The organism is Fibrobacter sp. (assembly GCA_012523595.1).
GTDB lineage: Bacteria > Fibrobacterota > Chitinivibrionia > Chitinivibrionales > Chitinispirillaceae > JAAYIG01.
In genome coordinates this window covers 1-51798 of the sequence record JAAYIG010000106.1, presented here as the reverse complement: position 1 = coordinate 51798, position 51798 = coordinate 1, and the positions used below count along the sequence as shown (strand labels likewise).

Sequence of the window (51798 nt, the reverse complement as noted above, 5' to 3'; positions counted from 1 at the left end):
TTTGACATTGTGCATCACTGGCTTGACAGAGCAGATCTTCACTCCCTGAAGCCTGTGATTGAAGTACTCCGTCTCTGTCCCGGTATCATCGATACGGTACCATTTGATCTCCACCTCAGAAAAGGTCTGTCCCTCACAAACCGCCTTATAAAGGTAAGGTGACGATGCGTCAAAGGATTTGACAATCTTTATGGCCTCATGCTTTCTTGTTCCTGTCAATTTTCCGGAATCCGGGTCAGTAGGAATCCTGACCTCATGATCAAATGCCAGTACCTCTACACTCTTCTCTCTTCCGGCTACGTCAACAGAACCCTCTACCGCATTGCCCGCATCATCTTTGAACCACATATAAGCTGGAATGGGCATAAAGTACTCCTTTCATCCATATTGGCGTTTATTCTGAATTCCGCAGGTTATCGATGAGACACTGCGGAAACCTGGTTAAGTATTACTTTCCTTTTGGCATTTGTGAAACCAGAGATAAACTTATATCGATTCCCTCAATCTGAAAATGCGGCATCACTGAGAGACTCACAGAGAAAAACCCCGGATTATCCTCGATCTCACTGACCACTACATCGGCAGCCTTCAGCGGATGCGTGGCTATCAGTTCTTCTCCGGGATCATTCATCTCGGTAACCAACCCCTTTACCCATTTACTCAATTCTTCCTGAAGCACCATTTTGCTTTTGGTAGTTCCTATGTTTTCTCTCTGAATCACCTTCAGATAATGAGCAATTCTGGATACAAGGAAAATATAGGGCAGCCTCGAGTTGATCCGCATATTTGCAGTCACCACCGGATCATCGTACTCCCTTGGTTTCTGAGTTGAATTTGCAGAGAAGAAACATGCATAATCACGGTTTTTATAAAATGAGAGGGGAATAAAACCCTCCTGAGCAAATTCGAATTCCCGTGTTTCCGGAATAAGTATTTCCGTAGGGATCTTCATCTGTTTACCTTTACCCACATCGAAGAGGTGGATCGGAAGATCTTCTACCTTTCCCCCCGCTTCAGGACCGCGTATCTGCACACACCAGCCGTTGCTGATAAAGGAGCGGACCATGTTTGCAGCAAACGCAAAGGAACCATTTCCCCAGAGATACTTCTGATGATCTCTGCCATTTACATTTTCAACATAGTTGAACTCCTTGATGGGCTGGGTTTCCGGCCCGTATGGTAGTCTCAACATGAACCTGGGAAGAGTAAGGCCTACATACCTGGAATCATCGGACTGCCTGAATGCATTCCAGCGCAGAAACTCACTTCTTTCCATGTAGTTGTGAAGATCCTCGATTTTCGGCAGGTCATCGACACTCTCCTTGCCGAAAAACGACGGTGTGACAGAGCCTATGAAAGGACAGTGGCAGCTTGCGGCCACTTTGGAGATCTCCTGAAGAAGGTAAATGTCAGGAGCAGTTGATTCGAATTCCAGATTCGAGACCATAGCAGCAAAAGGCTCTCCTCCCGGTGTGTCATATTCATCTGTGTATACATGCTTGTAGAGCCCCGACTGGATAGTCTCCGGAGCGTCTTCAAAGTCCTCGGACAGTTCTTCCTTGCTGAGATCCAGGATGTCAATTTTGACATTTCTCCTGAAATCTGTTCTGTCAACCAAAAACTTCAGACTCCTCCAGGTTGACTCCATTTTCTGAAACTCAGGAGTGTGCAGGATCTCATCGAGCTGAAGAGAAATGCGCCTATCAATCTCAGCTATTTGATTGTCAAGCACTGCCTTGTCTATTTTTTCCACTGCTGCCGGTGAATTGAGAATACTCTCGACAAAAAACGCCAGTGCAGCACCGATCCTCTCATTTGCCTTGCTTTCCGCAAGCGCTTCAGCACTCCTGAAAGCGGAGATATCGACCGCATTTTCCGGGACCGGAAGATTCATGGTCTGATAGATATATCCAAGCCCCTGTGTGGTATCGGTAACATTTTCCAGTTGAGTTTCCATAAAATTCTCCTGACAGTTAAGGTTTCCCTGATTCCTAAGCCGGCTGTTCCTGTGCTTCAGGAACGATCTTTTTAAGCTGAGCCTGAAGCAAACGCGCACTTGCCGGAGCCCTCAGGATTTCCTCAAGACGTTTTCTGAATTCCCGGTTATCCAGAAGGTTGGATTTGAGATCCTTAAGCAGGTTGCGCGCTGCAAGGAGCCGGCTTAAGGCAGGAATATTCCTGGCGACATTCTCCGGCTTGAACGAATCCATATCCTCTATATCGAGACCAATCCTGAGTTCACCCTGTCCGGAAAGCTTGTTTTCAACAGTAAAATCAAGACTCAGATTCATACTTTCCATCACCTGCCCGAAATTCTCTTTGTTGATACTTATCCTCTCCCGCTCGGAAATACGCTTCTCCTTTTTCTTCCCGGTAAAATCTCCCATAACGAGAAATTTAAGCGGCAGTTCGATTTTCTTTCTGGCATCTCCTCTGCCTACGTCAAGCTTGAGGTTTATCCGGGCTGCAGGTATCTCATTCTGAAAACTTCCCGACATATTACCCACCTTTCTTTATTTGTTGATTCGCAGTCCTCTTCCAGGGTCTATCTCCATTACCTTCTTCAATATCAACTTCTGCTTCTCATGCCTGCTCTCAGATGTCATCTTTGCATCTCTGCAGGCTTTCCACAGAAGTGCCCATGTGTCAACTGCAAGTTCCGGCTCCCATAAGTCTATTCTAAACCTCTCGATCCTCTCTTCCAGAGACTCCAGAACAACAGAAGCTGAATCAGCCTGTGAGGCTTTCAGCAGAATCTCAGCAATAAGAAGTGATCTGCGGAAACCCTCACGGGCATTAACCGGCGGCTTTCCATTCTGAACGGCTTCAATTGCCTCCTCAAATCTACCCTCCGCAACTAATCCCACAGCCGCAGTTCGCTCTTCCTCAAAAGCATCCTCTTCCTGCCCCGTTTTTCTGCAACTGCTTTCCTCTCTTCCTTTGAATCTTTTCACCTCAGTCTCTATCCAGCTTTTTGTCATCTCATCACAGAATGGAAACCCATCAGAGAAAGACAATGAGGACAGTCCCGGAATCCTGTTGAGGAGCCGCTCTGTTTCGTAAACTATAGCCTCATGAACTTCATCATACCCAAGTGCCCTGCTGGCACAGGACGAATAACACTGAAGATCAAGCCAGAGATGAGCCGCTCCGGAACTGAAAACAGCTTCACTCCTCTCAAGCATTTGTTTCCAGTCTTTTCTCTCAAGCAGATTTACAAAGAGTTTTCTCTGCCCCTCATCAGGAGAAGACAAAAGTGTCCTACCATTCTCAGCTTTAGGAGCCTTCTCCAGATGATCCCATCTGATGCACCTCATGATCCTGTAGCCTGATGCTTTCGCGGGTTCCTTCTCAATCAGTAACTGCGCGCTTTCCTTTATTCTGCTTTGGACCTGTTTAGGAGTTTCCTCCTGCTTTTCCGGTTGTTTATTCGGAGCACTTGAAAGAGGGGCAGGCCTGCAGAGAGATTCCCATTCCTGTGCGGATTTCAGAAGATTCAGCGGAAAGGGAGAATTCTCTGTAAACCTGTTATCCAGTTCCAGTTTCAGTTTTTCGAGCGATTTGATCAGCCGTTTGATTTGATCATAATCAGCAGAGCCGGGCTTCCTTTCCATAAGGAACCTGCTGTAACGCTCCTGCGACATCCACTCGATTGCCATCTGTCTGGCTCTCTGACGATCGGGGTAGAGCTGATCGAAATCACCTTGAGCAAGTACCGCCAGTCCCTCAAAGACATCAGCAAACTTCTCCCAGTCACTGTTGTGCAGGTAAACAAGACTGAGATATGAAATGACTCTGAGATCCTTTGACTTCTCCTTAAGAAGTTTGAGTGCATTACGCTCAATCAGGCTGAAATCAATGTTTCCCTGCCTGCTTATCTCATTTTTCAGCTCTTCAAAATGTGAATCATAATTGATGCTGCATCCATTGGGATTTTCTTCACTCAACGGATCCACGATTGTAGACAGCAATCCGGAAATAATACTCTCCTTTGAAAACAGTTTTTCCAAACGTAAAAAAACCGGAAACGAGAGATTACTTCTGAGAAAAAGCCGTGAAAACTAAATGGATAAAGCAGAAAAAAATGTGAGATGTTGTTAATATAGTATTAAAACTGAGGAAAAGTAAAAACAAAAAAAATAAGTGCCAGGCATCCCCAAAAAAGTATCAGATTCGGAATGCTACATCACCTTAAGCAGCACTGCCACAGTCCTTCCTTCCATCTTCATCTCTTTATATTTTTCAATTGCCCTGGGAGAAGACATTTGACTAACAAAAATTCTTCTGTCCCGGAGATTGGAGAAAATCTCCTGCTCAAGTTTAAAAAAAGAGGTCGAATCAAACCCGGTACCCACAAGTAGAGTCAGATCACCTTTGTATATATTCTTTTCACCGGACAAATGTTTGTCATACCAGTATTTGACATTTTCGCTTTTCCTCAGATCACCCTCGATTACGATTTTTCCGCTGAAATTGACATAGAGATCAAAAAAAGCGACAGGGATTCTGTTGTAGACCACAAAGCCTTTGCGGGCAATTCCAAAACTGCCTTCCGGATTGTAAAACCAGTAAAAGAAAAGGGAAATAACAGTGAGGCTCAGAAACTTATGACGCCACAGGAAGACCATAATTTCTTTATTGACAAGAATCGTTAAAGAAAGGTGTCAGCTTGGCCCGTGACATAGGATTCTGAAAAAGCTTCCTTAAAGAGCGGTCCCTTATCAGCCTGACCCTCTCCCGTGTCAGGCTCAGCTCTTTTCCGATCTCCTCAAGTGTAAATTGACGTGAGAAATTCAGCCCGTAGTACATCCGAAGTATGCGCTCTTCCCTGCTTGAGATATTCGCCAGCACACTGTCCAGAACCGAACCCAGTTCTTTCCTTGCGCTCTCTCCATCCTGGTCCGGGTTCTCACCAAGTACATCCTGAAGTGTTTTTCCGGGTTCCTCATCCGGCTTTCCACTGCTTACAGGAGCATCCAGTGATATTCCTCTGAGCTTCTCCATCACATCAACGATTTCGGCTTCCTGATCCCTGAATTCCTCCATGCTGATTGTCTTGTTGAAGTCACCGCAGTTTCTGTCCAGAGCCTGCTTGAATTTGTGGATCAGTGCAATTTTATTGGGTGGGATACGCACAGTCCCTGCCTGCTCAAAAAGTGCTTTCTGGATCGACTGCCTTATCCACCACACAGCATAGGAGATAAACTTCACATTCATGTTGAGATCAAATCTGCTGGCAGCCTTGAGAAGTCCAAGATTGCCCTCATTGATCAGTTCAAGATAGGTAAGCCCTCTTCCCCGGTAACGCTTGGCTACGCTTACAACAAATCTAAGATTGGCTGTAATCAGCTTGTTTACTGCACCCGGTTCTTTCCTCTGGACAGACAGTACCAGTTCCCGTTCCTGTTGATCTGTGAGCATCTGGAAACGGGTTATATCCCGGAAATATAATGCCTCTGTTCTGTAAGACATGTTATTTAACCGCTTTACTAAAGTGCATACACGACCTGCCTCAAACTATATAGAAATATGCGGCCTGGCCGGCATAAAATCAACCACATATTTTCATTATATCACATATGCAGTTGGCTGGCAACTTTACACCTGGAGATTCCTCGATGCCTGCCCGAGTACTACTATCCCGCTTTCAGTCACAAAGTAGCGTTTTTTGTCCTGCTCCAGATCAAAACCGATCTTCTCCCCAGGTCCTACACGTACGCCCCGGTCTATTATAGCTTTCCGCACATACGCTTTTTCACTGATCACCACATCCGGAAACAGGATCGAATCCTCTACCGTTGCCAGACTGTGCACACGTGCTCCCCTGGAGAGCACAGAACTGATCACACGCCCCCCGCTTATAATACACCCTCCCGATACTATCGAATCAAGTGCCTCTCCCCTTCTTTTCTCATTGTTTTGCCCTGAAAAGACAAACTTGGCAGGAGGAGATTGCGCGGGTGCGGTCCGGATTGGCCAATGCTCATTATAGAGATTTATCTCTGGCATCACATCCCTGAGAGTCATATTGGCCTGATAATATGAATCCAGTGTCCCCACATCTTCCCAGTAAAGATTCTGCTCCGGCGTCTCGCCCGGTATTCTGTTATTGATGAAATTATAGATGTAAATCGGATAATCCGGGAAGATCTTTGGAATAATATCTTTGCCAAAATCGTGGGAAGATCCGGCAATTGAGGCATCATTAAAAAGCTCCCTTACCAGGAATTTTTTATTGAATATATAGTTGCCCATCGATACCAGAGCCATCCCCGGATTACCGGGAATCGAGCGGGGATTTTTGGGTTTCTCATCAAAACCTATCATCCTGCCGCTGGGATCAATCTCAATTACCCCGAAATTACAGGCCTCACTGATAGGTTTGGGTATAGCGGCTATTGTGGCAACAGCTCCCATCTGACGATGATAGTCGAGCATCAGAGAGAGATCCATTTTATAGATATGATCTGCTCCGAAAATCGCTATATAATCTGGGTTCTCATCTTCAATCAAATTGATATTCTGAAAAATCGCATCAGCCGTCCCCTGGTACCATTTCTTCCCAGTACGCATCTGCGCAGGAACAGGATCAATATAATGCCCCAGCATCCTGTTAAGATTCCACCCGGTAGTAAGATGCTTTATAAGTGAATCGGATTTAAACTGGGTAAGTACTTTTATCTTGAAGATTCCGGAGTTTATAAAATTGTTCAGAACAAAATCAATAATGCGGTACTTGCCACCGAAATAAACCGCTGGTTTTGCCCGTTCTTTAGTCAAAGGGTGCAGACGCGACCCCTCACCTCCTGCCATTATCATCCCTAAAACATTGGGATATGATACAGAATTTCTGTACAGCATCTTCTCTCGCCTGCCTCTTCTATTTTTTTTATCCTGTTTCTGTTGTTTTCTGAAAATAGTTATTATCAAACAATGGTCAAAGAGGTAAGTTTTGACAAGAGATTGCAGCGTAATGAATATTACTTTAATCACCATTAATAGATCGCTCCATGGCAGAGGACTGTTCTCAGATGATTATTCTTCCTTTTCTGCTCGCTTTTCTGATCTGCTTCACAGTTGCCGGAGAAGACAGCATTCAGGGTAACCCTGGAAAGCCTGTTGTGGTAGTAATCCCGGTTGAAGGCACAGTTGATCCGGGAATGGCAGCATTTATCTCCAGAGCCCTCAGAGACAGCAGGAAATACCCTGAAAGAATCATCGTTTTTGAGATGGATTCTTTTGGAGGGCAGGTCGATGCTGCATTTCAGATAGTCGATACCATAATGAATGTAAAAGACAGCACTATCTGCTATGTGAAAACCAAAGCAATCTCCGCGGGCGCACTGATCGCGCTTGCGAGCAACAGACTGGTGATGAAAAATGCCACCACCATAGGAGATGTGGCTCCTTTGACCATGTCCGGTAGCGGGGAGCCGAAGATGCTGGGAGAGAAGTATCAATCGCCGATCAGGGCAAAATTCCGCACCCTGGCAAAAAGAAACGGGTACCCTGAAACTCTGACTGAATCGATGGTTACTGCGGAAATGGAAGTGTATGAGATTCGTTTCAAAGATACAACCATGTACCTGGACTCCACAGGGTTCTCCGAACTTGATCCTGCACTGAAAAAACAGATCATCTCCAAAAAAACTGTTGTAAATAAAGGTGAACTTCTAACCATGGATGATGTTGAGGCGGTGAAACTCGGTTTTTCGGAGATGAGCGTTTCAGATCTGCAGGAGATGCTCATGAAACTGGGTTATGGTGACCTGGAGGTAGTAAGAATATCTCAGAACTGGTCCGAATCCTTCGTAAGGTACATCAGTATAATAGCCCCTGTTCTGATCATGATTGGTTTCTCCGCCCTCTACATTGAACTGCGCACACCAGGTTTTGGTGCTCCGGGGATTATAGGAATAATCTGTCTTGGTCTGGTCTTCTTCGGTCAATACATGGTTGGGCTTGCGGATTACACAGAACTATTGATCATGGTTATTGGAGTAGTGCTTCTGGCAATAGAGATCTTTGTATTGCCTGGTTTCGGAATAGCAGGATTTGCAGGAATAGCCTTTTTGATACTGGGGATCGTCCTTTCATTCCAGGATTTTGTTATTCCCAAACCGGAATTTCCCTGGCAGGCCAAACAATTGATCAGAAATCTGACCATGGTTCTTTTGAGTTTTGTGGGGTCGATTGTACTGATCCTTCTTTTCTTCCGGTATGTATTTCCCCGCCTCGGCACAGTTTTAAACGGGCCGTATCTCAAGGCAGACCTGGGCGATGCCAGAAGTGACCCGGATACCGGAACAACTCTCCTTCCGGGTGACCGGGGTGAAGTGGTAACCGCCCTCCGCCCATCTGGAAAGGCCTTGATCAATGGAGAAACCTGGGATGTAATTACGGACGGTGAATTCGTGGAAAAAGGTGAAAAAATAACAGTAGTAGAGGTTAGAGGCAGCCGGACTGTTGTCTCAAAGGAGCAGTAATGAGTGGTGGATTGTTCTGGCCAATAGTGCTTCAACTGATTGGTGTCGTGGTAATAATACTGGAATTCATCCTTCCTTCAGGAGGATTGCTCGGTATAGCTGCTCTGGGCCTTTTTGGGTATTCTTTGTATATAGTCTTTACCGGGATCTCTGTTTCAGCCGGTATTGCCTTCGTGGTAATTGACATACTGACTCTTCCGATACTTTTAATAGTCGGTATCAAAATGCTGGCAGCATCACCGGTTGCCTTGAAAGAATCTATTGACAGTAAGACCGGCGGGGTTTCGCAGCCGCCGGAATGGGCTGGACTGAAAGGAAAAGAGGGAACTGCAATCACCGATTTACGCCCCGCAGGAACCGCCCTTGTAGAGGGGAAAAAATACGATGTTGTAAGTAAAGGGGAATATGTAGAAAAAGGGACTGTTCTTGAAATAGTCCTTGTAGATGGAAACAGAATAGTAGTTAGAAAGAAAGTTGTACCAGAGTCGCAATTACCAACTGAACAATAATCTTTTCTCTGGCTTAAACCAGGAAAATCTCTTAATCAGATAATCAAGGTCACACATAACCACAAGGAAAGGACCGTGTATGTCAATCAACGGTATACTCTTAATTCTACTAATCGTCGCTGGTCTGGTATTGTTTTTCTTTGTAGGTTCCGCAATCTCCCTTTATATGCAGGCTCTTATCTCCGGGGCCAGAGTCGGATTGTTCAATATCGTCTTTATGCGTTTCAGGAAAGTTCCCCCAAAACTGATAGTTGAATCAAAAATCATGGCCGTGAAGGCAGGAATAGAGATCACCACTGATGCTCTGGAATCCCATTACCTGGCCGGTGGAAATGTACTCCGTGTTGTTCAGGCACTTATCGCTGCTGACAAAGCCAATATCCCGCTGGTTTTTAAACGCGCTGCTGCAATAGATCTTGCTGGAAGAAATGTGCTGGAAGCAGTACAGATGAGCGTAAATCCCAAGGTTATCGAGACCCCAAGGGTTGCGGCTGTTGCCAAGGATGGAATCCAGCTCACTGCTCTTACAAGAGTTACTGTAAGAGCAAATATCGACAGGCTGGTTGGAGGAGCGGGTGAGGAAACTGTACTGGCAAGGGTCGGAGAGGGAATCGTTACCACAATAGGATCAGCAGCCACTCACAAACAGGTACTTGAAAACCCCGACTCCATCTCCAAGAGGGTGCTTGAGAAGGGACTTGACGCGGGAACAGCTTTTGAGATCCTCTCAATCGATATTGCCGATGTTGACGTTGGAAAAAATATCGGAGCGGAACTGGAAACCGATCGTGCTGAAGCAGACAAGAAAATCGCGCAGGCTAAAGCAGAGGAGCGCCGCGCCATGGCTATCGCAGCCGAGCAGGAGATGAAGGCTATGGTGCAGGAAATGAAAGCTAAAGTAGTCGAGGCTGAAGCGGAAATACCCCTGGCTATGGCAGAGGCATTCAGAAAGGGCCAGTTGGGAGTCATGGATTATTACCACATGAAAAATGTCATGGCTGATACTCAGATGAGAGAATCCATAAGCCAGCCTCCTAAAAATGCAGAAAAGGATAAGATCTAATCACTGAAATTCAGAATGATCTGAACCGAAAGGTCCACGTTTATGGGCAATCCATTTGATCTGTTCGAGACTCTTCTTCCAGTCATATTCTTCGTGATCTGGATTATCATTTCGATAGCAGCAAGTACAAAAAAGAAGCGTCCGCCAGCAAAATCAGGCCCCAGCCCATCTTACCAGAAACCCAGTTCTTCGGAAAAACAGGTTGAAAGCGAGCCCCGGGCAACCGATCAGCTGAAAAAGACTCTGGAGGCCATCTTTCAGGAGATGGGGGTATTGCCTCCACCGGAAATTCCCTCTCCTGAACATGTTGAAGAAAAGACCAAACCGGAAAAGCCGGTGGAAAAACAGGTTCAGGAAAGAGTGGAAAGGGTCGAAAGAAAAAGACCATCCAGGGCACCTGAAATGGAAGAGGAACCGGTTACCGGTCCTGCAGTCTCCTACAATGAGCTCAGAAACGCGATAATCTGGTCTGAGATTCTTGCTGCACCAGTTTCCATGAGAGATGAATAAGCGCAGCGTTGCGCTATTCATCTCCTTCGAGTACTCTCTCCTCCAAAAAAGACAGTCCGTTTTCCTCATCCCCTTTAATTATTTTTTTACTTACATCTTATTTCAACTGAGAGGAATAGTATGATCAGGGTAGGTTTTGCAGGCTGGCGCGGCATGGTGGGTTCGGTGCTGATGGAAAGGATGATGGCAGAGGGAGATTTCAAAGGATTCGATCCGGTTTTCTTTTCCACATCTCAGGTTGGCGGCAAGGGACCCTCGCTGGGTTTTGACATCCCACCTCTCGAGGATGCCTACAACATAGAGGAACTCTCGAAACTGGATGTAATTGTCTCCTGTCAGGGCGGAGATTACACCAATGAAATCTACGATAAATTGAGATCAGCCGGTTTCAAGGGCTACTGGATCGATGCTGCATCAGCTTTGAGAATGCGGGAATCGAGTATTATTGTGCTTGATCCGGTTAATGGCGATCTGATCCAAAAGGGGCTGAAAGCCGGAGTAAAAGATTTTGTCGGCGGGAACTGTACTGTGAGTCTGATGCTGATGGGACTCGCGGGACTCTTCCGCCGCAATCTGATTGAATGGATCTCATCGATGACCTATCAGGCAGCATCGGGGGCCGGCGCAAAAAACATGATTGAACTGTTATCCCAGATGTCTCATCTGAGTGATGCAGTGAAAAGCAGCCTGTCCAACCCCGGGACGACCGCTCTTGAGCTTGATAGAATTATAACAGCTGAACTGAGAAGCGGCAGGATACCGGTACAGAATTTTGGTGCTCCACTGGCAGCAAGTTTGATCCCGTGGATTGACAAACCCATGGAAAACGGCCAGACAAGGGAGGAATGGAAGGGATGCTCGGAAACAAACAAGATTCTTGGCAGTAAAACTCCGATTCCTGTTGATGGTATCTGCTGCAGGGTAGGCGCAATGCGCTGTCACAGCCAGGGATTGACAATCAAACTGACCAAAGACATTCCTCTGGACGAGATCACAGCCATGATCTCCTCTGATCATGAGTGGGTGAAAGTCATTCCCAATACCAAAGAGGCGACTCTGAAGGAGTTATCGCCGGCAGCGGTTTCAGGTACTCTTTCTGTGCCTGTCGGGAGGCTCCGGAAAATGAATTTTGGCCCCGGATACATCGCAGCTTTCACTGTAGGTGATCAGCTTCTCTGGGGTGCGGCAGAACCTGTCAGAAGAATACTGAAAATTGTTCTTGAGCACCTTAATATTGGCTGAATCTGGATTTGAAGCTGCTCCGTTGATTTAAATAAGACGGCGCAGCTTTCTTTTTGCTCCTGTTTTTACCCTGGCTTTACTTTCCCACTGAAAAAATTTATTCTTTAGTGTATCATTATATTGATGCACTTATAACCTTGGTAATAGTGATTTGCCGGAGAGCAATCGACACATCCCTGTGAGCAGAAATTAAAAAAAGGAGGTCCTATGAACAGGTTTCTGGCGCTGAGCGCTTCTGTCGCCTTGGCACTTTCGCTCCTGACTGGGTGCAGCATCGACAGAGTGGAGATCATCGAGCATCCATCCCAGGCCAAACAAGGCGATACAATCGATGTTTTATTCAGCACAGCTTATAACTACGTAACTAATTCATCAACTGCTATTCTCCCGGTAGTTCGTGACAGCCTGCATGTGCTCATTGGCTTTTCTGATCAGTTTGAGGTCCTCTCATTAGATTACTATGACCCAAAGGATTTAAACATCAAAACATTATTATCGATCGAGGATCCGGAAGTTCTGGAACAGATGATAATGGATTCTCTCGAAGTCTTCTCTGAGAAGAAAAAACCGATGATTAAAGATGGAGGACTTGAAGCTGCATTTTCCGGACGCACTGTCACTGTTCATGACCAGGAAAGAACCGAAACGACCATCAATACCGATGATATCGATCATTGGAAGGGGTTCAGCTCAGACATAAATATTTCAATTGAAGCAGGAAGTAAAATGGATACAGCATTTAGCTTTGACTCCATTCTTGATCTTGCTGAAAACGAGGGTTTTGATATTGACGAAGCAGAACTGGATCTGTTTCCAATCGAAGTCGATAGTATCGGCATAAAAGTCATCCCCATTTTTCTTTTTGCCAAAATCATTACACCTCCAAATCAGGGAAATTACACTTTATACTACTATGGAAAGACAGGCAAAATGCCCAAAGCATCAGTTGGCACAGGATTCACTGATGATGGTGGTGATATGGTTTCAGGACGGATTACCATTACAGGAACCTCTGCAAGAAATCCGCTTGTAAACAAAAGCGGAAAATCCATTCAAGTTTACCCTAATCCATTCAGGGAAAGAGTTCAGATCCTTCCAGGATTCACAGACAATAAAAAACTGCAGATCGAGATCTATTCAATCGATGGAACCCAGGTCAGAAAAATCATTCCCGGTAATTCAAGAAATCTTTTCTGGGATGGAAGGGATCAGTCCGGAGCGTTCGTCTCACCAGGCTCCTATATGATAAGAGTCAACAACGGAGAAAGCGTATTCAGCCGAAAAGTTGATTATATCAGATAATTGGAGCTGAATTCTACCGGCTCACAACAGAACAAAAAGCACCAAAAAAAAGCGCCCATCGGTGAATTCCTGATGGGCGCATGTCTTTTTCGAACTGATAGAACACTTATTCGATTTTATTTAAATCTTTCAGTTTCCTTATTACAAGCAGTGCATCCGGGCCGGATACAGGCTTATCCGGGCCAAACATTCCATCCATAGCGGCATCCATAACCCCTTTATCCACCGCATTACATATAGCATTGTAAACCGGGTGGCTTGCATTGACATCAGGGAAACGGCTGTCTGTCCCTACGTATTTTGTGGCAATGGAGGCATCACCAAGGATAGCAATAAGAGCTTCCTCCACAACCAGCGCGTATTCACCTCTGGTTACGAGCTGATCAGGATGAAAGGTGTGGTCAGGGTAGGGTTCGAGTCCGCGGATATTGAGTTCCACTATATCGGTGATAAAATTTTTAGCCCAGTGGTTATCAATATCCGTAACAGCCGGCATCGAGACCACGCTGTCAACTTTCATTTCACGCTGATCGGTCGGAGCCTCAAAATCTGTATCGTAATTGGCTGGTCTCTTCTTTGTTACCAATTTGTCAATTTTCAGTTCAGAGATAAAAAGTGCAGCCAGGTCGGCCCGTCCGATTTTTTCCACCAGAGCGATTTTCTTTCCCACATCGGTTCCAGGCGCTGCCCGTTCGATCTTCTGTACAAGTTCCCACTCCTCATTTGCTACCTGAGTGAATTCCTTGTTGAGATCGAGCACTTTCCTGAAATCATTTACTGCTTTTGAAAATTCATAGGCCTTTTTATAGCAAACACCTCTTCTGTAGTAACATTCAGAGTTTTCCGGATCAAGCTTGAGAGCCTTTTCATACTGCTTTTCTACATCCCGAAGCCACTCTTTAACCGGTATTCCCTCGTTTTGCATTGTGATCACAATTGCTTTGGCAATAAACACCAGAGGAAGTTCAGAATTCAGTTCCTGAGCCTTGTCTGCCAGCTTGATTGCCTCCTTGAACCCATTTTTGGCAGTTTCTGCATCTGATGCAGTTGATGCTTTCTGGGCAGTCGTAAGTGCCAGACCGGCATAGGCAGGAGCATATTTGGGATCAAGAGATTTTGCCAGGTTGAATTCCTCTTCAGCCTGGGCATATTTGCCCATATCCCAGTACTTCATTCCCTGTTTGTAATGAGTTGGCGGATCATCCATCTTCCCGCCGGCTTTTCTGGCTTTCGGTGCACAACCGGCAATCATACCAAGGGCAATTCCGGCAACTAAAAGCAATCTAAGTGTTTTCATCTTTCCTCCGTTATTAGTCTATGACAAAGAGAACTCTGCATTCCGAGAGAAATTTCAGGTTTGCCGCTGCACTTCTTACGCTTGCCGCATCATCATTGGAGATTACTATATCGGTGCTGTTCTCCCCATGAGCCTTCACAGCCTTTATCTGACCCGGAGTTTTGCCGATACGATCAACCTGTTTAGTCGCTTTCTCCACTTCCTTGGCATATCCGACCACTCCATTTTTGATTGCCCATTCGCGCGAAACATAGGCGCTTCCGTAAACCTCACGGCCGGATTCATCGATAACACGAGGACTCAGAGCCGGTTTGATATTTAGCCCCTTGCAGTTTATGATAAGACCTGTAAACACAGTCTCTTTTTTAGCCTTTTCTCCTTCAAACTTCTTGATAGCGGGTTTTTCACTGATGCTGTTTCCCATCACCATCTCACCAATCCCACCTATACCGTCAAGCGGCACTTTCATGGTCACCTCGACACTGCCATCGTTCATGTACCTGATTCTACCATCCTGTTCAAAACCCTTCACATAGCCGCTGACACTGCTTGTGATTTCATCGTTTTCAACCATAAAATTCCGGATAGTAGTGCTGGAATTGATAAAGATTCCCTTAACAGTTTCAATTGCGTTTCTGAGTGCTACAGTTTGCGCAGCCCTTATGGCAGCAGGTCTCTGTGCAGATTCGGGCAAATCGGGATTAGGTGCTCCAATGCCCGTTGCGACTATGAACCGCTCCTCCCAGTTTACATTTCCTTCACCCTGGTTGTCTGTTACGACCGGCTGAATCTGTGCAAGCACAGATGAAGCAGTGCACAAAAATGCAGCCATTAAGGTGAATAATCTCATACAGCCTCCTTAAGAAAAGGTTTTGTGGTCGAGGTGTTATAGTGCTGCTATCTTTCAATATATTTACATTTTTAAGAGGCGACTGTGATTTTGATCACAATGATCACTTTTTTTTGCGGGTTATGCAGAATAAGTAGCCGACGTGCTTGAACCCTTCAAGGCGATAGAATACATCAATCTCGCGATGAAAGGCAAGTTTAATCCGTTTATCAGCAAAGAAGCCTTTGCTGTCTTCCATCCTTCGCGCCATGTGCGCATAATAGTTATCCCAGCCGCTGGGTGGAACCAGAGCCATAAAATGAACCTCCATATTCATTTCAGAAACAAGTTTCCTGAAAGAATGCTCTGTTTCATAGTGGTACTTGTCGTTCTCAAAAATGCTTAATATCTCATCCGGAACCTTATCCGAGAGAAGTATAAGATCAGAAAACGCCATCCACCCTCTGGATGTGAGCAGTGATGAAGCGAGGCTTAAACCCTTGCGCCTGGAAATGAATGAAAGAACACCGCCTTCAGCCAGAACCAGATCAAAGGAGTTTTCAGGAAGAGTATCGGAGAGCAGATCCAGAGTCTTGAAATCGATAAGATGGCTTACATTCCGTTCGACCGCAAGCTGACGGGCAAACTCGATATTCTCTCCACTGATATCACAGGCAGTAACCCTGCAGCGGAATTCAGAAGCCATGTTACAGGCTCCGTCTCCATAACCGCAGCCCATATCAAGAACATGGCTCGAAGGGTTTATGCCCGCAAAACGAGCAGCGGCAAAAGTAAACTCTTTTCCCGCAGGTGATGTGTAGTTTGATAAAAGGTCAGTAACCATAAAGACCGCTCTGATATATTATCTGATTTTAAGAAACAATACAAGACCTAAAACAAGTAAAACGACAGAAAGGATGTGGAATCGCCATGCAATTTTGGATTTGATCTGGAACTCCCCGCCATATCTGCCGCTGTTTCTCATCTTTATCTGGAAATGATGGTGAATGGGAGCCATCAGAAATACCCGCTTCTTAGTCATCTTGAAGTATCCGATCTGAATCACTACAGAAACAAACTCCATTAAAAAGATAAAACCGACTATGGGCAGATAAAACCCGGCTTTCGTAAAAACAAACAGAATTCCTATAAGCCCTCCCAGCCCCACTGATCCCGAATCGCCCATGATAATAGTTGAGGGCGGAGAGTTAAACCACAGGTACGCCAGAAGCGTTCCTATGATGGCGCCGATCAACGGAAGCAGTTCCTGCAGACCAGGAATGTATGGTATAAGAAGGTATTTACACCATTCAGTATTACTGGAAATAAAAGAGATCACCCCTACAAAAAGAAGGCTGGTTATACAGGGTACTGCTGCCAGAGTGTCAAAACCATCGGTAAAATTGACTCCGTTTGCCAGGACCGCAATAGTAATGGTCATGAAGGGAATAAAAAGCCAGAATGGAAGATAAGGATATTTTTTCAGTATGCTTACAAACGGAAGATTGATTGTACCGTTTATATTCGGGATATATTCATAAGCCGCGGCAGCTACAAGAAAAGAGATAATCAGATACAGAGAGAGCCTGAGAGTCGCTGAAATACCATCTGCCTTATACTGATAATCCTGTTTGGAAAGAAGGCCTTTTACTACTTTGCGTTTATTGACAACCTTCACCACATCATCAACTGCCCCGATAATTCCGAAAAAAACATAAATCACCAATGCGGAAATCACATATGAATTCAAACGTACCGTGACAAGAGCCGTCAAAGTAGTAATTATAAGGAACAGTATTCCTGCCGGCATCACTGGTTCTGCCCCCTTATTATCCTTTAACTCGGAACTCATTCCGAACTTCCGCAGAAAATTGATGTAAAAGGGGAAAAGAAGCATCGCCAGAGAAAAGGAAAGCACTGTGGCCAAGCTGGTACTGAACAATCTGCTGTAAAGAAGAAAAATGCCGGTTTTCTGATAAAGCAGTTCGATTAACATGATAGTCCGGAGGTAAAGTGATTTATCGGAAATCAAGGGGAATAATTCCCTTTGCTCCCAGAAAATAAAAATATGTTCTGAGCGGAAGCATTCAAAAGAAAGCATGGAAAAAGGAAAGTAATGCCCCTGCAGGGATTTTTCTCTTAATTCTTTCGGTTTGAATTTATTTTAATCCTCACAAAAGGAGAAAACAATGGCACAACCTTTGGTATTGGATGGTAAGGCACTGGCAAAATCCATCGAGGAAGATCTTCGGAACAGAGTCGAAACATTAAAACAGAAAAACGGTGGCAGAGTTCCTGTTCTGGCTACCATTCTGGTAGGTAATGACCCGGCATCTGAAACTTACGTCAGAATGAAAGGAAATGCCTGTACCAGGGTCGGGATGAATTCCAGAAAGATCCACCTTCCGGAAACCACTACCACAGAAGAACTTCTCCAGCAGATTCATGACCTTAACAATGACCCGGATGTACACGGGATACTTCTTCAACACCCGGTTCCCAGACAGATAGACGAACGAGCTGCATTTGATGCTATCTCACTGGAAAAAGATGTAGATGGGGTAACTTGCCTTGGATTCGGGCGAATGTCCATGGGCGAACCCGCTTACGGAAGTGCTACACCTGCAGGAATAATGAAAATATTGCAGCATTATAAAATCACCCTGGAGGGTAAACACGCCGTTGTAGTAGGCAGAAGCCCGATTCTGGGAAAACCCATGGCAATGATGCTGTTAAACAAAAATGCGACTGTCACCATCTGCCACTCCCGCACAAAGGATCTTCCCTCAGTTATAAAAACCGCAGACATACTGGTAGGAGCCGTAGGGAAACCAAAATTCATTCAGGGAAACTGGATTAAAGAGGGTGCTGTTCTTATAGATGCAGGTTACCATCCAGGCAATTTCGGAGATATCGATCTTGAAAGTGCAATTCCGCACTGCAGCGCATACACACCGGTTCCCGGCGGAGTTGGTCCAATGACCATTTCAAGCCTCATTTCTCAGACTCTGGAAGCAGCAGAAAAGCACTGGCAGTAATAATTCATTCTGAGGAAAGATGCGATTTGAAGATCTCTATCTCTTTAGAGATCTTTTGTGCTTCCTGCTTTATAGAATCAATTTCAGGCTCACTGAACTTTCCCATCTGGTTGATTCGCTCAGTTAGCTCATCGAGCCTGTTTGACAACCGGGCAGATTCGTAAAGAACCCACTGGACAATCTGGCCATGTATTTCCCTGTAAAGCTCCCGTCTTAGTGAAATCGTGTTTTTTTCATTTTCATCAAAGTTGCTTTCAGAATTCATAGAGTTTCACTCTGAACAGGAGAACCTTCCCCATGCTTTGATGAAAGCCCGGAGATAAAATCTGTCTCAACTGACTTTTCGGGAAGCTGAAAAGTTCTGCTTAGTTTTAATAGATTTTGTTTAATGGCAGACCTGAAGAGTAAACCTGCCATTGTAATTAAAAGGATGACAAGAGGTATAAATATATAAGTAACAGTTTCCAATTTTGAAGTACCTCTTTCATGTTTTTCATTTAATGGGTATCACTTTATTTAAGCAAATCAATTGCCATGGGAGTTTGAGTTCTTTTTCATCTGCAAGGAGCTTCTCTCTCCTCCGTTACTCTGCATCTGTGTGAAACCAGGCCTTATTAAAGTAGACCTGACACTGATGGTAGAGAGTATTTTTACCTCATGGACAAACAGTACCTATTTGATCTCTTGACCAGTGTTTACAACCAGAGTGTCTCTGTTGAGCAGGCACTCTCTTCTCTGAAGGATCTCCCCTATCAGGACCTGGGGTTTGCCAAACTAGACCATCACAGAGCACTCCGCAAAGGTTATCCTGAAGTTATCTTTTGTCAGAATAAGACACCGGAACAGGTGTTAGGAATAGTAAAAGCACAGATTGAACATGAATCGACAGTGTTCGGTACAAGGGCGCAGAAAGAGGTCCTGGAGGCCGTTAAAGAGAGATTTCCGGAGATAGAGACAGACCCAATAGCCCGCTGTTTCTGGAGGAAATCCAGTTCATGGAAACCCAAAGAGCGGGTACGCGGCACTGTGATAGTCTGCTCAGCAGGAACCGCGGATTCTCCGGTGGCACTAGAAGCCCAGCACACTCTTGAAATTTCAGGACACCCCTGCAAGAATATTTCCGATGTGGGAGTAGCAGGGATCCACAGGCTATTCGCACACAGCGATCAACTCCGTAAGGCATCTGTTATAATAGCTGTCGCCGGAATGGAGGGCGCTCTTCCATCGGTGATAGCAGGGTATGTCTCATGCCCCGTGATAGGTGTCCCAACAAGCGTGGGATATGGTTCCCATCTCTCAGGCATGGTTCCACTCCTGGCGATGCTCAACTCCTGTGCTGCAGGACTCACGGTAGTCAATATCGATAACGGATTCGGAGCCGCATGTGCCGCAGCAGCCATAAACGAGATACCCGCAGAATAGTCCTTTCACCTCAAAACCCTATTCTTACTTTGAGACCGTCTATATTTTTTCCTATCCAGTAATTTCAGGATCCAAGTAGAAGGGACGGGCTGTTTTTTGACATAAACCCGACCTTTTTTGTTCTTCCAGCAACAAAAAGCTTGCATAAATCTCAATTTTGTGTTATATTGATATTTTAATATCGATATTCCTTTATCGATAACTTTATATCATATAACTCCATTTGAAAGGAGCATACATGAGAACGGTCGATGGCACTTCGATTGAGACAATCAGACGTCTTCCCGCTTATCACAGCATTGCACAAAAGCTAAACCTTGAAGGAACTATCTATGTTTCTTCAGCTCTGATCGCATCGCACCTCAATATCGATCCCATTATTGTCCGCAAGGACCTGGAACAGGCAGGTATCGAAGGCAAGCCTAAGCTGGGATATGAGACTGTTGCCATTATAAACGAAATTGCCGAATTCCTGGGGTGGAAGCGCCGGGACCGCTTGATCCTGGCAGGATGCGGAGCCCTGGGTTCTGCTCTTCTGGGGTATTCAGGATTCAAAGAACGTGGATATGACCTGGTTGCAGGTTTCGATATCAATCCTGAAATCATCGGTACACAGATTCATGGTAAAGACATATTACCGCTTGATAAAATGGTTAATCTGTGCCGCCGTATGCACATCACTACCGGCATAATTGCAGTACCAGCCTCAGTTGCGCAATCAATAGCAGACCTGATGATAGAATCGGGGATTGTGGGAATCTGGAATTTTTCTCCTGTCCCGCTTAAAGTTCCCCAAAATATTGTTGTACAGCAGGAAAACCTCGTTTCATCGCTGGCAATTCTAATGAAGAAACTTGAGAAGGAGGTTAAATGACAATGGAAAAAAAAGCTGCAGGTACGGAGTGCCTTACAGAAGAATGCTGCAATACCCGCAGGTTTGAAGCAGTCTGTACGATTCTGCAAAAATACGATCGCAATCCGGAAAACCTTATACCCATTCTTCAGGAGATACAGGAACAGTACAGGTATCTTCCCCGCGAAGTGATGACATTTGTCGCAAACGCACTGGATATCAATCCTGCCAGGGTTTACGGAGTGGCTACATTCTATGCACACTTCGCTCTTGAACCAAAAGGCAAATATGTTATCCGTATCTGCGACGGTACAGCCTGTCATGTGAAAGGTTCGATGGAAATTTACAATGCACTGAAACGCCGTCTGGGACTCACAGGGGATCAAACAATAACCTCTGACATGCTCTTTACCCTTGAGACTGTCAGTTGTCTTGGTGCATGTGGACTTGCACCTGCGATGGTTATCAATGATGATGTATACGGTCAGATGAACGGAGAGCGGGCAGTTGCAATTATCGACCAGATAGTTCAAACAGAAGCGAAGGAACAGGCAAATGGAGATTGAAGTATTAAAGCAGTCGCGGCTTGCATTCGCAAAACGCAAAGAGAAAAGTAAAAAGCGCATTATTATCTGTGCCGGAACCGGCTGTGTTGCCAATGGATCAATGAAAGTTTTTGATGCAATTAAAGCCATTCTTGCTGAAAAAAAGCTATCGGCAGATATAGTAACCGATAATCATGATCACCGGGAGCACATCGATACAGCAGGGAGTGGTTGTCAGGGGTTTTGTCAGATGGGCCCTCTTGTAACCATCGAACCCGACGGTATTATGTATGTCAAGGTACAGACCGGTGATGCGCGAGAAATTGTTGAAGAAACAATCGAGAAGGGCCGTATTATCGACCGGCTCACCTACAGAGAACCAGGGTCCGGCATCTCACATCCATTACGTAAGGATATAAATTTCTACCGCCTTCAGCACCGCTTTGCACTCAGCCTCTGCGGTCTGATCGATCCGGAAGACATTGACGAATACATCTACCACGACGGTTATGAAGCCGCAGCACGTTGCTTCCTTGAAATGAGTCCTGAAGAAATCTGCAAAATCATAAAGGAATCCGGACTCAGGGGCAGAGGAGGAGGCGGTTTTCTCACGGGTGTAAAATGGGAGCTTGCGCTGGCGCAGAAAAATCCAAAGAAGTACATAATCTGCAATGGCGATGAGGGTGACCCGGGAGCTTTTATGGACCGCAGTGTCATGGAAGGAAACCCGCACGCTGTAATTGAAGGTATGATGATTGCCGCAAGGGCAATTGGAGCGGATGAAGGAGTTGTTTATGTCCGTGCCGAGTATCCTCTTGCAGTAAAGCGCATGCGCCATGCAGTCAGCGTTGCAACAGAAAAAGGTATACTGGGGAAAAACGCCCTCGGCAGCGGTCAATCCTTTACAATTACAATCATGGAAGGTGCCGGCGCTTTTGTGTGCGGAGAAGAGACTGCGTTGATGTCTTCTGTAATGGGGAGACGCGGAATGCCGACTCCCAAGCCACCCTTCCCTGCAGAGAAAGGCCTCCGCGGGAAGCCTACTGTTATTAACAATGTAGAAACACTGGCAACAGTTCCCAGGATTATCCTTAACGGTCCCGAAAAGTATAAAGAAATGGGAACTGCAGGATCAGCAGGAACCAAAACCTTCGCGCTAACCGGTCATGTTGCAAACACAGGTCTTATCGAAGTGCCATTTGGAACTACTCTCCGTGAAATAGTGTTTAACATTGGTGGAGGAGTATGCGGAACTGACGGAACAGTTGACAATTCGCGACTTAAAGTTGTTCAGATCGGCGGACCCTCCGGCGGTACCCTCACCAGGGAACATCTCGACCTGCCTCTTGATTTCGATTCGCTCAAACGCATAGGAGCGATGGTTGGTTCAGGCGGTCTGGTAGTGATGAACACAGATACCTGTGTTGTAAAGAATGTGGCGAAATATTTCATGCAGTTTACACAAAGAGAATCGTGCGGAAAGTGTCTGCCCTGCCGCGAAGGGACACGCCAGATATTGGCTCTTCTGGATGAAATCGTTCAGGGTCGGGGTACACTGCAGACCATTACCGATCTTGAGGAACTTGCTGATGCAGTCCGCAAGGCAGCACTTTGCGGTCTGGGCAAAACAGCTCCCAACCCTGTGCTTTCGACACTGCGCTATTTCAGGGATGAATATGAAGCACACGTTGTTGATAAGCGCTGTCCGGCCGGCCAGTGTGAGGCCCTTACACCTCCGTCAATTGATCCGGCCAGGTGCATTGGCTGCGGCGCATGCCTCAGAAAATGTCCGGTAAACGCAATCACAGGGGAGAAGAAAAAACCACACCAGATAAATGTGCTCACGTGCGTCCGGTGCGGAACGTGCGCTGCCGTTTGCAAATTCCAAGCCATAACAGGAGTGTCTGCATGAATGGAAAAAACACTTTAATAATAGACAACAGCGAATTTACACTCAACGGTGAGCGCAATCTCCTTGAGGTTGCACGCAAAGCCGGAATCGAGATACCCACATTCTGCTATCATTCGGAGCTCAGTATCTACGGGGCTTGCCGTATGTGCTTAGTCGAGGTTGAAGGACGGGGTATTGTAGCATCGTGCTCCACCCCTCCGGCCCCGGGGATGATAGTGAAGACTAACACCGCTGAAATCCGCAAACTCCGCAGGATAAATCTTGAACTGCTCCTTGCGGCTCACAACCGCGAATGCACAACCTGCGGTAAAAGCGGTGCCTGCTCGCTTCAGAACCTTGCCCGTACAATGGGCGTAGATTCGATCCGATATACACATTACCCCAGAGATGAAAAGCGGGATACCTCGTCTGTATCTGTGATACGTGATCCCGGAAAATGTGTTCTTTGCGGTGACTGTGTGAGATTCTGCGATGAGATCCAGAGTGTTGGTGCAATAGATTTTACCTTTCGGGGAGCTCAGACGCAGGTAGTACCGGCTTTTCAAAAGGGTCTGGCAGAAGTTGATTGTGTAAATTGCGGCCAGTGTGCGCGTATCTGTCCGACCGGAGCCCTTACGGCGTGTTCAGAAATTGAGGCTGTCTGGGAAGACATCAACGATGAAAATACTGTGGTTGTGGCACAGGTGGCACCTGCAATCCGTGTCGCCATAGGCGAGCATTTCGGAATGCCTGAAGGGAAGATCACTACCGGGATGATCGCCACAGCTCTCCGGCGCATTGGATTTGACAAAGTATACGATACGGGTTTTACGGCTGATTTGACTGTACTGGAGGAGGGAACCGAGTTTCTCAACAGAGCCTCCACAGGAGGAACTCTGCCGCTGTTCACATCATGCTGCCCTGCATGGGTCAAATTTGCCGAGCAGTACTACCCTGATCTTCTTGGTAATCTGTCGACCTGCAAATCGCCCCAGCAGATGTTTGGAGCTATTGCAAAAGAGATGCTTCCTGAGCAGCTCCAGATAGATACCAAACGTCTTTCAGTGGTTTCGGTGATGCCCTGCACAGCCAAAAAATACGAAGCACGTCGCAGTGAATTTGCAAATGGTAACGGAATAGCTGATGTTACACACGTGATAACCACTCAGGAACTTGCACGAATGATAGAATCGGCCGGAATTCGTTTCAATGATCTTGATTCTTCGGAGTATGACGATCCCTTTGGCACAGCTTCCGGTGCAGGGACACTGTTTGGACTGTCCGGTGGAGTAACAGAAGCGGTGGTGCGTTATGTACATGAGAAAGTGGAAGGTAAACCTTTCGATTCTTCTCTTCCGGTTGCCGAAACAAAGCTAAAAGGTGTCAGGGAGACCACAATCAAGATCGGAGGTAAAGAGATAAAAACTGCTGTTGTCTACGGCCTTGCAGCAGCACGTGAGATCTGCCGTCAGGTACGTAACGGAACCTGTCCTTACAGCCTGATAGAAGTGATGGCTTGTCCAGGCGGATGTATCAATGGTGCAGGACAGCCGGTAAGCTATAATCCGGAAGTAATAAGACGTCGCGGGGAAAGTCTCTACACCATAGACAAGACTGCTCAGCACAGAACTTCGCAGAGCAATCCTGCATTGACGGCGTTGTATGAGAAGTTCCTTGGAAAGCCGGGCGGCCATGTGGCACACAAGCTTCTGCATACACATTATGTCCCCAGACGACGTTTTACAGGCGATGGTATCGAAGTAACTGCCGGATGTGAAAAGCCTGTAGCTACAGTTGAAGTATGCCTTGGGACAAACTGCTGTCTGCATGGTGCCCACAGCCTGATAGGCCAGATAACCCGCTATGTCAATAAGAACGATCTGAGTTCAAGTGTTTCTGTAAAAGCAGCTTTCTGCTTTGAGCGATGCGGTGAATCGCCTGTAGTCAGGCTCAATGGAACGATTCTCGGCCATGCTACATTCGAGAAAATCAAGGAGTTCATTGATAATAAAGTAGCGCAAAAAGAACCGGAGAAAGTTTCATGATTTCTGAAAGGCATATTGCAGTTAAAGTGTGCCTCGGAAGTTCCTGTTATCTCAGGGGAGGGCGGGAGATTCTCGAAGCCCTCACCACCTTTATATCGGAAAACAAACTGGAAAAAGTGGTTGAGCTCAGCGGGACACTTTGCGAGGGGCGCTGCTCCAAAGGCCCCGTTGTGTCAATTGGGTCTCAGCTCCATTCGGGTGTCAAACCCCTCGATGCGGTCGAATTGCTGAAGAGTCAACTCCAGGAGAGCATCACATGAACAAATACATGCCGATATTCACCAGACAGACAGAGTGTCAAGACTGTTACAAATGTGTCCGGAGCTGTCCTGTCAAGGCAATTAAAATCGAGCAGGGGGTTGCTTCGGTTATGGATGAGGCATGCATCTACTGCGGAACATGTGTTGAGGTATGTCCGTCAAATGCCAAGCAGGTCAGAAATGACAGGCAGCGTGTAATTGACCTTCTCAACACAGGTAAACGGGTAATAGTATCACTTGCACCCTCATGGGTAAGCGAGTTTCCAGGTTTAAGCCGTACTGCAATGGCAAAGGCCTTTAAAAAGCTGGGGTTTTCAGGTGTTTCTGAAACAGCACTGGGAGCACAGGAAGTCGCAGCACACGTCGCGGCACTCTTGTCGGAAAATCCGGATAAGTGCTTTATTTCTAGTGCATGCCCGGTTGTTGTGGAATATATCTGCAAATACCATCCTGAATATTCTCAGAACCTTACTGCACTCTCCTCGCCCCTGCTTGCGCATTGCGCTTTTCTGCGCAAAATATGTGGAGAGGATACAGAGATTGTGTTTGTCGGTCCATGTATTGCCAAAAAACTGGAATCTGACCGCTCAAACAGGCTGCTTCACACGGCATTGACCTTCACAGATATTCACGAGTGGTTTGAAGAGTGCGGAATTGACATCGACCAACCAGGAAACAGCGGTGGTTTTATTCCGGAATACGCCGCTGAGGGAGGACTGTACCCGATTGACGGCGGTATGATTGCCTGCATTAAAAATCAGTGTACAGTCACTGATAACCACTTTGTGAGCCTATCGGGTATGGATTCCATAATTTCTGTTATGAACACACTCAACCAAATCCCGGCGGGCCGGGGAATGTTTCTTGAAACTCTTGCCTGCTCCGGCGGCTGTATAAACGGCCCCTGTACACGGGACAAGATGGCTACGGTTGTAAAGCGGCTCCGGGTCCTGGACACCATTTCGCAAACCCGTAGTAATGGATTTCCACGCAAACCAGCCATCAGAATTGATCGTCAATTCCTTCCCTGTAATCCTGAACAGCCCGTTTACGCTGAACACCAGATCAGATCTGTGCTTCAGCGAACAGGAAAAAACAGTGAAGTCGACGAACTTAACTGCGGCGGCTGCGGTTACAACAGCTGCAGAGAACTTGCAAAGGCAATATTGAACGGGCGCGCAGAAACCGACATGTGTATCACTTACATGCGCCAGCTCGCACAGAAAAAAGCAAATATGCTTGTCAAGACGATGCCGTCTGCGGTAGTTATCGTTGACAACAACATGCGTATAATTGAGAGCAACCGCAATTTCGCACGAATCGCCGGCAAGGAAGCTGAGCAGGTATTCGAAGTAAAGGAAGGCATGGAGGGAGCGGTTTTAGACAAAGTACTTCCTATTTCGCATTTGTTCAGGAGAGTATTTGAAACCGGAACAGAAATTGTAGATCTTGATGTTCGGGTTGGGGCTAAAATCCTGCGATGTTCCCTTTTTGTCATTGAGCCCCAGCTTATAGCAGGATGCATTCTCAATGATGTCACAAAACCATCCATGAAAAAAGAGGAAATAATCAAAGGTACACGCCAGGTAATAAAACGCAACCTGACTACTGTTCAAAAAATCGCCCGACTCCTCGGTGAGAATGCCGCCGAAACAGAAATGACCTTAACGCAGATTATTGACGCTTTCAAAGCCGGTAATACAGGAAATCAGAAATGAACGGGATAACAGAAGACATTCTGGAATGTGTCGCGGAGGTCGGACACTTTGAACGTCGTAAAAACAAGCAGGTTGTTTGCGGCGATACCTTTTTATCGATACGGGTAAAAGAAGAGAACAGATCGATCTGCGTTCTTTCTGACGGATTGGGAAGCGGAGTGAAGGCAAGTGTACTTTCTACTCTCACTTCGACAATGGCGGCGTACTTCACTGCAGGATATCGTGATATCAGAAAATCTGCAGAGATTATAATGAATACCCTGCCTGTATGCCGGGAACGCAAGATAAGCTATGCTACATTTACGATAATTGACATTGACGGTAAAGGAATGGCGCGGATAATCGAATATGATAATCCAGCCTGCTGCATAATCCGTGATGGTAGTCTTTATAAACCGGATATCATACGGATACAGGGCAGAGCAAAAGGAAAACGTCCTTATGTTCTTCACTACTGTTCATTTCTTATGCAGCAAAACGACAGAATTGTTTGCTATTCTGATGGTGTTTCACAGTCTGGAATAGGAATGGACCGTTTCCCTCTCGGCTGGGGCGAAGCAAATGTGGCGCAGTATATAAAGGAGACAATAAAAAGCATGCCTGAGATCAGTGCCCGTGATCTCGCACGACAGTTAGTAGAAAGATCGATGCAGATTGACCGCAGTACCGCACTCGATGATATCTCCTGTGGTGTAATATATTATCGCCGGCCACGTGAACTGCTGATTGTCAGTGGGCCGCCCTACGATCCGGCAAACGATCCTGTAATGGCGGCTGCCTTTGAAAAACACAACGGGCCAAAAATTATCTGCGGAGGGACTACAGCGAAAATCATTGCACGAGAGCTGGGTAAGACAATACGTCTGGAACCAGGTCTGCCGTTCAGCACAGTGCCACCCACCTCGTCGATGGAAGGGGCTACTCTGGTGACCGAGGGCATTATTACCCTGCAACGTGTGGCAGACCTGCTGAAAAGTTATACACCTCCGGAGGAGTGTGATAAATCTCCAGTAAGAGAGATAGTCGAACGAATGCTTGACAGCGACATCATCACATTTATTGCGGGTACAAGAATTAATGACGCTTATCAGGATCCGTCTCTTCCGCAGGAAATCGCCTTACGACGCTCTATTCTGCGTGAAATAGTTCATTATCTGGAGATTGACCACATGAAAGAAACCAGGCTTCGATTTATCTGATTACAAAAAACCATGACTATTAAGCTTTTCCAAATATAAGGAGTTAAAAATGAACAGCAGACCGCTTACAGGCACAATAGACGAAGAAGAAATCAGGATGCATCTTGAAACCGCAGAACCTGATCCGGTGCATATCCGTGAGATTCTCGCTCGCGGCAGGGAATTGTGCGGTCTCGATTCTTCCGAAATGGCTCTTCTTGCAGGAGTTCAGGACAAAGCTCTGCTCGAAGAACTCTTCGATGCTGCGCGAACTGTCAAGAATAAAATCTACGGCAGAAGAATCGTTCTGTTTGCACCTCTTTATGTCTCAAATATATGCAGAAACGAGTGCCTCTATTGCGGTTTCAGAGCTGGTAACCGGGAAATTGTCCGCAAAAAACTTTCCCTTCAGGAAATCGCGGATGAAGTGAAGATTCTGACTGCCAAAGGACACAAACGGCTTCTTCTTGTGGCAGGAGAAAATGACAGCAGTACAGAGCTGAAGTATATAACCGATGTAATAGAAACAATTTACAAGACCAGAACCGGCAAGGGAGAGATCCGTCGCGTAAATGTAAATATTGCACCTCTCTCGATTGAACAGTTTCGTGAACTTAAAAAAACAGGAATCGGGACATATCAGATTTTTCAGGAGACCTATCATCGTCAGACTTACAAATCGATGCACCTGTCCGGTAAAAAGGCCGATTATGACTGGCGGCTCGGTGCACCCGCACGCGCGATGCAGGCTGGGATTGATGATGTAGGTATAGGACCACTCTTTGGTCTTTACGACTGGAAATTTGAACTGCTTGCTCTTATGCAGCATATCAGGTCGCTTGAGCAGGAGTTCGGCGTTGGCCCGCATACTATCAGCGTTCCGCGTCTTGAGCCGGCATCGGGATCTGCTCTTTCGAAAGATCCACCGTACAAGGTATCCAATATTGACTTTACGAAAATTGTCGCAATCCTGCGGCTTGCAGTACCATATACAGGAATTATCATGTCGACCAGAGAGAGTCCGGAAATAAGAAATGCTTCACTGGCACTTGGCATTTCGCAGATATCGGCAGGGAGCTGTACGAATCCGGGTGGATACAGCCATTGTGAAACCGGAAAAGCTGATTCGCAGTTCAGTCTGTCGGATCACCGGGAACTCGATGAGGTAATCGCCGATATTTCACAGATGGGTTACATTCCTTCGTTCTGCACAGGATGCTACCGTTTGGGACGTACCGGTAATGATTTCATGGACCTGGCCAGACCCGGTGATATCCGGATGCATTGTGATCCGAATGCAGTCTCTACCTTTCAGGAGTACCTGGAGGATTTCGCGTCAGAAAATACCCGCACCATTGGCATGAAAGCGATAGATATGTTTTGTGAATCGATGGAGCCGAAGGCGCGAGAGCGTGCTTTAAAAATGGCAGCAGCAGTCCGGGCCGGGAAACGGGATGTTTACTGCTGATGATCGTTTGACTAAAGGAGAATTGATGATCCAGACATCGCCAAAAACATTCAGACTTCACATTGGGTTATTCGGGCGGAGAAATGCGGGGAAGTCCAGTATTCTCAATGCTGTTACCAGTCAGAACATCTCAATTGTTTCTGATATAGCAGGAACGACAACTGATCCTGTTGAAAAGCCCATGGAACTCCTTCCTCTCGGGCCGGTTCAGTTCATTGACACCGCAGGAATAGATGATGAAGGGCTCCTCGGTCAAAAGCGTATCGCAAAAACACGAAGTGTTATCGATCGCACCGACCTTGCATTACTGGTTGTCTCCTGCAATCTGTGGAATGAGTTCGAGGAGAAACTGCTGGATGAGATACTCAGCCGTAAAATCCCTGTTATTACGGTTTTGAATAAAACCGATCTGGTTCCACCCGACCCTGACCTTGTCGATCTCCTGCAAAAAAAAGGCTGTGTTGCAGTATCGGTTTCCACTCAAACCGGAGAGGGTATCGACAAGCTGCGTCATGCCATCATAGAATCAGCACCCGATAACTTTGTAAACCGTCCTGTGATTCTCGCCGATTTAGTGGGCCCTGGTGAGTGCGCTGTCCTGGTGGTACCTATTGACAAGGAAGCACCTAAAGGCAGACTGATTCTGCCGCAGGTACAAAGTATCAGGGATCTCCTGGATAATCAATGCATCTCTGTTGTAACCGGTATCTCCAATCTTCCAAAGATACTGGTCAACCCGGGTTTAAAGCCCAAACTTGTGGTAACTGATTCCCAGGCTTTCAAAGAAGTAGCACAGATCACTCCAAAAAATATAGCGCTGACCTCGTTTTCCATTCTCTTTGCCCGGTTTCAGGGTGATTTGCAGACACTGGCAAACGGAGCGGCTGCAATTGACAATCTCAGACCCGGCGACCGCATTCTTATAGCCGAAGCCTGTTCACATCATCCTGTAGAGGATGATATCGGAACTGTCAAAATCCCCAGATGGCTGACAGAAAAGGTTGGCGGCCATCTTGATTTTTCATTTACAAGAGGGCATGATTTTCCCGATGATCCCGGCAAATACAAACTGATCATACACTGTGGAGCCTGCATGTGGAACCGACGCACCATGCTCAGCAGGATTGAAAAGTGCTCGAGGGCAAAAGTTCCAATCACAAACTACGGCCTTGCAATTGCAAAGTCACTTGGTATCCTGGAACGAGCCCTTGCTCCGTTTCCACAGGTGACAACCACAACAGAACCGGTGGTCTGAATGGATAATTTTATCTCCCTGCTGGAACAGGAAAACCTGAGTATCAACCAAATAGTCAGGATTCTCTCATGCAGTACCGATGAAGATATTGAGGCACTTCGGTTCCAGGCAGAAAAAGTTACTTTTAAAACAGTTTCCCCGGCCGTTTATTTTCGCGGGCTGATCGAACTGTCAAATATATGCAGTCTTGACTGCTACTACTGTGGAATCCGCAGGAGTAACAGAAATATCCGGCGGTACACATTAAGTCGTGATGAAGTGCTGCAGGCTGCCATGGAATGTATAGAAATGGGTTATGGGAGCATTGTGCTGCAGTCTGGCGAACGCACCGATGATGCGTTTGTCGACTACATCGTAGATCTTATTTGTGCTATCAAAACGCTCTCACGCTCTGAACGGCTCCCCGAAGGACTCGCAATTACTTTAAGTATTGGTGAACAGTCTGAAAAAGACCTCAAGCGTTTTTTTAAAGCGGGGGCGCACAGGTATCTATTGCGGATCGAGACAAGTGATCCTGATCTGTTCGCCAGAATCCATCCGGTAGATCAATCTTTCGAGAAGCGCCTCTCGTGCCTGCGTTCACTCCGGGAAATCGGATTCATGGTGGGAACCGGAGTTATGATTGGCCTGCCGGGTCAGACTCTTGAAATGCTTGCCCGGGATATTCTTTTTTTCAGAGATGAAAAAGTTGACATGATCGGAATGGGACCTTACATAGTACAACCCGATACACCTCTTGCAAATACCCATGTCTTCACAAAAGAGTTCCTGTTTCGTTTATCACTTAATATGATAGCCGTAACCCGTCTGATCTGCCCTGCTGTCAACATAGCATCGACAACTGCGCTTGAGACCCTGCATCCTGAAGGCAGACTGATGGGTATTGCACATGGGGCTAATGTGGTAATGCCATGCCACACCCCGCTCAGCAAAAGCTGCGATTATAATCTCTATAAAGGAAAATCGAGGCTGAACCGGGATAATGGTGATTCATGGAAGAAATTTCTTGGATCAGTTAAATCTCTGGGACGCATTCCTTCTTTTCACGCATGGGGCGATTCTCTCCATTTCATGAAGAGAGCCGGCAAACGAACTTGTCCTGTGCATTCGGAGTAATTTCTGGATCTTTTCAAAATTAATGCGGGAGTACTGTTTACAAATAGAGCAGTACTTCCGCCTGTTTTCAAGAATCAGATTATCTGGAAAATTTCATGTATCTGACAAGAAATGTTGCAACTATCAGCAATACACCTGCAACCAGGTAAGAGAAATTGTATGAGCCGGTCTTATCCACAACAAGACCTCCGAGTACCCACAATACCTGCAATTCCCCATCCTGTAAATACCAGACCATAGTTTACACCAAGATTTTTCACTCCGAAATAATCGGCAGTTATCGATGGGAAAAGTGCAAACAATGAACCATAAGCCAGGCCTGCATCAGAAGCTCCGATTATAAGTAAAGGAATTGTGGTATAGAAGGGGAAAAGGAACATGTTGATGGCTTGAATGACAAAGACGATTAACAACACGACTGTGCGGCCAACCTTGTCAGAAAGTCTTCTGAATTCCATACAGTTTCAGAAAATAAGCTGTCAGCGGAGCGATTATAACTGGCGCCAGGCCGACTCCTGAAACAACGATTCCTGAAATCAGGCCTTTTTTTTGAAGACTCAAACCATTTTATAGCACAGGGTGTTGCCGCTGAATACCCCAGCCCGATTCCGCCCATTACTCCAAAAGTAAACACCATCGCTACAGGATTGGTAGCAAACCCGGAAAGTATAAGGCCCCCTCCAAACATAAAACCCCCGAAAAGGGCAACAATTCTTGGTCCAAATTTATCCTGAGCCCTCCCTGCAAACACCATCATAAAAGCGAATATGGCTGCTGAAAAAGTATAAGGAAGAGAGGATACTGTATTTGACCATCCCCAGTCAGTTACCAGCGCTTTTTTGAAAACGCTCCAGGCGTAAAGCAGACCAAGAAGAAGATTAATTCCAAGAGCTGCACGTAATTATCCAGCCGGTTGTCTGTCTCGTTTTTTCCATGCAGATAAAACTCTTTCTGTAAAAAATGATTATGGATTTGTTGATTAACAGACAAAAGTATAATACCTGTTTTCTTAATAAGTCAACTGTGTTTTTTGGGGGAGGGGGATCGGTTCTCAGGGCTTTAACAAAGATGAAAGTTTTTCCATAGGATTCGATGACCTGATCGGGTAAATAACAGACAATCAGGGAATTTTCACAAGGAAGAGTTTTTTCCAGTTCTTACCTGTGATATAGAACAGCCCTGATGATTTAACAAATGCTATCCCGTTGAGTACACTTTCCTCCGAGGTAGGATTCTCTATAGCCACAAGCTCTCTGCAGTCGATTAGTTTTGTAACTTGTCCGTCAGACGGAGAAATCTCGAAGATAAAATCGCTGTGCCAGACGTTCGCCAGTACTTTCCCGGTTACATACTCCAGCTCATTGAGATCCTTCACCGGAACCCCGTCTTTCTTTACAGCTACTTTCCTGACTATACTCATATCAGGATTACGGAAATAAAGTGTATCGGAGCCATTACTCATTATAAGATGCGAGGAGTCCGATGTCAGACCCCACCCCTCCCCGGTATAGGGAAGATTCCCGGCAACCCGGAGTGAGGGATCATAGAGGATGCAGACCTGTTCCCGCCATGTCAACTGGTAGAGCACATCCTCGAAAAACGCACACCCTTCCGCAAAAGCGCCTGGAACTTTTCTTGACTTAAGAATAGTTCCGACAGTATCCAGAATCCTTATGCTTGACTGGCCGTACAGACCCGTACTTTCATAAAGTCTCCCCTCTCTCCAGAGCAACCCCTGAGTAAATGCTGAAGGATCATGAGGGTATATTTTGACTATGGACGGCTTTACAGTTTTTACAGATATTGAAGGCAAACCTCCGGATTCCCCTGTGCTTGGTAACAGGAGCAAGACAGTACTGATCATGATACACAATCTGGTCATAATCCTGCGCCCAGAGAAAAGTAATACCTCTTCCTTAAAAACTCATAGCTGAAGCCTGCACTGAAGCGCTGGTTGAAAGTGTAAGATTTTATATGTCCCAGTTCCAGACTGAAACTTATAAAATGCCCCACAGCCGCGCTGGGTGTATATGAGGGATCTTTAAGAATTTCTCTTGTAAAAACAGAAAGTGAATCAAAGAACTGACCATTAGTATAGATCTGGAAATCGTATCCGAAACTACCATACATGGCATCAAAGTAGTAGACACTTCCCTTGTTGATATCACGTGCCAGAGGCAGCACTATGCTGATTCCCGTTTTTGAACTGTAGTACGTTTTTGACTGATCATCAAGAATGCCGTTCCAATCAAGAACCTCCCTGTTGGCGTAATTGACCATCTCATAATTTGAAAGCTGAAGTGATCCATACCTGCCAAGAGGGAAACCATGGTAAAAGTTGATTCCGGCAACCAGTCCGTTCGGTACAGTAACTACCGTATCGCCTTCCGGGTGAATATAATAAGAAGGTCTGAAATCAGGCCCCCCAATTATGGAAAGCTGCGTAATGTCTCTGCCATTGTATTGCATATCCTCATTAACATACCCGCTTCTTTTCCACTCCACCACAACAGGAATGCTTCCGGCAAGAAGCCCCGCGGGTACATTGACCACACATTCAGGAGCGATACCTGCTTCAAGATCCCTTGCAAGCTGCCACTTCAAATAACCTGCTGCATTAATGAAAGCAGGCATAAACATCTGCATCTGAGCACCTAATTCCAACCCCAGAGTCGCAGAAGTGGCTCTGTTTTCCCAGCCCACATCTGTAAATATCACAGGAACCGCACCGGAGCGTACACTGCCGCTTTCTTCATCCTCCGCACTTGTGGCCTCTAAATAATTCACATCATTTCTCATTCCGGAATATCTTCTGACACGCTCCTTTACAGGCTCAGTAATTCTGCTTTTCAGTTCATGAAACCTGTTCTTCTGAACAATTTCTTTCTCCGGAATTGAAAAACTGTTATACTGAATTCCTTCTCTATCATTGTAAAGCCTTCCAAAGACACCCATACCGGCACTCGACCATCGCGTACTCTTTTCAAGTGCATCGGACTGTACTTTTGATATAAATCCACCGAAGAGGAATTCGGTTATATCAGGTTCTGAACGATACTGTCCTGTCATGAGACTGCTTGTTTTGTATACTTGACCGGCAATTCTCATTTCCCTCTGCGGTCTGAGCTTATAGGGGTGGTATGGAGATGCATCAATAACGACTTTACCTTTGGGAGCAGGAAGCGGCTGAAAAGAGCATCCTGACCCGGAAACAGAATCAACAGGAACGGCATCCGGCTTCAGCTTTGCGATTGAAAACCCGGACGCGCTGTAACTGGAAAAGATGATCTGTTTGTCGGGGGTTCCGAAGGGTGAAAAAGCTCCCCCTGTGCTTTTACTGTGGCACAACAGATCTGTCCCATCGGGGAGTACCGAGTAAATCTGGAATGTGCCATCGAAATCAGCGCTGAAATAGATTCTCCCATCCTCTGCCCAGTGAGGCGCCTCTTCCTGGGCTGTTCCAGGGGTAACAGCAGAGAATTCACTATTTCCCAGATTCATTCTGAAAATCCTGGATTTTCCGTTTACAATTTTGCTCACTGCCAGCATCAATGGATCGGACGGATTGAAAGAGAGATGCATAAAAGGCTCACCTGATATACCAGGGCTAATATTCCGGAATTCTCCACTGGAGAGGTCAAACATATCCAGACTGAATACACTGTTACTGTATCTGACACATGCTATGCCCTTTCCATCGGGCGAGGCGGAGACAGAGTAGACACGAGCATCCTTTGTAAGCCTTTTTTCCCTTCCACTGTCCAGATTGTAGCTGTAAATGTCATTGTAGAACGATCCGTTGCGGTTTGGACTACGCGATTTGATGTAAAAAATCTCTTTTGAATCTGAGGAAAAACAGAATGAACTGTGCGCATAAGGGATTCGTTTCAGTTTGGTTGCCTGATCGAAAGAACCGAATAAAAGATCGGTCCTGGAGCCGTCATCTTTATCACTTGTCAACCACCCCCAGATTTTCCCATCCGGAGAGACTTGTGGCAGCAGGTTATACCTGCCGCGGTTCCAGATAGTTTTCACCTCCGGAGAAACATAGTCAACCTGATCAGAATAAAACATCTTGAGACTGTCTGCCCATTCCCTGTAGAGTTGATTAAGGGAATATCCGGTACGGCTGGAGAAAAGAGAATTAAGATTAGTTTTCATTGACGATCCAATTTTAAAGATCGTCCTCAGCGCTTCTGCACCGGTTTTCATCTGAATATGCTTGCAGAACGAGAACCCCTGATTATAGACCATCTCCGAACCAAGCGCATCATGATTAAAATGCCCCATCTCCTCCAGTGTAAGAAGCTTCCCCTCAAGAGCCGCACACCTTAAAACCATCTCTCTGCGTGAATCCCAGCAATCATGGCCCATCTGCTCTGTCTCAATCTGTGCGATCCCCTCGGTAAGCCATGCGGGATAAAGTGAGATACTCCCGAAGTATGTCCCGGCAGTGATCCTTTCATCGGGAGTTTCAAGTCTGAAATCAGCAGAAATTCCAAAAAGCTTCTTTTTAGATTCCAAGCTGATAATGTGTGCCATCTCATGGGTGATCACATTACGAAGCCATGTGGTGCTGCTTCGCAGATCAAACCGGCTGTCTGGAACCCAGATCACAATATTTGCTTCTGTCCACCCAGCCATCCCATTACTGTAGTCATCGTAATCCGCAAGAGTGATGTTGATACGATCCTTTAAAACGTATCCATAATATTGAATCAGAGCCTGATAAGTCTCCTCCGCGATTTTCCAGGTCGCGTATACAACCGGCTCTGTGGCATCATAAAAGTTTATTCGGAAATGCTCAGTTGATACAGATTTCCATTCAATTTCAGGATGATTGAAAGCAGATGCCAAAGAAAAGAACGTCAGAATAAAAAAGCAAAATCTCATAACCACTCATTTCAAAGCCTGAGCTTACGGCTTATGCCCTCAGTGCAGCAGTGAAAACAAATCAGAAGCAAACTGCTCAATAATAGAAATTGATTCCGAACCCGACTCCCAGGGCAGGGAACAGTATCTCCTGGTCAAGCGAATCTTCGGAAGCCAAACCGAAATCGAACTCATCAAAATCAAATTCAGTTGAATACCTCAACCAATTAAACAGGATATCAAGATTGAACCCTACATGTTTACCAGCCATAATTTCGATTCCACCCTTGAAACCTAAACTGGTCCAGAAGTCGAAATCGGTCGCATACTCATCCACATAGGGGTAATCCCCTTCTAATACATAGGTATAGTGAGTTATCGGCATGCAAAAATCCAAATTTATCCCAATATTGAGCTTAAGTGGAAACCATCTTTTTACAAAGGCAAATCCGGTGTGAACAGATGGCACGTAATAATAGATATTCAAATCCCTCTCAACCCATTCATAGTCCAGGTATCCGGAACGGCTGTATTCCTCATGTGCGAACATGAAAGTCGGCCCCACAAAAACATTGAAATACGGTCCCGCCTTTATCTTGAAATTCAACATGAATTTAGTCGCAGGAAAATAATCTGTATATACATCTTTGCCGAATCGATCATAATACTCTTCACCGTCAACAGGAACAAGCAGAATAATGCTGTCGCTGAATTCGCCATCAACAATGTGTCTCACTTGTCCGTATACCTCAAAGTGAATCCCTATGCCACTTCTGTTACGGTTCTTTTCCGCTCTCTCGTTTATCCCGACACTTTTGGCCTCATCCTTTTTCTGTTCCACAGGTTTCTCAATCACAACGACTTCTTCCCTCACTGTATCGGCAGCACTATCCTGTGGTGGTTCAGGTGTAACTTCCTCTTCGGGAACTGCAGCAGGGGCAAGAGAATCTTTAGATGACACAAGCTGTCTTGCGATATCCGGCAGATGATCGACAAGCTCCTCGATATCACCCTTGATATCAACCGATACCACTTTTACAATCTTTGCTGTCTGCACATCGATAGCCCTGACATTGATCATAAACATCGATCCCAGTTTACCGAGCGACCCGATGACAAGTGTCTGTACTCCAAGCATCTGCCCCATTTCCACAAGACAGGCATCATCAGTGCAGACGCCTGAATGCTGAAACCCCTGCTCTTTAAGGATTTCCTGCATTTCTGAACGTTCCATAACATTCACTTTTCCTGTATTGAACATCTCGGTCCTCAGCCGGTCAGTGATCAGTTCACACTCTCCACCAGTGACGCCAGATCCTGGTTTCAGGTTAACAACTGCAAAATTGGTCTTTTGGGTAACACCCGCCTCCTGAGCAGAAACGACCGCAGTGAGAAAGCACAGAAGCATAACAGCAGTCAGAATTCTTTTTGGCATAACACTTCCTTCATGAACAATTCACCGGGTTAAAAGCAGATTTGAATAAATATATCTGATTTCAAGTATGAAAGATCAATTTTATCACGATTTTCGATTGTGATCAAGGAATTGATGCAGTGGTTCAATTCACCCCGGAGATGATGTAGAGACAAAAGTTTTTTTGTCTCGGAGATGATTTGGTGCATGAATGAGATCTCCACTGCAAGGGAGCTTTTTGCTCTGGTTGGAGTCAGCCATTTCGGTTTTTCCTGTATCAATCTGGCCACTTATCTGGGAGTAAGTGGATCTGCGGTTTCAAAGATGATCTCCCGGAGTTGCAGGATACATGGTCTGGACTTTCTAAAAGAGATGGTTTGTACGTAGGCTACACTGTTCCATTGAAGTCATAAAGTGCGACACAGGTTAATATCCGTCCCCACCTGTTTATAAAAACTTCACTTTTCTTAACCTCTGGTTGAATTACTCCTGGGAATTTGGTCGTTCTATGCCCGGAGATTTTAGGAATTACTTGTGAAATTGGAAAAGATGGGGGGTAACGACTCAGGTTTGAGGTCTTGCGAGGCTAATTCAATAATTCACCTGCGAGGCGAACCAATGACAAAAGACAATGTCTCTAATTCACCTCTGAGGTGAACCAGAAGCCAACCCAAAGAGTAGAACTAAAACACACCCTTGTCAGGTGCCTTTTCAGCTCTCAGATATATACCCTTCCTCGGCAAAGGTCTCATTACGCTCCTCCTTCCAGGCCATCAATTGACGAGTACGGCTCGGATGTTTAAGCTTGCTGAGAGCCTTTGTCTCTATCTGGCGGACTCGCTCACGGGAAATATTGAATATCTCACCTATCTCTTTGAGAGTCTTGATCCGTCCATCATCGAGCCCGAATCTCATAGTCACAATCTCCCTCTCTTTTGGAGCAAGAGAATCGAGAACCTGCTTGATCTGATCCCTGAGATGCATCAGTGAGATGCGAAGTGATGGGTCTTCGGCACGAGTGTCTTCTATATACTCTCCCACAGTAGTGCCGCCCTCGTTTCCGATCTCCATGTCCAGTGAAATCGGTTCCATCGAATACTCAAGTGCCATCTGTACCTTGCTCACAGAGCAACCCAATGCCTCAGCAAGCTCCTCATGGCTGGGTTCATACCCGTATTCCATTACCCATTTTTTACAGAGCCTGACAGTCTTGTTTACAAGATCAAGAGTGTTGGCAGGGATCCTGATCGCTTTGGACTTATCGTTAATAGCCCTGGAGATCGCCTGACGGATCCACCAAGTAGCATAGGTAGAAAACTTGTAACCTTTCCGATAATCGAAGTTTTCAACCGCCTTTATCAGCCCCCGATTACCTTCCTGGATAAGGTCAATAATCTCCATTCCTCTCAAGATGTATTTCTTGGCTATACTTACCACGAGTCTGACGTTTGCCTCAATGATAGCACACTTGGCCTGGTTGCGCATATCCTCCCAGTGGGTAAACTCTTCCAACTGAGGATTGCTGTCGTTTTCTCTTAGCCGTCTTTTGTAGGTGTCAAGAACCAGCTCGACCTGTTTGGAATTCAGACGCAGCCGTCTGCACAAGGCAACTACATCGTCGAGCATGCTCTGAATCTTCTGCTTGATTTCTCCTTTTTTATCTCCGTTTTTGGAGATTTCCATCTTCAAAGCAGCTATACTACTCGTTTTCCTTTTAATCAGTGAGATGATCTTGAGAAATTCTTTTCGCAGGTTTTCGTAGTCCTCTTCACCCTCAAGCTGATCCTCATCTATCTGAAGGACATCAATACATTCCAGTTCATTATGTCTGAGTTCATCGGCAATTCTATACAGGCTCTCAAGGGAGCTTTCTCCCCGGAATGCCATGTCAAAGAGCTTCCCCTGGGCGTATTCCATCTGCATGGCATATTCTGTTTCCTGTCCGCGTGAAAGCAGAGGGACTCTTCCGACGCTGTTAAGATAAACCCAGGTAGGATCGGTGTAACGCGGTGAACGCCGGCTGGCAGTGATTCGCCTCGTACGTCTTTCGTAAAGAGGGATTTTTTCTTTGACGAAACTATTGATAGGGATATTTTCTGAGGAGAGAAACTGCTGAATCCGTTCCCTGTCCTGAGGACTTGAGGCAACCTCCTCGATTTGTGCCTCTGTGACAAACCCCTGCAGAGTGGCCAGCTTACGAAGTCTGACAGTTATGCGATCGCCTGGAACTTCCCTGACTTTACTGGGCTCTTTTTTCCTTATCATTATCCCCCGTCCAGATCCTTTAATTGCTTTGAATAATCCTGCAGTTGAGCAAGCAGTTCAGTACGCCTCTGTGGCTCGTCCTTCATTTGCAGCTTGACATTTCGGATCTGTGCTCTGAGAAACTTGGCGCGAAGGTGGATAATTTTCTGAACCATTTCCTCATGAATATGATCCTGTAAAGCCGGTTTCACGAGTAACAACGATACTAGGCGCTTAACTTCAGGGTCAGCTGTCCGATCCCCCAGACCGGCTAAACTCCCGCCCTGCTTCTTTGCCTCAAGTACCAATGAATATATATCACCGGAAACACCATCCGTAAGTGTTTCAGGAGCAACGTATTGCGATGCTTCATTGATAAGCTCCGGTTTAGTGAATAAGATCCGCAGAAAACTACCCTCCAGTGATGTCAAATACTCTTCATCACTGCTCAATATGCCGCTACGCCCTTCTGTGGAATTCTTCTTTGCTCCTTTAATAAAGCGGCTATATACAAGCTTCTCATCGATATTTAACCGCTCTGACAACTCCTTCTTGAAATTCTGTCTGACTATTGAATCGTTAATTGACTGCACCAGCGGCTCAAGTGCGGAAATCACCGCTGATTTACCTCTGGGAGTACTGGCATCATGCTCCTGCATCATCTTATCAATAATGAAATCGACCCAGTTGCGTGCCCCTTTGACAATTTCAAGAAACTTTTCTCCTCCGTACTTGCTCACATAGGAATCAGGGTCCTCATCATTGGGAAGCACCAGAATAGAGATATCCAGGTTAAAAGGCGCCAGAACAAAAACCGCCCTGATCGCTGCGGTTTGCCCCGCACTGTCTCCATCGAAAAGAAGCAGGACATTTGATGTGAAGCGCTGAAGCAAATGACCGTGTTCAGGAGTAAGAGCAGTTCCCGACACAGCAACCACATTGCGGATTCCCGCCTGATAAAGGATCAGATAGTCCATATACCCTTCGACTATCATGCAGTAGCCGTTTTCCTTTATTGCCAGCCTCGATTTGTGCAGGCCAAAAAGGAACTCTTTTTTCTTGTAAAGGGCAGTTTCCGGAGAATTCAGATATTTGGGAACAGCATTGGTCTCCATACCCCGGCCGGCAAACCCTATCACTTTTCCGGAGAGATCACAGAGAGAAAACATGATCCTGTCCCGGAACCGATCATATACTCCACCACCATCTTTCTGCAGTGCAAGACCGCAGGAGACAAGCTTTGATTCAGAAATCCCCTTACTGCGACAATGATTAACCAATGAGGACCATCCCGATTGTGCATACCCCAGATTGAAATCCCTGACAGTTTCAGCCTTGAGCATACGAGATTTGAAGTATTCCACGGCTTTGGGATTGAGGCGGATATTGTTGTAGAAAAATCTTGCGGCTATCTCATGTATAAGAAGCATCTCTGTTCTGGAAAGCTGAATGGCACTGTTCACTGATGATTGGGATGGAGTCTGGTACTGACGTAATTCGACACCAGTCTCCTGAGCGAGCATCTTTAGTGCCTCAGGAAAATCCAACCCCTCTATTTCCTGCAGAAACGTGAATACATCGCCGCCTTTGCCACAGCCAAAACAATGGAAATACCCTCTGGAGGGATTTACATGGAAGGAGGGAGTTTTCTCCTTGTGAAACGGGCACAACCCCTTCATTGTCTGCCCGGAAGGTTTCAGATTGACATACCGGCTGACAACAGCCACTATATCCGCTCTGGAACGGATTTCTTCCTTGATCGATTCATCAAACCGGATTGCCATAAAGAAGATACAAAAACTGAAAATTGAAACTGCCCAGTTCTCTCTGCCCCCAAGAAAATACTTTCAGTTTGGTTTATATGCTATCCCTGGCAGGGGTTCATTATTGCATCTCAGGGGTGACACAAAAAAATTAAGCGGTTAAATCACTTTCTCACCCCAGAGATGAAACAGTAACTTAACAGTTTAAACCAAACACAACCCCTAAGACCTGTCTGCAACATCCCCTATGTAAAAAACAAAAAAATTGTCCGTCCCCTGCCGGTTTCCACCCCATCACGATGTCAAAAGATAGGTTCACCAATTATTTTCTTTCCTGGATATAACCCTGACCACATCCCTGAAAAAGGAAGCATACCATGGTTTTCGGCAAATCATTCAATGTGCAGACAAAGGGCTTCTCCGACATCCGCGATATCACAGAAAAGGTGTTATCTGTAATATCTGAATCAAAAATCAAAGAGGGAGCAGCGGTGATTTTTGTCGTTGGATCAACCGCTTCGATCAGCACAATCGAGTATGAGCCTGCGCTGGTAGAGGATGTCAGGGACAAACTCGACGATCTGGTCTCAGAAAAAATGCACTCACGTCATTCACAAACCTGGGGAGATGACAATGGATTCTCTCATATCCGTGCGACACTGATGGGACCAGGAATAACGGTTCCTGTCAGTAGAGGACAATTGGTGCTGGGGACCTGGCAGCAGGTTGTGGTAATTGACCATGACAACCGTCCAAGAAACAGAACCATTTTTGTGCAGGTGATGGGTGAGTAGAGGCACTTATCTACCAGGTAAATGTTCCAAGTACCCATCCTGAGATAAACTCCCGGTAAATAGCCGCAGTGTGTGACATCTCACTTCCGGTTGTGTTTCCGACATCACGCAGAAAGCTCTGGAACTGCTCCTCTTCGAATTCAAATGGGTTGATACAGCAATGGAACTCATTGCCGGAGTAATTCCAGTAATCGGATATTTGCTTTGGTGCAGAGAAGGCAGTAAAGGGCAAATTGCCGTGAGCCGCCTTTGAAATCCATTCACTCATCGGATCATCCCCACGGCCGATATGATGGGTGTATCCGGGATGATCTTTCAGGACTTCATAATAACTCTTTGCCTGTTCAGGAGTAACTTTTGTATCCTTTTGACCATGGAAATGAAGCACCGGCTTTGTGGTATTTTTAATAAACTGGGGTCCATTAAAAGGTTCGGTATCGAGGAAAAAACCTCCAGGGAAACTTATTCCACTTGACATCTCCACAATATTTTCCGGAGAATCCAGTCCAGCTTCCAGAATTGTACCGGCAAAAGTATTTCTGTGCGCAGATGTCCCCGAGAGATAGCTTGCGGTAACAGCACCCATAGAGTATCCGTAAATTATTATTCTCGATGTATCGATGTCTTTTCTGCTTTTCAGATAAGTAGCAGCAGCATCGGCATCCATCTTGACACTTGCCCTAGTTGTCTCTCCTTTTGACAAACCATATCCCCTGTAAGAGAAGATGAAGACATTTGCGCCCATGCTCCAGAGTGAAACTGCGCGATACCAGTACTTGAACATACCGCCGCTGTTTCCATGTGTGTAAAGGAATGTGACATTCGACCCCGTAAGCGGGCAGGAATCAGCAGGCGCATTCCTGGGTGATGGCAGAAAACACCCATGGATATACTCTCTGTGGAGGCCGATATCACCCGGTTCGATAAGTTTTCCCTCGGGTGTGAGATAGATCTCTCTCTCGATTGAAGCTGAAGCTTCAGTGATCCATTCAGGAGAAGATGACCCGGCGTAAAGCAGAAGTCCGTGATATGAATCCTCGATTGACTCTTCTAGACCATTGGCAAAAAGGAAAAAGTCAATCTTGATACAACTGCACAGTGATAAAAAAAGAGGAACCAGAAACAAGCCGACTTTCTTCATGGTCAATTCCGTTTCCTGTCTGGAAGTGTGTAAGCCAGGCCGACAGCGATACCGATCGGTGCATGCTTCTCACGGACTGCCCCGTTTTCTTTCAGATAGATCCATTCTACCTGCGAACCGTCAAAGTTATAAAACAGATCATAAGCCGAGAACTTGATCCCGAAACTGATTCTCTTAGGGGTAATGAACTCGAGGCCCAGAAATGGTGATATCTGAAGGATATTTTCCTCTCCGGGACGGTAAAAATTGAATCCGGTAGCACATCCTGTAAAGATACTGATCCATTTATAGCGGTAAGATCCTGCGATATCGATTGACGGGAGCACAACGAGCCCATTTTTAAAATCTGTTATCCATTGTACCTCCAGGCTCAACCCCGCACTCCATCCCCGGTCAGGAGATGCGCTCTGAATGCCCACTCCCGGCTGCAGAGGAAACCAGTGACCCCCTGTAATCAAATCCAGAGCAATACCGGGAATTACAGGAGTGAGAAGGTTCAGATTAACCGAGAGATCCAGATCCTCTCTGAGACCATAACGACCTCCCAGAAAAAAATTGGGCATGGGAAGTACGGGCCCAAGGTTGGTCATCAGCGGACCACCAAATGAAAGCTCAAGCCCTGCCTTTCCTTTACCGATTGTCCTGGCTTGATTGACAGCGGTACAGGAAAAGGTCATCAGAGCAGCGATCACCAGAAGATAAGAACAGATTTTTTTTCCGGTGAAGATTTGTGAAGCATTTGTGGTTGCTGTCATTTTCCTTCAGGTTAAGGGTCGGCTTGATTTGCTGCAGCTATCAGATAAGATGTTAAGATAATAAAATGATGTGCCATAGAGTATTTTCATCTTCACCCCGTTCATTGTTGGCCGGGCAGAGTAAATTGCATTTTCCTGGAGAGAACATAGCTTTTTCTGTATCCTGAAGTATCCTTCTATGAATTTACCACCCTCTCTTCCGACTAAAAAGAAGATTGCCGCTGCCTTCAGCAGCAAGGCCGGAACATACAACCAATTCGCCTCTGTACAAAAAGAATTGCTGCAATCAGTCAGAAACAGAATTATCAAATGCCAATTAGCGGAAATGTGGGTAGATCTTGGGTGTGGAACCGGAATACTTGAAGAGATGCTCCTGGATAAAGATCAGAATTTCCATATTACAGGTGTTGATCTCTCCCGAAATTCTCTTTCAATTCTGACAGGGAAAAAAATTCCAGGAATTTTTCCGGTTCAGGCTGATATCGAAAAGCTTCCCTTAAAAAAGGGTTGTTTTACGGGAGCAATAGTCTGCTCAGTCCTGCAATGGCTCGATACCAGTATCCCTGTGCTTAAAGGCATTTCAGGACTGCTAACCAGGAATGGGAAACTGGTGTTTTCTGTATTTACAGATGGTTGCTTTAAGGAATTGACAGAGATCCGCAGACATTTCGGCCTCTCTGTTCCTGTAAGGTTGAGCAGTCCGGATAATTTCTCGGAGCAACTGAGAGAAAGCGGCTTCACCCTCCTGGAATATGAAATCTACCATTGCGTTAAATATTTTCCCAGTGCCATGGATCTCCTCCGGAGCCTAAGTTCTACAGGAAGCACAGCTGTAAACGGACGACGTATGTCCAGAAGTGAACTACAGAGGTTCTGCAGATACTATGAGGACATTTTCAGTACACCTCATGGAATCCCGCTCACTTATCAGGCAATGATCGGGACTTCTGTAAAAAAGGAACAGACATGAATCAAAACGGTTTTTTTGTTACCGGAACCGATACAGGAATCGGCAAGACTTTTATCAGTAAATTACTGGCAGACACGTTCTCAACGATACAGGCAGTTACCTACATGAAACCAGTTCAGACCGGATGTGAGGTTGACAGCAGCGGGAATCTCATTTCTCCGGATCTTGAGTATGTTATCTCAGGTGGAGCCAGATTGACAGGTACATACAATCAGCATATCCCTTACATGTACCGTCAGGCCTGCTCGCCTCATCTTGCCGCATCTTTGAACTCAGACATTATCTCTCCGCAAAAAATACTGAAATACTTCGAGGAAATCTCCAGGCCTGATACCATGGTGATAGTAGAAGGAGCGGGTGGATTGATGGTTCCTCTTGGAGAAACTTTCTATATGCTTGATCTGATAAATCTCATGGGGCTTCCGGTTATCCTAGTCACCTCTCCTCACCTTGGGACACTCAACCACACATTTCTTTCTATAAAAGCGCTGAGACAGAGTGGAGCATCTCTGGCAGCAGTAGTACTCAACAATTGCCGCAACGAGCCGGAAACAATTATTTATCAGGACAACAGAAGAATTATCGGGGAGTATATCAAACCCGTCGATTTATTGGAGGTAAAACATGGAAGCAGCCAATGCGAGCAAATCCTTCAGTTCTGCTCCCGGAACCGGGGATGAATTCGACCGGATCTGGATGCCATTTACATATTATCAGGATACTCTCGATTGCCCGCCAGTTGTGATTGAGAGAGGATCTGGTATTTATCTTTTTGATAATAATGGGCGGGGATATATCGATGCGATCGGGTCATGGTGGGTGAGCATTTTCGGTCATTGTCATCCGGTCATCAACGCATCCATCAAAGACCAGCTTGAAAAAATCGAACATGTGCTTATGGCCGGGTTCATTTCGGAACCTGCCCTGCGCCTCTCTCAAAAGTTAGGAAGTATCCTTCCGGAGAAAACAAGCAGAATTTTCTATTCCGATGATGGTTCAACGGCGGTCGAAGTGGCACTGAAAGTTGCACTCCAATATCACAACCTGAAAGGACAGAACAGAACCCTTTTTGTTGCTCTTGACGGGGGTTACCATGGTGACACTCTGGGCGCAATGTCTGTCGGCTCGATCCCGCAATACCACACTGTTTTCCATAACTCCTTTAAAAAACAGGTCTTCGCCGATTCACCCTACTGCTACCGCTGTCCTGCAGGTTGCAATCCGGATACATGTAACGCTGAGTGCATGAACTCTCTGGAGCGGATTTTCCAGGAGAAAAACGGGGAGATTGCCGGATGCATTTTCGAACCCATGGTTCAGGGAGCTGCAGGGATGCGCATCTACCCTCAGAAAGTCCTCACAAGAATATTTGATCTGTGTAGGGAATACAACATCCTGACTATAGCTGATGAGGTGGCGATGGGTATGGGACGAACAGGAAAAATGTTTGCGTGTGATCATGCCGGAAGAGTCCCGGATATAATGTGCCTGGCAAAAGGACTGACAGGCGGATATCTGCCGCTTTCCGCAACAATAGTAAAGGATTTTATCTTCAATGAGTTCAGCGGAGACTTCCGCTCCGGAAAGATTTTCAATCACGGCCACTCCTTTACCGGAAATCCCCTTGCCGCAGCAGCAGCCTGCGCCTCTATCGATCTTATCACAACCTACAATATCCCTGATTCTCTTCATGGCACAACCGAGCAGTTTGCAGCGAAGCTGAAGGAGTTTCTTGACTACGAGGTAGTCGGCGATGTGCGATCTCTGGGTATGGTAGGCGCTATTGAGCTTGTGAAAAACAAGGCAACAAAGGAAAAACTCCCGCCTGATTCCCGCTTTACCTATAAGCTCTCGCTCAAGGCCCGGGAATTCGGGTTGCTTATAAGACCTTTAGGCGATGTCATCTATTTCATGCCCCCATTTACTATCACCAATGATCAGATGGACAACATGCTGTTTCTTACCCATAAGGCACTGAAGGAAACGATTAATGCGGAACTCTCCCATTTATAATAGAATAGAGAAATCTCTCTCCGAAAGAGTGGCTTTGCACCGCATGCGCTCTATCCCTCCTTTCAGGAGGGATTCAGGAGTGATAGATCTTTCCACAAACAGCTATCTTGATCTGCAAAATGACAAAAGCATCCGTAAAGAGGCACTGAAACTGGCCGATAACCGCATCCACGGCAATCTCTCCTCAAGGCTTGTATCGGAACAGTCGGAGCTATATTCCGAACTGGAAAAAGAGATTGTCTCCTGGAAAGGAAGCGAGGCAGCACTGTTATTCAATTCAGGTTACTGCACCAATACCGGAATTCTCCAGGCACTGTGTACGAGGGATACAGAGGTCTTCTGTGACCGTCTCAATCATGCATCAATTTACGATGGTATCGCTCTTTCCAGATGCAAACTGAACCGCTATCGTCACTGCGATATGGCTGACCTGGAAAAAAGGCTTTCCTCTTCATCTTCAAAAGAAAAACTCATAGTCACAGATTCAGTTTTCAGCATGGATGGAGACAGGGCTCCTCTGGGAGATATCTGTTCTCTTGCACGTAAATACAACTGTGCTGTAATGCTAGATGAAGCCCATGCAGTGGGAATTTTCGGCAGAGAGGGACGTGGGCTTGCCGATGAAGAGGGTGTCGGGGATGAAATTGATGTTTTTGTAGGTACACTGAGTAAAGCAGTGGCTGGTCTGGGCGGATATTTCGCAGGTTCATCCCTGATACGTGATTTTCTGATCAATTTCAGCAGAAGCTTTATCTACTCAACAGCTCTCCCCCACCATGTACTTGCATTCAACTTAGCTGCGATAAGAAAAATCAGAAACGGCGAAATCAATGGAAAAAACCTCCTTGAAAAAGCCGATTTCTTCAGAGCATCCTTGAATAAAATGGGTTTCTCCTCCCTCAACAGTTCAACCCAGATCGTTCCCTGTATTACCGGGAACGAGAATGATGCACTTGATTTACGCAGCTTTCTTAAAACCAAAGGCATAATCGCCCCGGCGATCAGGCCTCCCACGGTTCCGGAATCTACAGCCCGTATCCGCTTCTCAATCCACCTCGGACTTGACAACGATCAGCTCGATTATGTTCTGCGCCATATTTACGAGTGGAAAACGAGACATGAAAACAGATAACATGGTCTGGACAGTTCTGGGCGGATGGGCGGTTCCTCCTGCTGTATTGGAAAGTATCTTCGGAAAAAACTCCAATTACATCGACATCAACCCTCTTATTCCCTCTCTGTTTGACAAAGGAACTCTTGTTCCGGACTGGATACAGCGTCTTAAAAATATCCTGGAACCCCGGCTGTCTATGCCTCTTTATCTTGCAGGATGGTCAACAGGGGCAATACTATCCCTATCCCTGGCATCTGTGCTCAACCCGGTGATACTGGTACTTCTCTCCGCCACTCACACCTTCTGCAGAAAAGACAATTTCCGTTTCGGTACCAGAAGGTCGGTACTGGAATCGATGAGAACCTCTCTGGCAGTCGACAGGGAAAACGTGCTTAAAGGATTTTACGCCCGTTGCGGCATGGACGGAAAGTTACATTCTGTTCCATATACGACCGCAGAACTCGAAGCGGGATTACGATTCCTGGAACAAGCGGCTTTTTCCACTGATTATTTGCTGACTCTGGGAAGTCTTCCTTTCCAGAAATTAATTTTCCATGGTTCCAGGGATATGATAATTCCCTGTGAGGCCGGAGAGTATCTCTGCCGCGCGATAGACGGCAGTTTTCATAAGTACGACGGGCCTCATCTCTTTTTTGACAAATATCACAAGGAAATTAAATCGGCAATAGATACAACCGTCTGAAGAGAGGATATCCTAATGCAGTCAATATTTCTCAGAGCATCTGAGCTTTTCGAGAAATCAATCAGTTCAGGTATTGACAGAATTGATATGGAAGAGATTCTCAACTGGCCTGTTGACCAGATATCGGTGCTTTTTGCCTGTGCGGATCAGGTGAGACGCCATTTCCATGGAAATACGGTTGACCCATGTTCACTGATGAACATAAAGGCAGGCGGATGCCCGGAAGACTGTGCGTTTTGCGCACAATCAGATCACAACCACACATCGGTAACAATCAGCGGACTGGCTGATCCTGAAAAGATAAAGGAGAACCTGGAAAATGCCCGCAGGCATAATCTTCCTTTCTGTGTGGTTTCAAGCGGACGGAGACTATCAAGGAATGAGATTGAAATAATCACCGGTGCCCTGAAAGACTGTCAGGGAGAGAAACACGCCTCCCTTGGAATACTTGACTATGAAGAATTCGTGATGCTGCGTGATGCCGGTGTGTCATGTTACAACCACAATATAGAGACCTGCCGCTCATTTTTCCCTGAAATTGTTTCCACACACACATGGGAACACAGAGTGGAAACTGTCAAAAACGCCAAAAAGGCTGGAATGAAAGTCTGCTGCGGAGGGATTCTGGGACTTGGTGAGAGCAGAGAGCAGCGTATCGAATTCTGTGAGGAGATTCGTTCACTTGACATAGATACTGTTCCGCTCAACTTTTACATTCCTGTAAAAGGAACCGGAATCTCTGCCCCGAAGGAATCGTCCTTTGAACTCCTGAAGATTGTTTCCCTCTTCCGTCTGGCTATGCCTCAAAGGACAATCAAGGTCTGCGGAGGAAGAGAGTATCACCTCGGACCTCTTCAGAGCCTCATTTTCTTTTCAGGCGCAAACGGATATATCTCCGGTGGGTATCTTACCACATCCGGAGCAGGAATCAATACTGATGATCTGATGCTCCAGAAGCTGGAACTGGTGAAGAGAGAAGCAAGCTGAGACTTTTTCAGTAGACAGGATGGGAGCTAAAAAGATGCGCTCATCAGGATGTGTCTTTTGCAGTATTATTTCAGGTAAAGAGACGGCAGCCGTAGTGTACGAGGATGACTTCGTTTTTGCATTTCTTGATAAAAGACCCCTTTTCCCGGGACACACACTGCTTCTTCCCAGAAACCACATCTCCGAAATGGAAGATCTTTCTCCTCATGAAACCGGGCATCTGTTCAATGCTGCCCGGCTGTTAACAATTGCCGTAAAAAAAGCAATCCAGGCACAGGGAACTTTTGTTGCTGTAAACAACAAAGTTTCCCAGAGTGTTCCACATCTCCACATTCATATTGTCCCCCGCAATAAAGGTGATGGTTTGAGAGGGTTTTTCTGGCCCAGAAAAAAATACCAGTCATTTCAGGAGATGGGTGAGATAGCAGCGAGGATTTCCGAGGAGATGAGAAAATTCAGGGATTCTCAGTAACTTACTGCGCCCACTTTATTGACAAAAACATTGATTTACAATAGCAAGGTAGTGTCGAGTTCCATTTAACCATACTATTCGTTTGTCAGGCATTGTTGGAACATCAGTCAAAATAGAGTTTTCCACTCAGAATTGGACAAAATTCCAAATCATTATCTTTTTAGCTTTACATAGATGAATTGAGAATTAAGCTGTCTGAATTCAGCCATTTTGTAAAATCTTCTCAATTGTCTCATAGTTAAAACCAGTAATCTCCTGGATCGATTGCAGACTCATTCCTTTCTGAACCATCTGCCTGACAATTTCCCGCTCTTTTTCTAGCCTCCCTTCCTCTCGTCCTTCCTCACGTCCTTCCTCACGCCCTTCCTCACGCCCTTCCTCTCGATATCTATCTGCTATCGTTTTTCATAACCGCCTCACCATGTTTATACTCTCTTTCGACTACCTCACTGAACTGATCCATCAATTCATCGCTGATAACCGATTCCAGATAGGTTATTACCACATGCAGGTAATTGTATTCTTCACT

General features: G+C 45.9%; 47 protein-coding genes and 1 pseudogene. 27 read left to right on the top strand and 21 right to left on the bottom strand.

Going from position 1 to position 51798, the window contains the following annotated elements:
- The 7 genes from hcp to glgC form a co-directional block, all read right to left on the bottom strand.
- On the bottom strand, nucleotides 1-366 hold a 366-nt coding region (gene hcp, locus GX089_07550; protein NLP02332.1), incomplete at its 3' end, for a type VI secretion system tube protein Hcp.
- A gap of 82 nt (nucleotides 367-448) precedes the next feature.
- A complete protein-coding gene (gene tssC / locus GX089_07545) occupies nucleotides 449-1957 on the bottom strand; it encodes a type VI secretion system contractile sheath large subunit (protein ID NLP02331.1) in 1509 nt (502 codons plus the stop codon).
- Nucleotides 1958-1991: 34 nt separating this feature from the next.
- On the bottom strand, nucleotides 1992-2498 hold the full coding sequence (tssB, locus tag GX089_07540; protein ID NLP02330.1) for a type VI secretion system contractile sheath small subunit: 507 nt from the start codon (nucleotides 2496-2498) through the stop codon (nucleotides 1992-1994).
- 15 nt (nucleotides 2499-2513) lie between these two features.
- Complete coding sequence (gene tssA / locus GX089_07535) at nucleotides 2514-4010, bottom strand: type VI secretion system protein TssA (protein ID NLP02329.1); 1497 nt, start codon at nucleotides 4008-4010, stop codon at nucleotides 2514-2516.
- A gap of 171 nt (nucleotides 4011-4181) precedes the next feature.
- On the bottom strand, nucleotides 4182-4628 hold the full coding sequence (locus GX089_07530; protein ID NLP02328.1) for a hypothetical protein: 447 nt from the start codon (nucleotides 4626-4628) through the stop codon (nucleotides 4182-4184).
- A 7-nt stretch (nucleotides 4629-4635) separates the two neighbouring features.
- Nucleotides 4636-5472, bottom strand: a complete 837-nt coding sequence (locus GX089_07525) for an RNA polymerase sigma factor RpoD/SigA (protein NLP02327.1) — start codon at nucleotides 5470-5472, stop codon at nucleotides 4636-4638.
- A gap of 126 nt (nucleotides 5473-5598) precedes the next feature.
- A complete protein-coding gene (gene glgC / locus GX089_07520) occupies nucleotides 5599-6861 on the bottom strand; it encodes a glucose-1-phosphate adenylyltransferase (protein ID NLP02326.1) in 1263 nt (420 codons plus the stop codon).
- 170 nt (nucleotides 6862-7031) lie between these two features.
- Between glgC and GX089_07515 the strand changes: the two genes are divergently transcribed.
- The 6 genes from GX089_07515 to GX089_07490 all read left to right on the top strand — a co-directional run bounded on the left by GX089_07515 (nucleotide 7032) and on the right by GX089_07490 (nucleotide 13112).
- Nucleotides 7032-8486, top strand: coding sequence for a nodulation protein NfeD (locus tag GX089_07515; protein ID NLP02325.1), 1455 nt, complete (start codon nucleotides 7032-7034; stop codon nucleotides 8484-8486).
- Nucleotides 8486-8995: a serine protease gene (locus tag GX089_07510; GenBank protein ID NLP02324.1), complete on the top strand. Its 510-nt coding sequence runs from the start codon at nucleotides 8486-8488 to the stop codon at nucleotides 8993-8995. Before GX089_07515 ends, GX089_07510 begins: the two co-directional genes overlap by 1 nt.
- A 79-nt stretch (nucleotides 8996-9074) precedes the next feature.
- Complete coding sequence (gene floA / locus GX089_07505) at nucleotides 9075-10058, top strand: flotillin-like protein FloA (protein ID NLP02323.1); 984 nt, start codon at nucleotides 9075-9077, stop codon at nucleotides 10056-10058.
- Between the two features lie 42 nt (nucleotides 10059-10100).
- Entirely contained in the window at nucleotides 10101-10568 is a 468-nt protein-coding gene (locus tag GX089_07500) for a hypothetical protein (GenBank protein NLP02322.1), read from the top strand.
- 120 nt (nucleotides 10569-10688) lie between these two features.
- Nucleotides 10689-11810 (top strand): aspartate-semialdehyde dehydrogenase, encoded by a 1122-nt coding sequence (asd, locus tag GX089_07495; GenBank protein NLP02321.1) that lies wholly within the window; start codon nucleotides 10689-10691, stop codon nucleotides 11808-11810.
- A 207-nt stretch (nucleotides 11811-12017) separates the two neighbouring features.
- Complete coding sequence (locus GX089_07490; protein ID NLP02320.1) at nucleotides 12018-13112, top strand: T9SS type A sorting domain-containing protein; 1095 nt, start codon at nucleotides 12018-12020, stop codon at nucleotides 13110-13112.
- A 106-nt stretch (nucleotides 13113-13218) separates the two neighbouring features.
- On the opposite strand, the gene GX089_07485 is transcribed toward GX089_07490, so the two are convergent.
- From GX089_07485 to GX089_07470, 4 genes are all read right to left on the bottom strand, one after another.
- Nucleotides 13219-14409, bottom strand: coding sequence for a tetratricopeptide repeat protein (locus GX089_07485; GenBank protein ID NLP02319.1), 1191 nt, complete (start codon nucleotides 14407-14409; stop codon nucleotides 13219-13221).
- A gap of 13 nt (nucleotides 14410-14422) precedes the next feature.
- Nucleotides 14423-15259: a hypothetical protein gene (locus GX089_07480; protein NLP02318.1), complete on the bottom strand. Its 837-nt coding sequence runs from the start codon at nucleotides 15257-15259 to the stop codon at nucleotides 14423-14425.
- A 103-nt stretch (nucleotides 15260-15362) separates the two neighbouring features.
- On the bottom strand, nucleotides 15363-16082 hold the full coding sequence (locus GX089_07475; GenBank protein NLP02317.1) for a class I SAM-dependent methyltransferase: 720 nt from the start codon (nucleotides 16080-16082) through the stop codon (nucleotides 15363-15365).
- 18 nt (nucleotides 16083-16100) lie between these two features.
- Nucleotides 16101-17234, bottom strand: a complete 1134-nt coding sequence (locus GX089_07470) for a phospho-N-acetylmuramoyl-pentapeptide-transferase (GenBank protein ID NLP02316.1) — start codon at nucleotides 17232-17234, stop codon at nucleotides 16101-16103.
- A gap of 193 nt (nucleotides 17235-17427) precedes the next feature.
- On the opposite strand from GX089_07470, the gene folD reads away from it, so the two are divergent.
- The gene (folD, locus tag GX089_07465) at nucleotides 17428-18276 is read left to right on the top strand and encodes a bifunctional methylenetetrahydrofolate dehydrogenase/methenyltetrahydrofolate cyclohydrolase FolD (GenBank protein ID NLP02315.1); all 849 of its coding nucleotides are present in this window, start codon (nucleotides 17428-17430) and stop codon (nucleotides 18274-18276) included.
- A gap of 4 nt (nucleotides 18277-18280) precedes the next feature.
- Here the strand turns inward: folD and GX089_07460 are convergent, their stop codons facing one another.
- Nucleotides 18281-18541 (bottom strand): hypothetical protein, encoded by a 261-nt coding sequence (locus GX089_07460; protein ID NLP02314.1) that lies wholly within the window; start codon nucleotides 18539-18541, stop codon nucleotides 18281-18283.
- A 392-nt stretch (nucleotides 18542-18933) separates the two neighbouring features.
- Here GX089_07460 and larB point away from each other — a divergent pair, with 392 nt between their 5' ends.
- The 11 genes from larB (at nucleotide 18934) to hydE (ending at nucleotide 32027) form a co-directional block, all read left to right on the top strand.
- On the top strand, nucleotides 18934-19698 hold the full coding sequence (gene larB, locus GX089_07455) for a nickel pincer cofactor biosynthesis protein LarB (GenBank protein ID NLP02313.1): 765 nt from the start codon (nucleotides 18934-18936) through the stop codon (nucleotides 19696-19698).
- A gap of 238 nt (nucleotides 19699-19936) precedes the next feature.
- Complete coding sequence (locus tag GX089_07450; GenBank protein NLP02312.1) at nucleotides 19937-20572, top strand: redox-sensing transcriptional repressor Rex; 636 nt, start codon at nucleotides 19937-19939, stop codon at nucleotides 20570-20572.
- 2 nt (nucleotides 20573-20574) lie between these two features.
- Nucleotides 20575-21117 (top strand): NADH-quinone oxidoreductase subunit NuoE, encoded by a 543-nt coding sequence (gene nuoE / locus GX089_07445; protein NLP02311.1) that lies wholly within the window; start codon nucleotides 20575-20577, stop codon nucleotides 21115-21117.
- On the top strand, nucleotides 21107-23008 hold the full coding sequence (locus tag GX089_07440; protein ID NLP02310.1) for a 4Fe-4S binding protein: 1902 nt from the start codon (nucleotides 21107-21109) through the stop codon (nucleotides 23006-23008). The genes nuoE and GX089_07440 overlap by 11 nt, the downstream gene beginning before the upstream one ends.
- Nucleotides 23005-25032 carry a 2Fe-2S iron-sulfur cluster binding domain-containing protein gene (locus GX089_07435; protein NLP02309.1) on the top strand — a complete coding sequence of 676 codons (2028 nt, stop codon included), beginning with the start codon at nucleotides 23005-23007 and terminating at the stop codon, nucleotides 25030-25032. The genes GX089_07440 and GX089_07435 overlap by 4 nt, the downstream gene beginning before the upstream one ends.
- Complete coding sequence (locus GX089_07430; protein ID NLP02308.1) at nucleotides 25029-25292, top strand: (2Fe-2S) ferredoxin domain-containing protein; 264 nt, start codon at nucleotides 25029-25031, stop codon at nucleotides 25290-25292. Before GX089_07435 ends, GX089_07430 begins: the two co-directional genes overlap by 4 nt.
- Nucleotides 25289-27010 (top strand): 4Fe-4S binding protein, encoded by a 1722-nt coding sequence (locus GX089_07425; GenBank protein NLP02307.1) that lies wholly within the window; start codon nucleotides 25289-25291, stop codon nucleotides 27008-27010. Before GX089_07430 ends, GX089_07425 begins: the two co-directional genes overlap by 4 nt.
- Nucleotides 27007-28209 (top strand): SpoIIE family protein phosphatase, encoded by a 1203-nt coding sequence (locus GX089_07420; protein NLP02306.1) that lies wholly within the window; start codon nucleotides 27007-27009, stop codon nucleotides 28207-28209. Before GX089_07425 ends, GX089_07420 begins: the two co-directional genes overlap by 4 nt.
- Before the next feature lie 49 nt (nucleotides 28210-28258).
- Nucleotides 28259-29656 carry a [FeFe] hydrogenase H-cluster radical SAM maturase HydG gene (gene hydG / locus GX089_07415; GenBank protein ID NLP02305.1) on the top strand — a complete coding sequence of 466 codons (1398 nt, stop codon included), beginning with the start codon at nucleotides 28259-28261 and terminating at the stop codon, nucleotides 29654-29656.
- 28 nt (nucleotides 29657-29684) lie between these two features.
- Nucleotides 29685-30911 carry a [FeFe] hydrogenase H-cluster maturation GTPase HydF gene (gene hydF, locus GX089_07410; GenBank protein ID NLP02304.1) on the top strand — a complete coding sequence of 409 codons (1227 nt, stop codon included), beginning with the start codon at nucleotides 29685-29687 and terminating at the stop codon, nucleotides 30909-30911.
- On the top strand, nucleotides 30912-32027 hold the full coding sequence (hydE, locus tag GX089_07405) for a [FeFe] hydrogenase H-cluster radical SAM maturase HydE (protein ID NLP02303.1): 1116 nt from the start codon (nucleotides 30912-30914) through the stop codon (nucleotides 32025-32027).
- A gap of 79 nt (nucleotides 32028-32106) precedes the next feature.
- On the opposite strand, the pseudogene GX089_07400 reads toward hydE, so the two are convergent.
- The 4 genes and pseudogenes from GX089_07400 to GX089_07385 all read right to left on the bottom strand — a co-directional run bounded on the left by GX089_07400 (nucleotide 32107) and on the right by GX089_07385 (nucleotide 38334).
- Nucleotides 32107-32962: pseudogene (locus GX089_07400) on the bottom strand (OFA family MFS transporter).
- 185 nt (nucleotides 32963-33147) lie between these two features.
- A complete protein-coding gene (locus GX089_07395; protein NLP02302.1) occupies nucleotides 33148-33840 on the bottom strand; it encodes a glutaminyl-peptide cyclotransferase in 693 nt (230 codons plus the stop codon).
- 65 nt (nucleotides 33841-33905) lie between these two features.
- Entirely contained in the window at nucleotides 33906-36920 is a 3015-nt protein-coding gene (locus tag GX089_07390; protein NLP02301.1) for a hypothetical protein, read from the bottom strand.
- A 76-nt stretch (nucleotides 36921-36996) separates the two neighbouring features.
- The gene (locus tag GX089_07385; GenBank protein NLP02300.1) at nucleotides 36997-38334 is read right to left on the bottom strand and encodes a DUF2380 domain-containing protein; all 1338 of its coding nucleotides are present in this window, start codon (nucleotides 38332-38334) and stop codon (nucleotides 36997-36999) included.
- Nucleotides 38335-38520: 186 nt separating this feature from the next.
- On the opposite strand from GX089_07385, the gene GX089_07380 reads away from it, so the two are divergent.
- A complete protein-coding gene (locus tag GX089_07380) occupies nucleotides 38521-38700 on the top strand; it encodes a hypothetical protein (GenBank protein NLP02299.1) in 180 nt (59 codons plus the stop codon).
- A gap of 324 nt (nucleotides 38701-39024) precedes the next feature.
- Here the strand turns inward: GX089_07380 and GX089_07375 are convergent, their stop codons facing one another.
- Nucleotides 39025-40578, bottom strand: a complete 1554-nt coding sequence (locus GX089_07375) for a sigma-70 family RNA polymerase sigma factor (protein ID NLP02298.1) — start codon at nucleotides 40576-40578, stop codon at nucleotides 39025-39027.
- Entirely contained in the window at nucleotides 40578-42341 is a 1764-nt protein-coding gene (locus GX089_07370) for a DNA primase (GenBank protein ID NLP02297.1), read from the bottom strand. The genes GX089_07375 and GX089_07370 overlap by 1 nt, the downstream gene beginning before the upstream one ends.
- Before the next feature lie 356 nt (nucleotides 42342-42697).
- Between GX089_07370 and GX089_07365 the strand changes: the two genes are divergently transcribed.
- Nucleotides 42698-43114 carry a YjbQ family protein gene (locus GX089_07365; GenBank protein NLP02296.1) on the top strand — a complete coding sequence of 139 codons (417 nt, stop codon included), beginning with the start codon at nucleotides 42698-42700 and terminating at the stop codon, nucleotides 43112-43114.
- 10 nt (nucleotides 43115-43124) lie between these two features.
- On the opposite strand, the gene GX089_07360 is transcribed toward GX089_07365, so the two are convergent.
- Nucleotides 43125-44255 (bottom strand): alpha/beta hydrolase, encoded by a 1131-nt coding sequence (locus tag GX089_07360; GenBank protein ID NLP02295.1) that lies wholly within the window; start codon nucleotides 44253-44255, stop codon nucleotides 43125-43127.
- Nucleotides 44256-44257: 2 nt separating this feature from the next.
- On the bottom strand, nucleotides 44258-45010 hold the full coding sequence (locus GX089_07355; protein NLP02294.1) for a hypothetical protein: 753 nt from the start codon (nucleotides 45008-45010) through the stop codon (nucleotides 44258-44260).
- A 178-nt stretch (nucleotides 45011-45188) separates the two neighbouring features.
- On the opposite strand from GX089_07355, the gene GX089_07350 reads away from it, so the two are divergent.
- Genes GX089_07350 through GX089_07320 form a run of 7 tightly spaced genes read left to right on the top strand, consistent with a single transcriptional unit; the run spans nucleotide 45189 to nucleotide 51269 of the window.
- Nucleotides 45189-45980 carry a methyltransferase domain-containing protein gene (locus tag GX089_07350; protein ID NLP02293.1) on the top strand — a complete coding sequence of 264 codons (792 nt, stop codon included), beginning with the start codon at nucleotides 45189-45191 and terminating at the stop codon, nucleotides 45978-45980.
- Complete coding sequence (bioD, locus tag GX089_07345) at nucleotides 45977-46660, top strand: dethiobiotin synthase (GenBank protein ID NLP02292.1); 684 nt, start codon at nucleotides 45977-45979, stop codon at nucleotides 46658-46660. Before GX089_07350 ends, bioD begins: the two co-directional genes overlap by 4 nt.
- Nucleotides 46605-47993: an adenosylmethionine--8-amino-7-oxononanoate transaminase gene (gene bioA, locus GX089_07340; protein NLP02291.1), complete on the top strand. Its 1389-nt coding sequence runs from the start codon at nucleotides 46605-46607 to the stop codon at nucleotides 47991-47993. Before bioD ends, bioA begins: the two co-directional genes overlap by 56 nt.
- The gene (locus GX089_07335) at nucleotides 47971-49125 is read left to right on the top strand and encodes an 8-amino-7-oxononanoate synthase (GenBank protein NLP02290.1); all 1155 of its coding nucleotides are present in this window, start codon (nucleotides 47971-47973) and stop codon (nucleotides 49123-49125) included. The genes bioA and GX089_07335 overlap by 23 nt, the downstream gene beginning before the upstream one ends.
- Complete coding sequence (locus GX089_07330) at nucleotides 49112-49810, top strand: hypothetical protein (protein ID NLP02289.1); 699 nt, start codon at nucleotides 49112-49114, stop codon at nucleotides 49808-49810. Before GX089_07335 ends, GX089_07330 begins: the two co-directional genes overlap by 14 nt.
- Nucleotides 49811-49825: 15 nt before the next feature.
- The gene (gene bioB / locus GX089_07325; protein ID NLP02288.1) at nucleotides 49826-50797 is read left to right on the top strand and encodes a biotin synthase BioB; all 972 of its coding nucleotides are present in this window, start codon (nucleotides 49826-49828) and stop codon (nucleotides 50795-50797) included.
- A gap of 19 nt (nucleotides 50798-50816) precedes the next feature.
- Entirely contained in the window at nucleotides 50817-51269 is a 453-nt protein-coding gene (locus GX089_07320) for an HIT family protein (GenBank protein ID NLP02287.1), read from the top strand.
- A 388-nt stretch (nucleotides 51270-51657) separates the two neighbouring features.
- Here the strand turns inward: GX089_07320 and GX089_07315 are convergent.
- Nucleotides 51658-51798, bottom strand: a 141-nt coding sequence (locus GX089_07315; protein ID NLP02286.1) for a hypothetical protein, incomplete at its 5' end; no start/stop codon positions are given.

Coding starts and splice junctions, on each gene's coding strand:
- GX089_07450 (NLP02312.1), top strand. CDS start 19,937: ATGAGAACGGTCGATGGCACTTCGATTGAGACAATCAGACGTCTTCCC.
- tssC (NLP02331.1), bottom strand. CDS start 1,957: ATGGAAACTCAACTGGAAAATGTTACCGATACCACACAGGGGCTTGGA.
- GX089_07320 (NLP02287.1), top strand. CDS start 50,817: ATGGGAGCTAAAAAGATGCGCTCATCAGGATGTGTCTTTTGCAGTATT.
- GX089_07370 (NLP02297.1), bottom strand. CDS start 42,341: ATGGCAATCCGGTTTGATGAATCGATCAAGGAAGAAATCCGTTCCAGA.
- GX089_07485 (NLP02319.1), bottom strand. CDS start 14,409: ATGAAAACACTTAGATTGCTTTTAGTTGCCGGAATTGCCCTTGGTATG.
- GX089_07530 (NLP02328.1), bottom strand. CDS start 4,628: ATGGTCTTCCTGTGGCGTCATAAGTTTCTGAGCCTCACTGTTATTTCC.
- bioA (NLP02291.1), top strand. CDS start 46,605: ATGGAAGCAGCCAATGCGAGCAAATCCTTCAGTTCTGCTCCCGGAACC.
- tssB (NLP02330.1), bottom strand. CDS start 2,498: ATGTCGGGAAGTTTTCAGAATGAGATACCTGCAGCCCGGATAAACCTC.
- GX089_07470 (NLP02316.1), bottom strand. CDS start 17,234: ATGTTAATCGAACTGCTTTATCAGAAAACCGGCATTTTTCTTCTTTAC.
- GX089_07330 (NLP02289.1), top strand. CDS start 49,112: ATGAAAACAGATAACATGGTCTGGACAGTTCTGGGCGGATGGGCGGTT.
- GX089_07350 (NLP02293.1), top strand. CDS start 45,189: ATGAATTTACCACCCTCTCTTCCGACTAAAAAGAAGATTGCCGCTGCC.
- bioB (NLP02288.1), top strand. CDS start 49,826: ATGCAGTCAATATTTCTCAGAGCATCTGAGCTTTTCGAGAAATCAATC.
- hydE (NLP02303.1), top strand. CDS start 30,912: ATGGATAATTTTATCTCCCTGCTGGAACAGGAAAACCTGAGTATCAAC.
- GX089_07425 (NLP02307.1), top strand. CDS start 25,289: ATGAACAAATACATGCCGATATTCACCAGACAGACAGAGTGTCAAGAC.
- GX089_07355 (NLP02294.1), bottom strand. CDS start 45,010: ATGACAGCAACCACAAATGCTTCACAAATCTTCACCGGAAAAAAAATC.
- glgC (NLP02326.1), bottom strand. CDS start 6,861: ATGCTGTACAGAAATTCTGTATCATATCCCAATGTTTTAGGGATGATA.
- GX089_07385 (NLP02300.1), bottom strand. CDS start 38,334: ATGCCAAAAAGAATTCTGACTGCTGTTATGCTTCTGTGCTTTCTCACT.
- GX089_07420 (NLP02306.1), top strand. CDS start 27,007: ATGAACGGGATAACAGAAGACATTCTGGAATGTGTCGCGGAGGTCGGA.
- floA (NLP02323.1), top strand. CDS start 9,075: ATGTCAATCAACGGTATACTCTTAATTCTACTAATCGTCGCTGGTCTG.
- larB (NLP02313.1), top strand. CDS start 18,934: ATGGACAAACAGTACCTATTTGATCTCTTGACCAGTGTTTACAACCAG.
- GX089_07440 (NLP02310.1), top strand. CDS start 21,107: ATGGAGATTGAAGTATTAAAGCAGTCGCGGCTTGCATTCGCAAAACGC.
- bioD (NLP02292.1), top strand. CDS start 45,977: ATGAATCAAAACGGTTTTTTTGTTACCGGAACCGATACAGGAATCGGC.
- GX089_07430 (NLP02308.1), top strand. CDS start 25,029: ATGATTTCTGAAAGGCATATTGCAGTTAAAGTGTGCCTCGGAAGTTCC.
- GX089_07510 (NLP02324.1), top strand. CDS start 8,486: ATGAGTGGTGGATTGTTCTGGCCAATAGTGCTTCAACTGATTGGTGTC.
- GX089_07375 (NLP02298.1), bottom strand. CDS start 40,578: ATGATAAGGAAAAAAGAGCCCAGTAAAGTCAGGGAAGTTCCAGGCGAT.
- GX089_07475 (NLP02317.1), bottom strand. CDS start 16,082: ATGGTTACTGACCTTTTATCAAACTACACATCACCTGCGGGAAAAGAG.
- asd (NLP02321.1), top strand. CDS start 10,689: ATGATCAGGGTAGGTTTTGCAGGCTGGCGCGGCATGGTGGGTTCGGTG.
- GX089_07335 (NLP02290.1), top strand. CDS start 47,971: ATGCGGAACTCTCCCATTTATAATAGAATAGAGAAATCTCTCTCCGAA.
- GX089_07500 (NLP02322.1), top strand. CDS start 10,101: ATGGGCAATCCATTTGATCTGTTCGAGACTCTTCTTCCAGTCATATTC.
- GX089_07515 (NLP02325.1), top strand. CDS start 7,032: ATGATTATTCTTCCTTTTCTGCTCGCTTTTCTGATCTGCTTCACAGTT.
- GX089_07380 (NLP02299.1), top strand. CDS start 38,521: ATGAATGAGATCTCCACTGCAAGGGAGCTTTTTGCTCTGGTTGGAGTC.
- GX089_07435 (NLP02309.1), top strand. CDS start 23,005: ATGAATGGAAAAAACACTTTAATAATAGACAACAGCGAATTTACACTC.
- folD (NLP02315.1), top strand. CDS start 17,428: ATGGCACAACCTTTGGTATTGGATGGTAAGGCACTGGCAAAATCCATC.
- GX089_07525 (NLP02327.1), bottom strand. CDS start 5,472: ATGTCTTACAGAACAGAGGCATTATATTTCCGGGATATAACCCGTTTC.
- GX089_07490 (NLP02320.1), top strand. CDS start 12,018: ATGAACAGGTTTCTGGCGCTGAGCGCTTCTGTCGCCTTGGCACTTTCG.
- GX089_07480 (NLP02318.1), bottom strand. CDS start 15,259: ATGAGATTATTCACCTTAATGGCTGCATTTTTGTGCACTGCTTCATCT.
- nuoE (NLP02311.1), top strand. CDS start 20,575: ATGGAAAAAAAAGCTGCAGGTACGGAGTGCCTTACAGAAGAATGCTGC.
- GX089_07460 (NLP02314.1), bottom strand. CDS start 18,541: ATGAATTCTGAAAGCAACTTTGATGAAAATGAAAAAAACACGATTTCA.
- GX089_07390 (NLP02301.1), bottom strand. CDS start 36,920: ATGAGATTTTGCTTTTTTATTCTGACGTTCTTTTCTTTGGCATCTGCT.
- GX089_07365 (NLP02296.1), top strand. CDS start 42,698: ATGGTTTTCGGCAAATCATTCAATGTGCAGACAAAGGGCTTCTCCGAC.
- GX089_07360 (NLP02295.1), bottom strand. CDS start 44,255: ATGAAGAAAGTCGGCTTGTTTCTGGTTCCTCTTTTTTTATCACTGTGC.
- hydG (NLP02305.1), top strand. CDS start 28,259: ATGAACAGCAGACCGCTTACAGGCACAATAGACGAAGAAGAAATCAGG.